Genomic DNA, 56677 nt, shown 5'->3' with positions numbered 1-56677 from the left:
TGCCGTGGACCGGGGTGAGCTCACGCTGGAGACCACGGTTGCGGACATTCTGGGGGAGGACCTCCTGGATCCGGATGCTGAAATTGGCACCGTGACCCTGGCCGAGCTGGCGAGCCACCGTTCCGGGCTGCCGCGGCTGGCGGCGGGTCTCGAGACCCTGTCCTCCCTCCTGGCCGGGCAGCTGCTGAACCGGGATCCCTATACCGCCTCACCGGACCAGGTTCTGGAACAGGCGCAGGCCTCCTGCCTGGACGGCCGCGGAACGGCCACCTACTCGAACCTGGGTTACGCCTTCCTCGGCCAGCTGCTGGCCAAAGCCGCGGGCACCAGCTGGGAAGAACTCCTGGCTGAGCGGGTGCTGGCCCCGGTGGCGCTGGATGAGACCTTCGCCCCGGTCACCGTGGAGAACCTACCCGACGGCGCTCCCACCGGCCGCAGCGCTGCCGGCCGTGCGGAACGGGCCTGGACAGCCAACGGCACGGCGCCTGCGGGCGGAATCCGGTCCACCGCCGCTGACCTGGTGCTCTACGCCCGGGCCCAGCTGGACGGAACGGCCCCGGGCGCTGCGGCGCTGGAACCGCAGTGGGACGACGGAAGCGGCGGCAGGTACGGCCTGGCCTGGGTGGTTGAGGAGCACGGGGACCGGGAAATCACCTGGCACAACGGGCAGACCGGTGGATTCTGGTCCATGGTTGCCCTGGACCGCGACGCCGGACGCGCCGTGGTGATGCTCTCCAACGTCTCTGCCGGACAGGAACGAGCAGTGTTCGAGCTATTGGCAGGAGGGCCCGAATGATCCCCGCGATTATCGGCTGGGTCCTTCCGCTGGTGCTGATGCTCTCCTGCAGCTTGGTGGCGGCTTCCGCCTGGACGAGCAGCGGTCCCGCAGCAGCGCGCAGCCGGCGGCGACTGCTGGCCGCCCTGCTGGAGACCGCGTCTGTGGCTGTTTTTATGCGGCTCGTGGTCGAATGGTCGCCGGTCACCATCTGGCTTTGGGTGTTGTCCGTCGCAGCATTGGCTGCGGGTACGGCCGGAACCGTGATTCGCTGGGATTCACTGCCAAGGACAGCGTCCGTCGCAGACGCGGCACCCGGGGCGGACCCGGCAGCCGCCCGGGCGGAGTCCACGCGCGGTCGACGCGGCGGGCAGTCCCGGGAACCGGGGACAATAGCGTTCGGCAGCTACGCGCTGGTGCTGGCTGCTGCGGTGGCTGTTTCTGCGGCCATCGGCTGACCGGCCGGCTCACTCACCGCCAGCAAGCCCTGCAGGAACCTGGCAGCGGCTACCTCATCCTCTATGCCTCCGCCCTCATGGCCGTTATACGGCCAGACAAGCAGCTCCTTGGTCCCGGCATAGTTGTTATAGGCGGCGTACACCGTGGAGGGGGGAGTCACCTCGTCCATCAGCGCCACCGAAAACAGCGCCGGCACCGTGGCGCGGCGCGCGAAGTTGACGGCGTCGAAGTACGAGAGTGTGCCCAGAACCCGCTCCGCCTGCGTCCGGTGAACAGAAAGGTAATCTCGGACTTCCCGGTACGGATACGCGTCAGTCACCTGCACGGCCCGCGGCAGGTCCGAAAGGAACGGAACGTAGGCGCAGACGGCTGCCAGCCCGGGAGCCAGCGCTGCGGCGGCCACCGCCGATGCACCGCCCTGGCTGCCGCCTACCGCTGCACAGCGGGCGGGATCCACGATGTCCAGGGACTGCAGCGCAGCGACTGCCCGCACGGCATCGGTGAACAGCCGCCGATAGTAATAGGACTGCGGATCCGTAATGCCGCGCGTCATCACCCCCGGGACCTGCGGGCCGGCACTCCCGGAAGCATCCGGCGTCGCTCCCTTGCTCCAGCCTGCACCTTGGCCCCGCGTATCCATCTGCAGGTGTGCGAAGCCAGCCGAGGCCCAGAAGAGGTTTTCGGATGCGTCGCCGCGCCCTCCGCCGTAGCCCACAAACTGGACGACGCCGGGCAGCGGCCCGGATGCGCCCGCCGGCACCCGGAGCCACGCCCGGATGGGTTCGCCGCCGTAGCCGTTGAAGGTTACGTCCCAAACATCCACGGTGGACAGCACCGTATTAACGCGTTCCAGCCTGACGTCCAGCGGATGGGCCTGTGCCTCCGCCAGGGTCTGCGCCCAGAAAGCGTCAAAGTCCTCCGGGTCCTGCTGGCTGCCCAGATAGGCGGCCAGCTGGTCAGCGGGCAGATCCGTATACACGTAGATTCCTCCTAGGGGGCCGTGACGTCCACCGGCACTGAATCGACTGCCTCACTGTGAACTTCCTCAATGTGAACTTCACAGTGCAGCCGCCGGTTGTGGTCCACCGAGCGTACCGGTCCACTGAGCACAATTCCGGCACTCAGGCGGATGTCGGTGCTGGAGGCCCCAAACCGCAGCTCCAGTTCTCCCGGCTCCACCCGCCGCTTCCCGTCCACCCCGGTGAAGGACGCCAGGTCCGCCGGAACCGTAAACCGGATCCGGGACGATCCGCCCGCCTGCAGCGGCACCCGGGCATAGCCGATCAGCCGCTGCACGGGCCGCACCACTGACGCCACCGGATCGTGCAGGTACAGCTGGACCACCTCCACGCCGTCGCGCTGTCCCGTGTTCGTTACGGTCAGGGAGGCAACGGCTTCACCGGCGGTGCCGATCTCTCGGACCTCAACCGCCAGAGAGTCCCAGGCAAACTGCGTGTAGCTGAGCCCGTGACCGAACCCGAAGGCCGGCGTCGGGTCGATGCTGGAGACGTCCGTGGGTCCGGCCAGCGGCGCTGCCAGATACGTGGCGGGCTGGCTGCCCGGCGTCGCCGGGACGCTGACCGGCAGCCTCCCGGACGGGTTGACCGCCCCGCTGAGCACACGCGCGACGGCGGGCCCGCCTTCCTCGCCCGGGAAAAAGGCCTGCACGACGGCGGCGGCCCGGCTCACCGCGGTTCCCAGCGCATAGGGGCGGCCGGTCATCAGCACGGCCACCACCGGGGTTCCGGAGTCCAGCAGCGCATCCAGGAGCTGCTGCTGCACACCGGGCAACACCAGCGATTCGACGTCACATCCCTCGCCGCTGGTGCCGCGGCCAAAAAGCCCGGCGCGGTCACCGAGTGCCGCAATCACGACGTCGGCGTTCCGGGCCGCTGCCACGGCGGCGGCTATTCCGGACGCGTCAAGATCATCGATTCCGCAGCCGGCAGCGTACGCGATGCTGCTCTCCGGGAACTGGTTCCGCAGCGAGGTGGCCACCGTGGGCAGGTCGATTCCCGCGGCGGTTTCCGGGAACTGCGAGCCGACGTGTGCCGGGAAGGAATAGCAGCCCAGGAACGCCATCGGGTTCTCCGCATTGGGGCCAACGACGGCGATGCGCGCCGGCGCCTGCAGCGGCAGGATTCCGTTGTTGCTGAGCAGGACAATCGACTCCTCCGCCAGTTCCCGGGCCAGCTCCCGGTTTCCGGGCGGATCCAGGTCCACCGTGGACTGGACGGCTTCGAGGTCAGCGGCCCCGGCGGGAAGCGCCTCCGGGGCCGGGGTCCAGTCCTCATCCAGGAGGCCAAGGCCGATCTTCTGCAGCAGGACGCGGCGCGCGGCTGCGTCCACCAGGGCCGGATCAACCCGGCCGGCTTTCAGTTCTTCGAGCAGGTGCTCCCCGTAGGCGTCGACCGTTGGCAGCTCCACGTCGACACCGGCGGCCAGCGCTGCGCCGGCCGCCTCGCCGCGGCTTCCCGCCACACCGTGCAGGTCCTGCAGGAACCCGATGCCGAAGTAGTCGGCCACCACGGTGCCGTCGAATCCCCAGGTGTCCCGCAGCAGCCCCGTCAGCAGCGAATGGTCGGCCGCGGAGGGAACGCCGTCGGTATCGGTGTAGGCATGCATTACCGAGCGCACGCCGGACTCCCGGACCGCCATTTCGAACGGCGGCAGGACGACGTCGGCGAATTCCCTCGGCCCCATGGAAACCGGCGCGAGGTTCCGGCCGGCCCGGGAGGCAGCGTAACCGGCGAAGTGCTTCAGCGTGGCCACCACTCCGGCCTGCTCCAGGCCCTGGATGTAAGCCGTGGCAATGCTGCCCACCAGGTACGGGTCCTCACCGATGGTCTCTTCCACCCGGCCCCAGCGGGCGTCCCGGACAACGTCCAGCACCGGTGCCAGTCCCTGGTGGACGCCCACCCGGCGCAGGTCCTCCCCGATCGCTCCGGCCATGCGGCGGACCAGCTGAGGATTGAAGGTGGCACCCCACGCCAGCGGAACCGGATACGCCGTCGCACCCCAGGCCGCGAACCCGGCCAGGCACTCTTCGTGCGCCATCGCGGGGATGCCGAACCGGTTGGAGGCGGCGATCCGCTCCTGGGTGCGCATCAGGGACAGGGCGCCGGCGCCGGCGTCGACCGGTTTGGTGCCGAACGGGCGGGTCAGCTGGCCCAGCCCGGCAGGCAGGAGCGACTCAAGGTCCGGTGGCTGGTTCATCTCATGCTGGTGCGGTGCCACCTCGGCGCCGTCGGCTGATGCGCCGACCCACACGCCGATCAGCTGGGCGGTCTTCTCCTCCAGGGTCATTTGGGCGAGCAGGGCATCCGCGCGTTCGGCGGGGGGAAGGGAGGCATCCCGCCAGGGGACGCGCTTGGTGGTGGTGTTCGACATGGGTCACTTTCCGCCAGCGCCCATGAGGCCCTGGACTAGTGCGCGGCGCGCAAAGAGGTAAACCAGCAGCACGGGAATCATCGAAAGCATCACCGCGGCGAGGATGCCGGGGACGTTGATGCCGTACTGGGTCTGGAAGTTGAAGAGGCCAAGCGTGATGACCCGGGTGGACTCCGACTGGGTCAGGATCAGCGGAAGCAGGAAACCGTTCCACCCCTGCAGGGCGGCGAACACGGCGATCGTGGAGATCCCCGGCTTGGACAGCGGCAGCACCAGCCGGAGGAAGGTCCGCCAGGTTCCGGCGCCGTCCACGGCCATCGCCTCGTAGAGCTCCGGGGTGATGTCCCGCATGGTTCCGGAAAGGATCAGCGTGCAGATCGGCAGGGCGAACGCCGCGGTGGGCAGGATGATGCCCAGCAGGGTGTCATAGAGTCCCACCGTGTTGATCAGGTAGAACATTGGAACGATCACCGCCTGCACCGGAATGGCCAGGCCCAGCAGGAAGAACCGGAAGATGAGCGTGGTGGTGCGGGACTGGTTGCGCACAATGGCGTAGGCCAGGGGCGGCACCACCAGCAGCACGATTCCCACCACTCCGCCGGTGACAATCAGGGTGTTCAGGAAGTACAGCCCGAACCCGCTCTGGAACACACCGGCGTAGTTCTCCAGCGTGAAGCTGGTGGGAAAGGAGAGCGGTCCGCCGGCGCTGAAGTCGCTGCGGGTCTGGACGCTGGCCGCAATCATCACGTACAGCGGCAGGGCAACGATCAGGAGCCAGACGACGGCGGCGGCTCCGGCAATGTAATTGGGGCGCGTGCGCATCTAGACCCCTTCCAGCGTGCTGCGCATCTTGTCGTAGCCGGAGACCTTGACCATGATCAGCGAGATGGTGGTGGCTACGATCACGAGTACCAGGGCCACGGCGGCTCCGATGCCGAAGTCGAAGCGGCGGAAGGCCTGTTCGAACATGTAGAAGGCCGTGATGGTGGTGTCCGTTCCCGGCCCGCCGTTGGTGAGGATCAGCACCGTCTCGAAGGTGGTCAGTCCGCCCACCACCATTAGGATCACGGACGTGATGATGGAGTTGCGAAGCTGGGGGAGCGTGATGCTGAAGAAGGTCCGTGCCCGTCCGGCGCCGTCGATCTCCGCGGCCTGGTAGAGCACCTGCGGAATGGCCCGTGCCGCGCCCTGGTAGATCAGCGTATGGAACGGCGTGAACTGCCACATGCTCACAAAGATGATGACGCCGATTGCCGTTGCCTGGTGCCCGAACAGGTTTCCGTCCCCGAACAGCCAGCGGAACTGGGAGGGCACGCCGAAGTTGGGATCCAGCAGCGCCCGCCACAGCACCGAGATGGCGGCCGAGGAGAGCAGCAGCGGCACGAAGTAGATGGCGCTGAGGACAGCGCGGTTGCGCTGCGGTCCGGCAGCCCACACGCCCAGCAGCATGCTCACCGGCGTCTGCGTGGCAACACCGAGGACGATGAAGAGCAGGGACAGCCAGAGGCTCTTGAGCATCACCGGGTCCCCGGCGAGTTCCTGCCAGTTCTCCATGCCGACGAACTTGGGCTCGCCGATGCCGCGCCAGCTCATGAAGGACAGGACGACGACGGCGATCAGCGGGATCACGGCGAAGAGCAGGAAGAACACGGTGGCCGGCAGGGTCCAGGCCAGCCCGGGACGGGTTGAGCGGGCCGAGCGGCCGGCGGCTGCCGGACGGACCCGTTCGGATCCGTCCGGCAGCGCCGGCGGCTTGGGAGGAAGCAGTGCAGTCATCAGATGGAGTTCCTAGAGGCCCTGCATGGCGGCGATGAAACCGTCCTCGTCGATCCGTCCGCTGAAGAAATCGGACATGGCGCCGTGGATGGCAGGGGTCGCCGAGGGCGGGTAGGCCTGGTCCCAGGAAAGCTGGAAGGCCGGTGCCTGTTCCACCAGCCCGTACTGGAAGCGGGCGTAGTCCGGATCCGCGGACGCGTCCAGGAACTGCTCGGTGTTGGTGGTGGTGGGCAGGTTGCCGATGGCCACCTGCTCCTGGACGAAGTCATCCGAGTACATCAGCTTGAGGAAGTCGCGGACGGTGTCCGGATACCGGGTGTTCGCCAGGACTGAGTAGAAGTTGTTGGTGTTGCCGACCAGGTTGGCAGGGTCTCCCTTGCCGCCGTCGATCGTGGGGAACTCGCTGTAGCCCAGGGCGCCGGACTCCACGAATTCGGGAGCCGCGTCCTGGTGCGTTGAGTAGGCCCAGGAGCCCATCAGCTCAAAGCCTGCCTGGCCGCTGGAGAGCAGCGATGCGGAGCCGCCGTCGGTGAACTTCACGGACTGGAAGTTGGTGCCGAAGGCGCCGGAGTCAACCAGTTCGCGCAGCATGCCCAGGGCTTCCCGGCTTTCCTCGGAGTCCCAGACTTCGGTGTCCCCGGCGAGGGCGCTTTCAAAGAGTTCGGGTCCGGCGACGCGGTCATACACATACTCCACCCACATGAGGGTGGGCCACTCGTCGGCACCGCCGAGCGCAATGGGGGTGACGCCGGCGGCCTTGAGCTTCTCCACTGCGTCCAGCAGCTCGTCCCACGTTTCCGGAGCGCCGTCGACGCCGGCACTGGCCAGGACCTCTTCGTTGCTGAAGAGCATGACCGGCTGGGTTCCGCGCATGGGAATGCCGTACGCCTGCCCGTCCACGACGGCGGTGTCAAAGACCGAGGGGAGGAAGGCATCCTTGAGCCGGGGGTCCTCCTCGATGAAGTCATCCAGCGGCATCAGCAGGCCGGCGTCCACATAGTCCGTGATGGATCCGCCGCCCCAGTTGAAGAAGATGTCCGGGGCAGAGTCCGTGTCGATGACGGTTTGCAGTTTCTGCTGGTAGTCGGCCCCGGGGATGGTGTCCAGGACGACCTTCACGTCCGAAGTTTCGTTGAACTTGTCCACCATGGCCCGCTCGACGTCGTTGGCGGCGTCGCCGTAGACCAGGACGTGGACCTCATTTTCCGGCCGGTTGCTGGCAGCGGATTCCCCGCTGTTCGAACAGGCGGCCATAGACATGCCGAGTGCCAGCGCACCCGCGGCTGCGGTAGCTGGTTTCAGCCAGCTGCGGTTGTTCCTCATTGAACTGCTCCTCACTGGAAGTTCTTCCGGGAAGCGGGCTCCGAAAGTTTCGAAACACTTGCCGAAAGTTCTGGAATGCGGCTAGCTTAAAATGCAGGAATGTGATGCGCAACACTTTTTGGCTGCGTCTTCGCGCCGGGAACTTTCGCACGGAGGAGAAACACATGGCAGAAACGCCTGCGGCTGGGCGCGTTACCCTGGCTGAGCTTGCCGCTGAAGCGGAGGTCTCGCTGTCCACGATTTCGAAAGTTCTCAACGGGCGGTCTGATGTTTCGCGAAAAACCCGGACGAAAGTTGAAGCCCTCCTGGACGGGCACGGCTACCAGCGGCGAGCGAGCCGCGGCACCAAATCCGGGCTGCTGGAACTGGTGTTCCATGAGCTGGAAAGTGCGTGGGCACTGGAAATTATCCGCGGCGTGGAGAACGTGGCCAGGGAACACGGGCTGAGCGTGGTGCTCACCGAGAGCGGCACCCGGCATTCACCCGGGCCTGAATGGGTGGAGGGTGTGATCGCCAGGCGGCCGGCCGGCGTCGTGCTGGTCTTTGCCGACCTGGCGCAGGAGTCCCGCCGGCTGCTCGAATCCCGCGGCATACCGTTCGTGATTATTGACCCGGCGGGGGACCCGGCGCCGGATGTTCCCTCGGTGGGATCGGCGAATTGGGCCGGCGGAATGATGGCGACCCGCCACCTCATCGACCTGGGGCACCGGCGGATCGCGGCGATCACCGGGCCGGAGGACCTGATGTGTTCCCTGGCCCGGATTGACGGTTACCGGTCAGCGCTCAATACAGCTGGACTGGACTTCGATCCGGGACTGGTGCGGTACGGGAACTTCCACGTCGACGGCGGACGCGACCACGCGCTGGACCTGCTGGCCCAACCTGAACGGCCCACCGCCATCTTCGCCGGCAGCGACCTGCAGGCCCTGGGAGTGCTCGACGCCGCCCGGCAACTGGGAATTTCGGTTCCGGAGCAGCTGTCCGTGGTGGGCTATGACGATCTGCAGGTGGCCCGCTGGTCCTCGCCCGCCCTCACCACAGTGCACCAGCCGCTGATCGAGATGGCCGAGGAGGCCACCCGCATGGTGCTGATGCTGCGGGACGGGGAGCAGCCCAAGAACACGCGGCTGGACCTGTCCACGTCCCTGGTGGTCCGGCAGAGCACTGCTGCTCCGCCGGAGGGGGTCAACTAGCCTCTGGCCAGGAGTGTTGCAGGCGGACGCGGGTGCTGGCACGGGGCAGGGCCTCGCTGAGGGGGAGGGGCCTGCGTCCCCGCGAAGGTGGAGCGGCGGTAGCTCCGGCGCGGGGTTTTCCGGTGCTCTCTTCGGGGCCGGGCTCCGTGGTGGGGCTCTGTCCGGGGTCCGCGTCCTGAGTCGCATTGCAGTCGCTTTGAGCCAGGGGCGTGGATCCTGTGTCGCAATAACGCTGGTCTGAAAGGTTGAGAGGGGCGTTTCTGCAGCACAGGATGAACAGGGTTGGTGCTTTGGTGCGGTGCCGTGCGTCCTGTGTCGCAATACCGTCGTTCACAACGGCTCGTAGGAACGTTAGTGCAGCACAGGATGCGAACTCCTACCGCTAAGCAGCGTTATCGCATCAGAGGATGCCCACGACGTTTCGCCGTCGGGTGCAGCCCCGGCAGGCACGGCGCCCCCGCCACCGGCCCCCGCCGGCACGCCCGACTGGCTAGGCCTGGTCGGGCGTGCCGATGCCGTCTGGCTGCGGAGCGGCACCCAGCCGTCGCCCGCCGCGGCGGTAGGCCGGCGTCGTCGCCAGTACGAGATTGATCATGAGCGCGCAGCCGATGATCACCCCGGCCATCGACAGTGCCGATCCGCCGAAGACTCCAACCAGCGGGCTGATGAGGCCGGCAAGTCCAACCTGGAGACAGCCCAGCAGGGCGGCGGCTGTTCCGGCCATGTGGCCGTAGCCGTCCAGTGCCAGGGATGTGGCGTTGGAGAAGATGAAGCCGAGCATGCCCAGCGTCACCCAAAGTCCGGCAACCAGGCCCACCACACCGCCGAACCCGGTGGCGATGATGACCGGCAGGATCAGCGCCAGCAGGAGCAGCACCGGTGCTGCGATGCGCAGGATCCCGGCTGACGGGAACCGGTTCAGCAGGGACGCATTGACCTGCGAGGAGACCACCATGGCGACACCGTTGATGGCGAAGACCAGTGCGAAGGTGGCGGGGGAGAGGCCGTACTCTTCCTGCATCACGAACGGTGAACCGACCACGTAGCTCATGATGATGCCCATGGACAGGCCGGGAATGACGGCGAACGCCAGGAAGCGGCGGTCGCGCAGCAGGATCCGGTAGCCGCCGGGCTTGCCGGACTTCGGGGTGCCCTTCTTCGCCTTGGCCAGGCGGCGTTCGCGGGGAAGCGTTTCGGGCATCCAGCGCCAGACGATGACCACCAGGATCACCCCGATCAGCGCCAGCGCGTAGAACACAGCCCGCCAGGCCCAGATGCCGGCAACAGCCTGGCCCAGCGTGGGGGCCAGCAGTGGCGCGAGGCCGATCATCAGCATCAGCCGGGACAGCAGGCGCGCGGCATCGGATCCGGTGAACCGGTCCCGGATCACCGCGATGGCCACCACGGAGGCAGCAGCGTTGAAGAAGCCCTGCATAATGCGCAGGCCGATCAGCAGGCCAATGTTCGGCGCGATCGCACAGAGCAGGGAGGTCACCACGTGCATCGAGATGCCGATCAGCAGCGGCAGCCGCCGGCCGAAGCGGTCGGACAGCGGGCCGATGACCAGCTGGCCAACGGCGGTTCCCAGCAGGGTGCCGGAGAGCGTGAACTGTGCCGCCGTCGTCGTCGTCGCCAGGTCCGAGGCGACCTCAGGCAGCGCCGGAAGGTACATGTCGGTGGTCACGGCGGGCAGCGCGGCGAGGGCACCGAGCATCAGGATGTACTTCAGGCTGCGGGAGCGGGAGGAGGTGCGTGCGGGGGAGGTTTTGGACACCGGGGAAGTGCTCCTAAGCAGGATTATGAAGACGGTGGGCCTCGGCCAGTATAGTCCCGCCGAAAGGCCAGTTACGGCTCGTTTCAACGCTCAAAGGAGCCGTAACTGCCCTTTCGGCGGGGAGGGGGCGGGAAGCGTTGACCGGGGAAGGGCGGAGTTTCACACTGGAGGAACATTCCGCCCTGTTGAGTCCCCCGTTGGCTGCCACCCGAGCTGAGGCGATACGCATGGAAAAACGGATCCTGGATTACACCGACTGGCAGGACACGGCAGACACCCTGCACCTCTTCCTGCAGATGGCCGGCAAGGTGAAGGTTGAACGCAGCAACAAGCGGCCGGGGTGGGCCCATGTCCGGCTGCCGCTGAGCATCGACGGAATCGGCACCGGAATCATTCCGGCCGGCGCGTTCAGCTTCGAGATCTACTTCAACCTGCGCCGGCACCACGTGGATGTGCAGAATACCGACGGCGGCAAGTCACGGATCCCGCTCGGGGACGGATTGAGCGTGGCCGAGTTCCACTCGCAGCTCATGGCCGCACTGGACTACATTGGGGCGCCAACGGAGATCAACACCACGCCGCAGGAGTTCTACGACCAGACGCCGTTCGATGAGGACACCAAGCACCACTCCTGGGACCGGCATGCGGTTGAGGCCTACTTGGAGAACCTGCACTTCGCCTACCGCTGCCTGTCCCGGTTCCTCTCGCCGTTCCGCGGCAAGGTGGATATGCCGGAGTTCTGGTTCGGCACCATGGACCTCTCCGGTTCGGTGTTCGCCGGACAGGCCGCACCCTACAGCGGCACCGATGTGGTGGGCGTGAACTGCTTCGATGAAAAGTTCGTGGAGTACGGCTTCTGGCCCGGGGACGTGAAGATGTCCCAGCCTGCGTTCTTCGGCATGCCATATCCGTTCTTCTCCGGCATCGAAAGCTACGCATCAATGCTGAAGCCGGACCGCGCGGAGTTCCGGCCGCAGATGAGCGAGTTCATCCTCACCCTGGAGGATGCCTTCTCCTATCCGGATCCGGAACAGGCGGTGGTGGACATGTGCCAGTCGAGCTTTGAAATTGTGCAGCGCATGGACCGCTGGGCGGACCTGGAATGGATTATCGAACCGCTGACTTACCCGGCGTCGGCTCATCGGTAGGCTCCGCAGGCAACCCCGCTTCCCCGATTAGGGCCGTCCGCGGGCACGCTGACATAATGTTGGCAAACCCCCTTCGGAAGGCGGCCCTGTTCCATGACTCCACGCAAACTGTTCACCACCCTGGCGTTCGCCGAAGCCGTGACGTGGACTCTCCTGATCGCGGCCCTGGTGGCCAAGTACGCCTTCGGCAACGAAGTGTTCACTCCCGTTGCCGGCGGACTGCACGGCTTCGTCTTCCTCTCCTACGCCGCAGTGACCGTATTCGTATGGGTCAACCAGAAGTGGTCCGCAGCCACCGGTGTGCTGGGTGTTGCGCTCGCGGTCGTTCCCTGGGCCACCATTCCGTTCGAGAAGTCACTGGACAAGCGTGGACTGCTCGACGGCGGCTGGCGCCTGGGCCCGGGCGGCGAGGAGCCGAAGAACTTCGTGGACAAGGTCCAGGCCCTGGTGCTGCGCCGTCCCGCGGCAGCTGCCCTTGTTGCCGTCGCCGGAGTCGCCGTCGTCTTTTCGATCCTTCTTTACCTGGGCCCGCCCATCCCGAAGGGCTAAGAGCGGTAAAAGAAAACGCACCGGTGGCTCCCATGGGGGGAGCCACCGGTGCGTTTTTTGCATACGCTAGGCCGCGGCGAAATCCTTCGCATTGGCCAGCACCGGAAGGCGCTCGCGGACCTGGGCTACAAGCTTCGGATCCAGGTCGAGGACAGCCAGTCCAGGCGCCTCGCCGAGCGCGGCCAGTTCCTCACCCAGCGGTGACACGACGGCGCTGTGCCCGACGCCGGTGGGTGCGGTTCCTTCCAGGGGCCGGCCGAGGGAGGCCGGGTCGCCCTGTCCGCAGGCAAGCACGTAAGTGGTGCTGTCCAGGGCGCGTGCCCGGACGAGCAGGTCCCACTGCTCCGTCTTTCCCGGCCCGGCGCCCCATGAGGCGCACACAATGTTTACGTCAGCACCGGCGCGCGCATTGGCGGTAAACAGGGCCGGGAAACGGACGTCGTAGCAGGTTGCCAGTCCGAAGGTCATGCCGCCGAGGCTGAAGGTTACCGGCGCGTCCCCGCCGTCCACGGCGTCGGACTCGGCGAAGCCGAAGGCGTCGAAGAGGTGGATCTTGTCGTAGGAAGTCTCGGTCCCCGGACCCGTGACCAGCAGGGTGTTGCGGACCCGGCCGCCGCTGCCGGGGGTGAACATGCCGGCCACAATGGTGATGCCGAGATCCGCGGCAATCTGCCGGACCGTGGAAGCCCAGGGTCCGTCCAGCGGCTCCGCGACGGACCCGAGGGGATTCCCGAATGCGCACATGGCAGCTTCGGGGAAGACAACCAGCTCGGCACCGGCCGCCTTCGCCCGGCCCGCGTAGTCGCGGACGAGGTCAAGGTTGGAGGATGGATCTGAACTGCTGATAACTTGGGCAAGCGCGATGCGCATGGGATTCCCCTTTCCTTGTTGTATACATAATGTATGCCTAAAACCACGGGGACCGCTGCGTCCAGCCGCGAAAAAGCCTTTTCCTACCTCCGGGAGAACATCCTGGTGGACCCTGCACGCCAGGGTACGTTCCTCAATGAGCAGGAGCTGGCGGCTGAAATCGGTGTCTCACGGACGCCCGTGCGTGAAGCGCTGCTCCTGCTTGTGGCGGACGGTCTGGTGGAGCTGATCCCGCAGCGCGGAGCTTATGTCCCCGCGGTCACCGGCAGGCAGATTTCCGAGCTGATGGAGCTGCGCGGCGTGCTGGAACGCCATGCTGCAGTCCACACCATTGGTGCGGGCACCGTTCCGGAGGAGGCGATGCGGGCTACGCTCGAGCAGCAGGCCGGCCTCCCGGATCTGCTGGACGCGGCCAGTGCCCGCGAGTTCATCCGCCTTGATGCGGCCTTCCACCAGCTGCTCGTGGATGCGGTAGGCAATGAGCTGATATCCGGCACCTACGCCAAGCTGCAGGTCCGGCAGATCCTCGTTGGCGTTGAAGCGCTCTTCCGGACCTCCGGCCGCAGGCGGCAGGTGTGCGGCGAGCACCAGGAGATCCTCGACGCGCTGGCCGCAGGGAACGCCGACGCGGCGCAGGAGGCCATCAGCCGCCACCTGGACGTGACGCTGGGCCTCCTGCTCCGCGGCTAGATCTTTTCTGTCTCCAGCATGGTCCGGTATTCCTCGTCCTCGGTGTTGTGCGGGTCGCGTCCGAGTGCGAGGCCGATCAGGGTCAGGATGCCTGCTACGCCAACATAGGCGGCAACGGGTACCCAGCTGCCGAACTCACTGAGCAGGAGCGTGAACATCAGCGGGGCAATGGCGCCGCCGATGACGCCGGCAAACGTGTAGGCCAGCGAGCTGCCCGTGGAACGGAGCCGCGGGGAGAACTGCTCGACGACGAACGCGGCCTGCGGGCCGTACATGAATGAGTGGCAGGTCAGGCCTAGGACGATGCCGATAACCAGGATTGCCTGGTTATTGCTGCCCAGGATGCCGAAGAAGATGAAGGTCCACGCAGCGCCGAGGATCGCCGCTGCCGCGTAGACCACCCGGCGGTTGATGCGGTCCGAAACGGCTCCCGCCAGCGGAATGGTGATGAGCTGGAAGGCAGAACCGACCAGGACGGCAGTGAGTACCTGGTTGCGCTCGTAACCGAGGAACTGGATGCCGTACGTCAGGGTAAAGACGGTGAAGAGCGCGTAGAGCACATCGGGTCCAACACGGCTCAGGATCGCCGCGATGAGGGGCCGCAGCTGGGTGGTCAGGACTTCCTTGACCGGGGCCTGCGGGCGGTCGCCGTGGGCTTCGATTGCCTTGAAGACGGGGGTGTCCTCCAGCTTGAGGCGGATCCAGAGTCCGAAGCCCACCAGGACGGCGGAGAACAGGAAGGCAATGCGCCAGCCGTAGCTGATGAAGGCGTCCTCAGTCATGGCAACCGTGAGGATAGCCAGGGCGCCGTTTGCCATCAGGTTGCCGGCCGGCGGACCAACCTGGGCGGCGGAAGCCCAGAACCCGCGCTTCTTGGGGTCTCCGTATTCGCTCGAGAGCAGGACGGCGCCGCCCCATTCCCCGCCCACGCCCACGCCCTGGGCAAACCGCAGCAGGACGAGGATGAGCGGTGCAGCGATGCCGATGGTGGCGTAGCCGGGAAGGATTCCGATGAGCACCGTGGCCACGCCAATGATCATCAGCGTGGCAACCAGGACCTTTTTCCGACCGATCCGGTCACCCAGCCGGCCGAAGATGATTCCGCCGACCGGGCGGGAAACGTAGCCCACGGCGTAGGTGGAGAACGCCAGGATGGTTCCCGTCAGCGGATCCGATGAGGGGAAGAAGATGATGGGGAAAACGACGGCGGCTGCAGCCGAGTAGACCGCGAAGTCGTACCACTCGAGAGCGGTGCCCGTGAGGCTGGCCGCAAAGGCCTTGTAGAGGCCGGCTGGTCTATCCGGCGAGGACGTCTGCGGCGGCTGGCTGGCGCCGGGAGTGGGGGTGGTTGTCACGGTTGTAGGACCTCCGGGGTATGGGCGGGAGTGATGCAAGCCACTTGTGTGAACGATGTATACATTACGCATACTTGATGTAGATTGGCGAGGGTTTCCATTTCCGGTTTGTAAAAACTCTCTTCCGAAGGGCCAAAACATGACAACGCTGACATTCGAGCTTCCGGACGGCACCGAAGTTGCCGTAGACGTACGGCACCTGCTCAACGCCGGTTACGCAGGCCGTGAACAGGACGAAGTGCAGGCGCACATTCAGGAACTTGCGGAGCTGGGTGTCCCGGGCCCGTCCGTGACTCCGGCCCTTTACCCAGTCTCTCCGTACCTGGCCCAGCAGGTTGACGAAGTCAGCGTGCAGCACGGCAAGACCTCCGGTGAAGCGGAATGGGCGCTGGTCATCAGCGACGCTGGAACGCTGCTGACCGTGGCGTGCGACCACACGGACCGTGAGCTGGAAGTCCACGGCGTGGCCTGGAGCAAGAATGCCAGCCCCGACGTCCTGGGCCGCCGGGCCTGGCGGCTGGATGACGTCCGCGGCCACCTGGACGACATCACGCTGAAGGCATGGGTTGGTGCCGGCGAGGTGCCGGACACGCTGATCCAGGACAGCTCGCTCGCAGCCCTGCTGACGCCCGACTACTGGCTGGACATCCTGGCCGAGCGCGGGCTGGACAAGCCCGGGACCGTCCTGATTTCCGGGACCGTTGCCATGCTGCACGGAGTGGATCAGTTCGCCCGCAGCTGGAAGGTCGAGATGTCTGACCCGGTCACCGGCGAAACCCTTTCGCTGGGCTACGGCGTGCGTCAGATGGCTGAACCGATCGGCTAATTGCCGCTAGCGGGGCATGGCCTGCAGCTGCGGCTACCGGCCATGCCCGGCCCGCGGGCGCCAAAGCGCAGATGCCATCTGGCGGCGTCATGCACGGCGCCGCGCGCAGCTGGACTGGCAGGATGGGCACATGGCCAAACCGTTTACCCTGGTGCAGCTGCGCTACTTCTCGGCCGTGGCAGCAGCGGAGAGCATGACTGCCGCGTCGCGCGAACTCAATGTCACCCAGTCGGCGCTCTCCGCCGCGGTCTCACAGCTGGAGAAGGACCTCGACGTGCAGCTCTTTATCCGCGGACGGCAGCGGGGAATGCAGCTGACCGCGGCGGGCAGGCAATTCGCGAAGGACCTGGCGCCCTTCCTCGAAGAAGCCGACGCGCTCTACGAAGCTGCCCGCGGCTACTCGGATGCACTCACGGGTGAACTGCGCGTGGGAGTCTTTGCTCCGCTGGCACCTTTCCGGGCCCCGGTAATCCTGCAGGCCTTCGAAACCGCCCACCCCGGGGTGCAGCTTTCATTCCTCGAGGGAGACCAGGAATACCTGCGCCGTTCGCTGCTGGAAGGCGAATGCGAACTCGCCCTGATGTACGGCCTCGGACTGGATGAAGGCTTCACCACGAAGGTCGTGGAGCGGATCTCCGCCCACGTGATCGTCGCGGAAGACCATCCCCTGGCCGCCAGTCCGGACGGCGAAGTGTCCCTGGCCCAGTTCGAAGACGAACCGCTGATCCTGCTGGACCTGCCGCACACCCGCGAATACTTCATGAGCCTCTTTGCGGCCGCCGGAGTGCGCCCCAAGATCCGCCACCGCGCTTCCGGCTACGAGACGGTGCGTTCCTTCGTCGCCCGGGGACACGGCTACTCGGTGCTGAACCAGCGGCTGCACCATGACCAGACGTACGCCGGGGGCCGAGTGGTTCCCCTTCGGCTGACCGATGACCTGCCCGGAATCGAAGTCATGCTCGTCCGCCCGGCCGGAGTCCGCCCAACCCGCCGCGCCCTCGCCTTCGAAGCCGTCTGCGGACGCCTGTACGGAGCGGGCAGCTAGTCTTCGCATCGTCAAAATCGATGAGAGCCTTCAGAAACATCAACTGGACATCTGTGACGCAGGTCACCAGAGTTGACCCATCATCATCTCTGCCCCGCCGGTGGCAGGCCGGTGGATCCCCGCAGCGTCGCGGAGATGCCGGCCCGAGCCGGTACTGAATCCCCCAGGAGTGCAGTTGAACAGTTCAGAATCACGTTTCCGCGGCGTTACGCAGCCTGCGGGCCACGGACGGGCCGCGGGAAACGCTGCCGACACAAGTCCTCAGCAGACGTTACGTGCCCGAAACGGCGGGCAACGGGGCCAAAACCCGGTGTGCGTACGGTGGCTCCCATGACTACGAACGAAGTGACTCCGCACGACACCAGTGTCCAGTCCGCTCCGGCGGAAGGTGCCAAGCCCCGCATCACAGGCATGCAGAAGCGTGTCCTGGCCGGCGGCAGCGTTGGCCAGTTCATCGAGTTCTACGACTTCGCGCTTTACGGCCTCTCCGCCGTCGTGCTGTCCCAGCTCTTCTTCCCCAGCGAAAGCGCCTTCATTGGCCTGCTCTCCACCTTTGCAACCTTTGGCGTCGCCTTCCTCATCCGGCCGCTGGGCGGACTGTTCTTCGGCGCGCTGGGAGACCGGATCGGCCGGCGCCGCGTCCTGTACATCACGCTGGTTTCAATTGGTGCCGCAACGGCCGCAATCGGCCTGCTGCCAACCTATGCAACCATCGGCGCGCTGGCACCGGCCCTGCTGGTGCTGTGCCGGCTGGTGCAGGGCTTCTCGGCCGGCGGCGAATCGGTGGGCGCGCCGTCGTTCGTCTTCGAACACGCGCCGGCGAACCGCCGCGGCTTCTGGCTCAACATCACCCTCGCTGCCACCGCGCTGCCCTCCGTGGTGGCCGGAACGCTGATCCTGATCCTCAGCCAGTCCATGAGCGACGCCGACTTCCAGAGCTGGGGCTGGCGCATCCCGTTCCTGCTGGCACTGCCGCTGTCCCTCTTCGGCCTGTGGATCCGCGCCAAGACCGAGGAAAGCGAAGTCTTCAAGGCAGTCCTGGCCAAGAACCAGACCAAGGAATACAGCCCCATCCGCGAGACCTTCCGCACCAACAAGGTCCGCATGCTGCAGGTCATCTTCGTGATGGGCCTGACCGCCATGGGCTTCTACTTCCTCTCCGGCTACTTCGTCTCCTACGTCCAGACCACCGGCAACCTCAGCCGCGACCAGTCATTGCTGGCCAACGCCGCGGCCATGGCGTTCTACGCAATCCTGCTGCCGCTGGGCGGAATCATCGGCGACAAGGTTGGCCGCAAGCCCATGCTGATTGCCGGCTCTGCCGCACTGGCCGTCTTCGCGGTTCCCTGCTTCATGCTGGTTACCAGCGGCGTGCTGGGACTGGCCATCCTGGGCCAGCTGCTCTTCGTCATTCCGCTCTGCATCTACGGCGGCGGCTGCTACACCTTCTTCGTGGAAATCTTCACCACCAAGACCCGCTTCACTTCCGCAGCCATCAGCTACAACGTCGCCTACGCCATCTTCGGCGGCACCGCACCGTTCGTGGGCACCGCACTGGTGGCAGCGACGGACGTGGCGTACTCACCGGGCTTCTACATGAGTGCCGCAGCCGTGATCGTGCTGCTGCTCCTCACCCTCACCAAAGTGCCGGAAACCCGCGGCCGCATGGGCTAGCACCGTCCGGTGCAGCCGCACGGACCAGCCCGCCTGACTCAAAGGAAAGAACCATGACTTCACCCCAGGCCTTCCTGAAGGACTTCCACGACGTCGCCGCCATCGGCGCCACCGCAGCCAACGGCGTCGACCGGCAAGCAGCCACCGCTGAAGACAAGCAGACCAGGGACTGGTTTGCCACCTATGCCGAGACCCGCGGGTGGGAGGTGCGGGTGGACAGCATCGGCAACATGTTTGCGCTGATCGAGCTGGTTCCCGGCGCACCGTACGTCCTGGTCGGCTCGCACCTGGACAGCCAGCCGCTGGGCGGGCGGTTCGACGGCGCGTACGGAGTGATTGCCGGCCTGCACGCCGCCTCCCGGATCACCGAACGCCTGCAGGCCGCAGGCGGCACGCCGGTTTTCAACCTGGCTGTCGTGAACTGGTTCAACGAGGAAGGCGGGCGGTTCGCGCCGTCCATCATGGGCAGCTCCGTGTTCGCGGGGCTCATGGATGAAGAAGCCATGCTGGAGGTCCGTGACCTCGCTGGGATTTCTGTCCGGGAGGCCCTGTCCGGAATCGGGTACCTCGGCACTGATCCACGGCCGGAGGTGGCCAGCTACGCGGAAATCCACATTGAGCAGGGCCGCATCCTGGAACGCGAGCAGCTGCCGCTGGGTGCCGTCGACTATTCCTGGTACACCCAGAAACTGGACATTGAGGTGCTTGGCGAACAGTCGCACACCGGAGCCACTGCCATGGCGGACCGGCACGATGCCCTGGTGGCAGCCTCCAAGGTGGTGCTGCTCGTCCACGACGTGACGAAGAAGTTCGCCGATGAAGCACTGGTGTCCTCGGTGGGGCGGATGACCCTGGAGCCGAACTCACCGATCGTCGTCGCCCGCCGCGTCCATCTGGTGGCGGACCTGCGCTCGGCCTCACCGGAGATCGTGGCCGAAGCGCGTGCGTCCCTCCTCGCTGACATCGACGCCATTGCCCGCGAACACGACATCACCATCAACGTGAACGACTTCGACATCCGCGGCATCCAGTACTACCCGGAGGAGGGGCTGGAGCTGGCCGAGAAGGTGGCAGCGGAGCTGGGCCTCGGCATCCGCCGGATCCAGACCATGGCCGGCCACGACTCCGTGGCGCTGAACCGCATCGCCCCCACGGTGATGATGTTCATTCCCTCCGTTGACGGGGTGTCCCACTGCGAACGGGAGTTCACCACGGACGAGGACATGGTTGCCGGCCTGGACGCCCTCACCGAACTGGGCTGGAAGCTGATCCACGGTGCCCTGACGGACCAGGCCACGGGTCCGGCAGCATGAGCACGCCGGTGACCGGCGAAGACCTCGCTGCACGTGTCGCAGGGAACGCGCCGCTGCATTACCTGGACGCTGTTTCCGCGCTGGAGCTGTTCCGTTCCGGGACCCTCTCGCCCGTTGAACTGCTGACGGCGGTCGCGGAGCGGACGGAGACCGCGAATCCGGCAGTGAATGCCCTGACGGAAACCCTGTTCGACGACGCCATGGTGCAGGCGCGGGAAGCCGAAGCGGCGTACCGCAGCGGTGACACAGGGGAGCGTCCGCTGCTGGGGTTGCCCGTGGCGACCAAGGAGAAGCACGCCCTGGCCGGGCGCAGCCTCTCGCAGGGCCTGCTCGCCCATGCCGGTACGGTAGCCGCGGCGGACCATCCCGTGGTGGCGCGCATCCGGGCTGCCGGCGGCATAGTGCACGCCCGCACTACGTCTCCGGAGTTCAGCTGCGCCACCGTGACGCACAGTCCCATGTGGGGCGTTACCCGCAATCCCTGGAACCTGGACCGCTCACCCGGCGGCTCATCCGGCGGTGCGGGAGCGGCCCTGGCCGCGGGCCTGGCGCCGCTGGCAACGGCGTCGGACATCGCGGGATCAACCCGCCTGCCGGCGGCGTTCACCGGAACTGTTGGATACAAGGCGCCCTACGGCAGGATCCCCGGACAGGCTCCGCTCTCCGCCGATTGGTACCGGGGCGACGGACCCATGGCACGCACGGTTGCGGACACTGCCCTGCTGGCCAACGTGATGTCCGGCCGCCACCCGGCGGACCACGCCTCCTTCGGCGGTCCGGGCGTGCTGCCGCTGCGCTATCCCGACGCCGGCGAGCTGGCCGGGGTGCGCGTGGCACTGTGCCTGCGGCTGGGCGACTATCCGCTGGATGCCGCGGTCGAAGCCAACACCCGGGCCGTTGCCGCAGCGCTGCAGGGGGCCGGTGCCGTGGTGGAAGAAGTTGAGCTGCCGTGGACCACTGCCGGTATCCGGGAGGCCATCTTCACCCACTTTGGCCACATCCTGGGACCTGCCATGGAGGAGGCCACCGCCGGGGACCAGGAGCAGCTGGCCTCCTACACGCGCCGGTTCATGGCGGATGCCCGCGCCGCCGCGGAACGAACAACCCTGGTTGAGGGACTCGCTGCCGAGGCCAGGATCCAGGCGGAGCTGGCAACGGCAATGGCCGGTTTCGATGTGCTGCTCTGCCCCACCTCGGGAGCCGGTTCACTGGCTGCGGACGGGGACTACCTGGACGGGATTTCGGTGGCCGGGCGGACGCTGCAGCACTACTGGGAAGGCCACCTGACGGCTCCGTTCAACATCACCAACCGCTGTCCGGTCCTGGCCGTGCCGTCCGGATTCGGTGCCGACGGCGTCCCTACCGGTGTGCAGGTGGTGGGCCACCCGTTTGCGGAGGAACCCGTCTTCCGCCTCGGTGCTGCCATCGAGGTGCTGCGTCCCTGGGCGGGGCGGTACCCGGAGCTGTAGCGCGGCGCCGGACCCGCCCCACAAGTTCAGCCGTGCCGCACGCCGTCCCCGGCAAGCACCGCGCGGTAGCCTTCCCGGAAGGTGGGGTAGCTGAACTCGAATCCGGTGGAAAGCAGCCGGGTGTTGGACAGGCGCCGGTTGCCGCCGCGCGAGGAGTTCGACGGCTCTTCCGGCCCCAGTTCCGTACCCAGTTCAGCGGCCAGGAAGCGGAGTACCTCCCGCTTCTCCACGGGTTCGTTGTCCACCCCGAGACAGAGGGGCGCGGGGTCAGCAACGGCGGTGGTCAGGTGCACGATCGCCGCGGCGGCGTCATCGCGGTGGATCCGGTTGGTCAGCTGTCCCTGCCCGGGATCCGCCGTTCCGGACCGGACCTGGTCGATCAGCCGGGTGCGCCCCGGGCCGTAGATTCCAGCCAGCCGAAGCACCACCGCATCCGGCCGGCGCGAGTGCAGCAGGTCCTCGGCTTCGCGGATGACGGCGCCGGTCACTGACGCCGGAGCGGTGGGGGAGTCTTCATCCAGCCAGCCGCCGCCGGCGTCGCCGTAGACCGCGGTGGAGGACACGAAGAGGATCCGGCGCGGATGCACGCCGTCCCGGTCCAGGGCGTCCAGCACATTGGCGGTCCCGTCCACGTAGGCGGAGCGGTACGCGGCTTCGGAGCGTTCCCGGGCCGCCGTTGAAATCACGACGACTTCGGTATCCGCCGGGATGGTCGGCAGCGAGCCGGTCAGGTCGGCGGCCTGGCCAGTCAGGGGAGCGGGAATCTTCTCGGCGGAACGGCGCCAGCCCAACACGGAAAAGCCGGCCGCGGCGAACCGCAGGCCGGCTTCCGTGCCCAGGTCACCGCAGCCGGTAATCAGGACAGTCATGGCTTTAGTCTGCCAAAGATCTAGTCGGGCAGTGAGGCGAGGACCTGGCGGGCCACGTCGACGCTGGACTGCGGGTTCTGCCCGGTGACCAGGTTGCCGTCGGTGACCACGAAGCTTTCCCACGCAGGCCCGGACTCCACAAGTGCGCCCTTCTCGGCCAGCGCGTCAGCGACCATCCAGGGAGTGTTCTCCCCGGTGCCGCCGTTCAGCTCCTCTTCGTTGGTGAAGACGGTGAGCCGGCGGCCGGAGAACGCGAACCCGGTTTCCGGGGTTTCGGCGCTGAGCAGCGCTGCCGGGCCGTGGCAGAACGGGGCGATGAGCATGCCGGCGTCATTCGCTGCAATCAGGATCCGTCCCATGTCCCAGTCGGTGGCCAGGTCCGCCATGGGACCGTGGCCACCCGGGATGACGACGGCGTCGTATTCAAGGGGTGCGACGTCGGCGAGTGCCATGGGCGCCTCCAGTTCCGGACGCAGCTCCTCCAGATAGGACTTCAGGCGGGCCGCCTTTTCCTCTCCACCGGCCTGGTCCGGCTGCAGGCTGATCGCATCCACTGTGGGAGCCTTGGCGCCGGGGGTGGCGAAGGTGATGCGGTGGCCGGCTTCAGCCAGGGTGCGGTGGGCTTCGACCAGTTCCTCGGCCCAGAAGCCGGTGGGGTGTTCGGAGCCGTCCTTCATGGTGAGGGAATCAGCGGCGGAGACAACCATCAGGATGTTGTTCATGGGGGTCCTTCCTTTGGGGATGGGATAGCGCTGGGGAGGCGGAGCTAGCGGGCCGCGGCGTCGATCGCTTCGAAGGTCTCGTCGTCCAGCACCAGGTCCCGGGCGTCCAGGTTCTCTTCGAGGTGGGCCACCGATCCGGTGCCGGGAATGGGCATCATGACCGGTGAGCGCTTCAGGAGCCACGCCAGGGCTACCTGGGAGGTGCTGGCACCGAGCTTCCGGGCGGCGTCGTCCAGCACTCCTCCCGGCTGGGCCAGTTCGCCGGCCGAAATAGGGGCCCAGGGGATGAACCCGATTCCGTTGGCAGTGGCGTACTCAAGCACGTCCTCGGAAGAGCGGTCCGTGAGGTTGTAGCGGTTCTGCACGGTGGAGACGGTGAAATGCCTGCCGGCTGCTTCCAGCTGTTCAACGCTGACCTGGGACAATCCCAGCGCCTTCACCTTGCCTTCCTTCTGCAGGTCGGCCAGGACGCCGAACTGCTCCTCGGCGTCCACAGTCGGGTCGATGCGGTGCAGCTGCAGCAGGTCCAGGGAATCCACCTTCAGCTTGCGCAGGCTCAGCTCGGCCTGCTGGCGGAGGTACTCGGGGCGTCCCAGCGGAATCCATTCGTCCGGGCCGGTGCGCACGAACCCGGCCTTGGTGCCGATCTTCAGTCCGTCCGGATAGGGGTAGAGCGCTTCGGCAATGATTTCTTCGCTGATGTTGGGGCCGTAGGAGTCTGCGGTGTCGATGAAGTCGACGCCGAGTTCGACGGCGCGGCGCACCACCTCGACGGCGGTGCCGCGGCTTTCGGGCTCGCCCCAGACGCCGGGGCCAACGATGCGCATGGCACCGAAGCCAAGCCGGTTCACGGTGCCCAGGTCCTTCAAGTCGATGGTTGCGGACAAGGTGTTGTTCCTCTGCTCAGTCATGTCGGGGTACAACCCAATACTAAGCAGGCTTATTCCTTTTTGCGTGGCAAATGCGGACCGAAGCTGTCCGGGCAGGTGTTTTTTGGGTTCGCGCCGGGGCGTATGTTCCTGCGCATGGACTGGAAAATAGAGCTTGTTCCCGTGCCGGTGTCCGACGTCGACGCCGCGAAACACTTCTACGTGAACCAGGTCGGTTTTGCTGCCGACCATGACCAGCGAGTGGATGAATCCCTGCGGTTCGTGCAGCTCACACCGCCGGGTTCGGCCTGTTCCGTGGTGATCGGTGAGGGAACTACGGACATGCTTCCCGGCACCCAGCGGATCCAGATAGTGGTGCCCAGTGCCGTCGAAGCCCGCCGGCACCTGCTCGACGGCGGCGTGGCAGGGGTCAGCGAGGTGACGCCGCTTGAATGGGGAACCTTTGTCTACTTCAGCGACCCGGACGGCAACCAGTGGTCGCTGCAGGAGCTTCCGGCCCGGCCCGCAGGGTAGGCGCGCAGGACCGGAAGCGGAGCGGTCAGCGTCCGGCGGTACTGTTTTCCCGCACCCGGCGGTAACTCTCCGGGTCCAGTCCGGCCTCGGCCCCGCCGGTAAGCAGCACGGTCACATCCGGGTGCAGCTGCAGGAGTGACGCCGGCATCTCCGGCGTCACCGGACCGGTCAGCGCGGCGGCAATCGCGTCCGCTTTCTGCGGACCGGAGGCCAGCAGCACCAGGGACCGTGCTTCCCGGATGGTGCCCAGTCCCTGCGTCAGCGCGTGCGTCGGAACGTCACCGGGTGAGGGGAAGAAGCGGGCGTTCGCTTCCCGGGTGCCGGCTGTCAGCTCGACCACGCGCGTGCGGGAATCCAGCGCCGAGCCGGGTTCGTTGAAGGCCAGGTGCCCGTTGCCGCCGATGCCCAGGACCTGCACGTCAATGCCGCCCGCGGCCGTGATGAGCTCCTCGTAGGCGGCTGCTGCGTGCTCCGGGTCAGGGGCGCCGCCGTCGGGCACGTGGATCCGGGCCGGGTCCAGGCCCAGCGGCTCAACGACTTCCCGGCGCACCACCTCTCGGTAGCTCTGCGGGTGGCCCGCGGGCAGGCCGAGGTATTCGTCCAGCGCGAATCCGCGCAGCTGCGGCAGCTCCCGTGCCCGCCGGGCCAGCTGCTCATACAGCGGCAGCGGGGAGGAACCGGTGGCAATGCCGAGGACTGGACGGGCACGTGCAGCCAGCCGTTCCAGGACGGCATCCGCAGCGGCCACGCCCTGGTCCAGGGCGGAGGCGGCAACCAGGACCTGCACGCTCATGCCCGGGTTCCTTCCCGGGCAAGCGCGCGTGCCAGCTCCGGGTCAGCCGGCGTCCAGTCCGCCAGGCCGAGCAGGCCGGCGGCGTTGGCCCCGAAGATCTTCTGCACGTCAGCTGCGGGCATGCCCATTTCCCAGCAGATCCGCAGCTGGTCCACCAGGTAGCGCCGGGCATAGCCTCGGGGGAACCAGGACGAGTCGGTGCCGAAGACAATCCGTTCCGGCCCATGGGTCTCGTAGAACCGGCGGAAAAGGTTCTCGAGGGTGAGCTTCTGGGCCATGAACCGGACCCACTGGTTTGAGCCGGAAGTGTCAACCAGTACGTTGGGGCAGGCCCACATCAGGAACAGCACCTGCTGCACGTGCTGGATGCCGAAGTGCGGCACCACGAACGTCACGTCCGGATGCCGTTTGGCCACAGCCTCCAGCCACGCGGGTTCAATCATCGCGTTGTGCGCAATCCCGCCGGCGGAGCCGCAGTGCCCAAAGTGGATCAGCACGGGCACCTGGTACTCCGCCGCAACACGCCAGAGCGGATCCGCAGCGGGATCGTCGATCCGGGAGGACATCAGCGGGGCGAACAGCTTCAGGCCGCGCAGTCCGTCGTCGCGGACCGCCCGGCGGAATTCCTCCACTGCACCCGGCGCGAAAGGATCGGCCATGGCGGCCAGGCCCAGGAAACGCCCGGCACCACGTTCCACCAGGGCAGCCATTTCCCGATTCCCGCCGGCGGTGACAAATGCCGCGTGTTCAATGTGGTGCTGGTCCAGTTCAGCGGTCCAGCGCTCGGCTTCCGCTTCCCACCCGGCGTCCTGGGCGGCGCTTTCCGGGTCTGCGAAGTCCCAGCTGCGCCGCCACTGCGCTGACATGCCGGCCACCTTGGCGGCCCGCTCCGCGGCGGCGGGGCTGGTTTCCTCGCACGCGAACTGGCCGCCGGACAGCTGCCGGGTCAGCGGATCGAACGGCATCCGGAAATGCAGATGGAAGTCGATGATTGACAGGCCCTGCACCACAGGGCGGTTCCCGATCCGGGAGACGTGCACGGTTCCTCCTACAGGGACAGCGGCTGGGGTTCGGGGAGTACGACGGCGCTGCGGCGTTCGGGAGCGGTAGCCACCAGCTCGGTGGCGTAGCTGACCGCGGCGGCCAGGGCCTGGGCAGGCGTGTCCCGGCGGGCGAGGCAGGCCAGGAACGCGGCGTTGAATCCGTCTCCGGCTCCGGTGCTGTCCACCGGGGTCACCGGCCGGGCCGCGGAGTGAAGCCAGGTTCCGTCCGGAAGTGCCAGCCCGGCGCCGTCGGCTCCGAGTTTCGCGGCCACCAGCGTGGACGTCTGCTGTGCCAGCTGCAGGGCGGCGTCCTGCGGATCCGGGTTTCCGGTCAGGCCGGCCAGCTCGTCGCTGTTCGGCAGGAACAGGTCAACGGAGCCGAGCACGCTGTGGACCTCCGTGCGGACGTCCCCGGTCCAGCCTTCAGCCGGCCAGCCGGTGTCCAGCACCGTGAGGGCCCCGTTGGCGTGTGCTGCGGCGAAGAGCTCTACGGCGGCGTTCCCGCGCAGTTTGGGCAGCAGGAAATAGCCGGCCAGCACCACGGTCGCAGCACCCAGGGCGGAGGCAGGAACGTCTTGCGGGGTCAGCTCCGCCATGGCTCCGAGGGAGGAAATGAACGCCCGGTCCCGCCCGGGTGCCTCCACGGCGACGGTGATGCCGCTGGGCAGCCCGGCGTCACGCACCAGCTCTGCCGAGAGTCCGGGCAGGGCCAGCTCCTGTTCCACCAGGCGGGTGGAGGCGTCGTCTCCTACCTTGCTGACCAGGACGGTTTCCTGTCCCAGCCCTGCGCAGCGGACGGCGAGGTTCCCCGCGGATCCGCCCAGCCGGATGTCGATGCCCGGCACGATCGCTTCGGTTCCGGGCTCCGGGAGTTCGGCTGCTCCGGACACCATGATGTCCAGGTTGGTGTTCCCTACAACGGCGATGCCGGCCTGCGCACCGCTCATGCCGCGGCCGCCAGCGCCTGGGCGCGTTCCAGCAGGGCGGCGCGCGCCGCATCAATGCCGGCACGGAGTTCCGCGGCACGTACGGCGAGGGCACGGGCGGTTTCCGTGGCGAGGTCCGCGGTGGCGGTGACGGCCTTGATACCCGGGCTGCCGGCCTGCGGCCGGTCCAGGATGCGTCCCGGGTCGGTTCCTGCGGCTAGCACCAGGTCGGCCAGGTCCGCGCTGATGTTCCCGGCGGCGAGGGCCTCGGTCACCTGCTCCCGTGACCACGCTGTGGGGTCAGCGGACTTGAACAGCCGGCCGACGACGTCGTGCGCTCCCCGCCAGGGCACCCCGGCCACTGCCAGCGCTTCCGCCACTGACGTGGTGGTGGCGCCTGAGCGGACAATTTCCGCCTTGTCCGGAAGCCGCAGCACGGTGAATTCGCCGAGCAGTCCGTCCAGCATCCGCACGAACCGGATCACCCGGTCCGAGGCGCGCCACAGGTGCTTCTGCACATCGGTGGTCGCGTTGTTTGAATCTTCGTACCAGCCGGAGTTGATGTTCGCGTAGGTGGCGGACATGTCCGCGGCGGCGGCACCGGCCATGGAGACCATGTGCTCCAGCACTACCGGGTTCTTCTTCTGCGGCATGATCGAGGAGCCCTGGGTGTACGCATCCGGGGTGGCCACCCAGCCGAACGTCATCCATTCCAGCAGCACGCGGGAGAACCGCGCACCGGTGGCGCAAATCCGTGCCTGCGCGGCGGCCAGGCGCATAAAGTGCTCCGCCCCCGCCACCGCTTCGTAGCTGGACGTGAACGTTGAATCGAAGCCCAGCAGGTCCGCAACCGTCTGCGGGTTGATCGGCACGTCGGATCCGGTGAACGCCGCGGAACCCAGCGGGGACACATTCATCTCCGCGTAGATGTCCAGCAGTTCCCGTCCCTGGCTCAGCAGGGCTTCGGCCAAGCCCCCCATAACGTGGCCGATAGTTGTGGGCTGGGCGGGACGGCGGTGGGTGAAGCCGATGATGAGCGCGTCGGAGTGCCGGCGGGCCAGCTCAGCGGCATCGGCGGCGGCCTGGAGCACCAGGTCCGCCTGGTCGAGGATCTGGCGCCGGAGCACCATCCTGAACGCGCCTGCATCGAGGTCGTTCCGGCTGCGGGCGAGCTGGACGTCCAGCTCCGAAGTGGAGATTCCGCAGGCAGCGGCGAGCTGCTGTTCCATGAAGTAGTACGGGTCTTCCACGGAGCCGTCGAAGGCGTATTCCTGCCGGCCGTCCGTGATCCGTTCCCACAGTTCCAGCAGGCCCTTCTCCAGCCTGGCGGAACGTTCGCGCGGGAGGATGCCTTCGTCGTCGAGCATCCAGACGTGCGCCAGGGAGGCTTCCACCATGGGCGGATAGATGTTGGCGGCCGCCTCCTCGAAGGCGTCGCGCAGGTGGTTGTCCCAGTAGACGGACAGGTCCGGGCGGTCGGTCAGGAGCGGACGGGAGGGGGTAGTCATGCTTATTTCACCGGCTTCAGGTCGGGGGCGGCGGAAGAGGGAATCGGCAGCGGGGTGGCCGTGGGAGGCATGGGGCCAACCAGCGGGGTCTCCACGGTGGGACGGCGGCGGCGCTTCAGCATCTTGGCGATGCCGCCGCTGCCCGGGTTTTCAAGCCGCTGCGAGATGATCAGGACAATCAGGATCAGGCCCATCTGCAGGGTGCCGTACGCTGCGGCGGTGCCGAACTCGTTGGAGTAGATCCGGTTGTAGATCTCCACGGACAGCGGTGCAAAGCGCGCCGGGTAGATCACCACGGAAGCCACGTACTCGCCGAAGCCCTGGATGAACGCCATCAGGGCGCCGGCCAGAATGCCGCGGTACATCAGCGGAACCGTCACGGTGCGCAGCACCCGCCAGTGGCCGGCACCGAGGTTGCGGGCAGCTTCTTCCACGGAGGGATCTATCTGGGCCAGCGCCGCGTTGGCGGAGCGGAAGACCAGCGGAAGGAACCGGACAAAGTAGGCGACCGGAAGGATCCACAGTGAGCCGATGAGGACCTGTCCCAGGTTGAACGGGGAGGGGCTGGCGAAGGCGGTCACCAGGTTGACGCCGACAACGGTGCCGGGCAGCGCCCAGGGAATCATGACCATCACGTCCAGCAGTCCCTTGCCCGGGCCTTTCCAGCGGGTGACGACCCAGGAGGCGATGACACCGACCACGGTGCACGCGATCATGGCGATGAAGGCCATCTGGCTGCTCACCAGGATGGGGCGCAGGGTAGACGGATCGGTGAAGATCCGGGAGAAGTTCCCCAGGGTGTACTGGCTGGGCAGGATCTGCACGGTCCAGGAGCCGTCCACGGTGAAGGCCAGCAGCACAATCACTGCGGCCGGTGCCATCAGGATCAGCACCAGGAGCGTGGAGCCCAGGCCGGCGCCGAGCCGGGGGAGCGTTCCGTGGATGACCTTCACGGCCTGCGGGGTTCCCTTGGAAGCGCTGCGGTGCACGCGGCGGTTCTGGTACCAGCGCATGGCGAGCAGGAACAGGATGGAGACGACGGACAGGACCGTGGACTGGGCCGCGGCGAGTTCGTAGGCGCCGGAGGTCCGTGAGGCCACAATCTGCATGGTCAGGGTCTGGACGTTGTAGAACTGCGGTGCGGTGAAGGATGCCATGGAGACCATGAAGGTCAGCAGGGCGCCGGATACCAGGGCCGGGGTCAGCATGGGCAGCAGCACGGTGCGCCACATGGTGAAGCGGCTGGCGCCAAGGTTCAGGGCGGCTTCTTCCATGGACGCGTCGGAACCGGCCAGGCCGGAGGAGACCGCCAAATAGAAGTACGGGTACATGGTCATGGTGTGGACCAGGAGCACGCCCAGGACGCCGTTGGCGGAGACTGCTCCGGGATCGGCACCGAAGTACTGGGCCAGGAAGCGCGGCAGGATCCCGCTTTCGGCGTACAGGAAGTAGAAGGAGACCGCGCCGATCAGCGGGGGCAGCGCCATGGGCAGCATCGCGAACAGCCGCAGCACATTCCGGCCCGGGAAGTCGAAGCGGGTCAGCAGGACGGCCAGCGCCGTGCCGATCACGCCGGTGGTGATCACTGAGACCACGGAGATTCCCACGGAGAGGCCCAGCGCCCGGCCGGAGTTTCCGCCGAAGAAGCCGCTGTAGTTGCCCATTCCGCCGTCGACGCTGGTGCGTGCCGTGGCGAACATCGGAATCACGATATACAGCAGGAGGATCAGGACCAGCGGAATGGCCAGCCAGTAGATGAACCGGTCCGAGGACGTGGTTCCGCTGCGGTTCCGCAGTCTTGCGGCGAGCCCGGTCACGGAGCCACCAGCCAGACCCGGTCCGGATGCGGGAACAGGGTGACCCGGTCCCCGGGCTGTGCCCGGTCCTCGGAATCGGGGACGGAGACCACTAGGTCCTGGCCGTTCCAGTCCACTTCGTACACGTTCACGGCTCCGGTGAACTCAGCCGTTTTGACCGTGCCGCGGAGGGTGCCCGGGCGGCTTTCGCCGCCGGCGTCCGTGTGCATGGTGAAGGATTCGGGGCGCAGGCTCACCGCGGCGGTGTCGCCTGCGGCGGCGTTGCCGGAGGCGGTGCCGGTGACCCGCGGGGCGCGCAGGATTGAACCGTCTGCCAGCTTGAGCTGCACGGAGTCGGTGCCGGTTTCCAGGACGGTGCACTCAAGTACGTTGGAGCGGCCGATGAACCGTGCCACGAAGGAGGTGGCCGGGCGGTGGTAGACCTCGCGCGGCGGAGCCACCTGGTGCAGCCGCCCGGATTCGAGGATGGCGACGCGGTCGCTCATGGCCATGGCTTCGGCCTGGTCATGGGTGACGTAGATGCTGGTGATGCCGGCGGCCTTCTGGGTGCCGCGGATTTCGGCGCGGGTTTCTTCGCGCAGCTTGGCGTCCAGGTTGGACAGCGGCTCGTCCAGGAGCAGGACCGAGGGCTGGATGACCAGGGCCCGGGCCAGCGCCACACGCTGCTGCTGTCCGCCGGAGAGCATGTCGATGCGGCGGTCTGCGTAGCCTTCGAGGCCAACCTGCTGGAGGGCGCGGTCCACGCGCTTGTTCTTTTCCGCGCGGGCGGTGCGGCGGACGCTGAGGCCGTAACCGACGTTGGCGCGCACGGTCATGTGCGGGAACAAGGCGTAGTTCTGGAAAACCATGCCGGTGTCGCGCCGGTTGGGTGCGGTGTTCGTGACATCCCGGTCGTTGAAGAGGATCCGCCCGCGGGAGGGCTGGATGAAGCCCGCAACCATGCGCAGGGTGGTGGACTTGCCGCACCCGGACGGTCCCAGGAGGGTGAAGAACTCGCCGTCTTCGATGGTGAGGTTGAGGTCTGCCACTGAAGGCGCGGCACCCGGGTACCGTTTTTCAATCGATTCGAGGAGGACTCGTGTCATGGCTGCTCTCCGCAGGGGTAGGGGGTTGGAAGGTGGGGGAGGCAGCCGGCGCCGGGGCGCCGGCTGCCTGTCCGGGCTGGGTTAGCCCTTGCCCTTGATGTTTTCGGCCCAGTAACCGATCCATTCGGATTCGTTCTGGCCGATGCGGTCCCAGTCGACGTCCATTTCAACCAGGTCAAGGTCGGCGAGCCAGGCCGGGGTCTCGGTCATTTCGATCGAGGGGATCTGGTAGTAGGTCTCGGAGAGGTCCTTCTGGGTTTCTTCGCTGAGGAGGAACTCAAGGAAGGCATCAGCGGCGTCGGAAGACGGCCCGTTCTTGATCTTGGCGACACCGTCCACCAGCATCGGCGCACCGGACTCGGGGATCACCGGGGTGTACGGGGCGTTCTGGCTCTCGATCTGCAGCATCACGTCCTGCAGGTTCCAGGCGCTGGCGGCGGCTTCCTGACGGGTCACGCGCAGGTAGAGGTCCGTGGGGTTCGCTGCGTAGACCTTGGTGTTGGCATCGAGCTTGCGCAGCCAGTCGTAGCCCGCTTCGGGCGAGCCCGCGGCGTCATACTGGCGGTCGATCATGGCGGAGTAGATGCTGCGCATGGTGCCGGAGGCCTCGACGTCGCGGATGGCGAGCTTGTCCGCCATTTCCGGAGCGACCAGGTCATCCCAGTCCTTGGGCGCTTCTGCTTCGCTGAGCATGTCGTGGTTGTAGAAGATGACCTCGGCGAGCTGCATTTCGCCTACCCAGAGACCCGCGGGATCGCGCAGGTCTTCGGGAACGGCGTCGATCACTGCTTCCGGAGCGGGCGCAAGGACATCGTCCCCGGCGGCCTGCTTCATCTGCTGGCCGGTGCCGCCCCACCAGATGTCACCCTGGGGGTTGGCCTTCTCGGCGCGGATGCGCTCGAGTGCTTCCTGCGCTCCGAGGGTCAGGATTTCCACCTTGCCGGCGTAGTCCGGGTTGGCCGCCTCGAAGTCGGCGACGACTGCTTCGGCCAGGCCCTTGTCCCGGGCGGTGTAAATGGTGAGGGTGCCGCCGTCGGAGCCTTCGGCGCCGGAGGACGAATCGTCCAGGCCGCAGGACGAGAGAGCGAGCATCAGCGCGAGGCCGCCGGCAACGGCGCCGAGCGGCTTGCGGACAGTGCGGATCATGTACTTCTCCTTGGGTGTGGTGGTGCGGGTGGTTAGTGGATGCCGGCGGGCTTAGCCGCCGGGCGTGAGGAGGGCTGAGGGGTCTTCCAGGACGCGGGCTACGGCACCGTGCAGGATGCCGGCGGCGCCCAGCGAGGCGAAGGTGACGTCCGGTGCCGACGGCGCTGCAGCGTGAATGCGGCCGGCGAGCGCGTCTCGGGCGGGACCGTCAAGGTCAACGGCGTCTCCGGAAAAGACGACGAGGGCCGGGTTCAGGACGCAGGCGCAGACCACGGCGGCCCAGGCCCAGGCATCCAGGACATCGTCACGCAGTGCCTGGGTGCGTTCGTCGGCGCAGATCCGTGCGATGACCGGCCCGTCGGCGTCGAGCCCTGCAGCAGAGGCAGCGGCGGCAATGGCCGGCGTACTCCAGGCGGCCTCGAAGGGTCCCCGGTTGCCGTGGGGGAGCGGGCGGGGTGCTACGGGCAGGAAGCCGACCTCCCCTGCGGAACGCGTCGCTCCGTGGAGGAGCTTGCCGCCGCTGAGGATGGTGGCGCCGATGCCCTCGGCCACATGGATCAGCACCAGGTCATCGACGCCTGCGGCGGCACCGGCGCTGCGCTCGCCGAGCGCCACAAGGTTGACGTCGTTTTCCAGCGTGACCTGCAGCCCGGTGCGGCGCTGCAGCTCGCCGGCAAGTTCCGAGCCATTCGCCGCAGCAAAGTCAGGAGCCAGGCTGACCGTGCCGTCAGTGCCCACCACGCCGGGGAGGGCGAGGACCAGGCGGGCCGGCCTGCGGGGTGCGGCGGCAGCCAACTCGGAGACGGCGCGTGCCGTAGAGGACACCGGATCCCCGGCGTCGAACGCTGACTCCCGGGTTTCCAGCACTGCGGCGTCGAGGTCAACCAGGCTGGCGCGGACGGACCCGCGGGACACCTCCGCCACCACCAGGACGACGGCGGAGCGGTCGATTTCCATTAGGGTGCGCCGGCGTCCGCCGGTGGATTCGCGCTGGCCCACTTCCTGCAGGTAGCCCAGTTCCTGCAGCTCATGCACGATTCCGGTGACGGTGGAGGGGCTGTACCCGGTGGCCGCGGCGAGGTCGGTGCGGGAGATGGGGCCGTGCGAGAGCAGGGCTCCCACTACGGCTTCCACCCGGATTCGCCGGAGTTCCCGGCGGCCCGTTGGTGCATGTGAGGTGGACGACATTCTTACTTTATACGGTGAAGAAAGTAAGATTGCAAGCAGTTTTTTAAAGGTGACAACGCCGCTGTGCCGGCGAGGGGACGCCCCGTCCGTGCGGAGAAAGTGCTGCACGCCGCGTGGTGCCGCCCGGCTGGGCGGCGCGGGGACGGATGAAAACAGCACTGGCCGCCGGCTAATTTGCCGGCGGCCAGTGCGAACCGTGTCCGGGGAAGGTACCCCCGGCTCCTAGCGCGTGGCTTCAGCCAGGTACTCCAGGATGTGCCGGTAGCTGTGTCCGGTTGCTTTGCTCATGCCGATTTCGCACGTGCGGTTCACGGAGGCGTACCCGTCGAAGGCACGGGAATTGATCTCCTCGGCCTGCTTCCGGGTTGCCGAGGCCGTCAGTTCAGGGTGGAGCAGGCCGCGGTCTCCCGCGAAGGCGCAGCAGCCCCAGCTCGGCGGCACGAAAACCTCGGAGCTGACTGCTGCTGCAATCTCGCTGAGTGCGTCGTTGGCGCCCAGCTGGGTGGAGGAACAGGTGGGATGCAGCGCCAGGGAGCCCAGCTTATGGGTCACTTCCAGCCGGGGAAGGATGCTCTCACGGACAAAGTCAACTGAATCGACGAAGCGCAGGCCGGGGTAGACCGGGCTTTCCCCGGCCAGGCGCTTCATGGTGTCCAGTCCTTCGGTGCAGGACGCGGCGTCGCACACCACCGGGAGGTTTCCGCCGCCGGTGGCCACCCACAGGTTGGCCAGAACCTTTTCCGTCATGACCGAATACCCGGAGGTGAAACCCTTGGACTTCCAGGGGGTGCCGCAGCACAGGTTTTCGATTCCCTTGGGGATGCGCACGCCCACGCCGGCGCGGTCGCAGAGTTCCATGAACGCGGGAGCGGACCCTTCTCCGCCTTCGGCCGGACCGAACATGGTGCCGATGCAGGCCGGGAAGAACACAGCCACCGGATCGGCGTCCTCGTGCGGGGTACGGCGGGTGCCGCCCGCCGGAAGCACGGTCTCATAGGACTGCACGTTGTCTGCGCCGAGTACGGCGCGCCCGACGGCGGTGGCCAGCTTGGGCAGGGGAGAAGGCACGGCCTTGGCCAGGGTCAGGGCCTTCCCGCCCACGGAGGTCATGGTGCCCCAGCGTCCGGCGGCGGCCTTCCAGCCGGCGTCGGCCGCCTTGTTGGTGTTCTCGGCGCGGAGGCGGCGAACCAGGTCGCCGGTGTTGATCAGCACCGGGCAGGCCGTGCCGCACATCCCGTCCACGGCGCAGGTCTGCACGCCGTCGTAGTCGTAGTCCGCGCGCAGGGTGGCAGCGAGGACCGTGTCCCCGCGGGCTTCGGCGTCGGCAATTTCGCGGCGCAGCACGATGCGCTGGCGCGGAGTGGTGGTGAGGTCCTTGCTGGGGCACACCGGTTCGCAGTAGCCGCACTCCACGCAGCGGTCCACTTCCTTCTCGACCGTGGGAGCTACCTTCAGGTTCTGCACGTAGGAGCGCGGGTCCTCGTTGATCAGCACTCCGGGGTTGAGCAGGTTGGCGGGGTCGATCAGCCGCTTGACCTCAACCATGATGCTGTACAGCTCGTCGCCGTACTGGCGGCGGACGTAGGGCGCCATGATCCGGCCGGTGCCGTGCTCGGCCTTCAGCGAGCCGCCTTCGCCGAGGACCAGGTCCACCATCTCCTCGGTGAAGGCCTCGTAGCGGGCCAGTTCGGCCGGATCGCTGAAGTTCTCATTGAGCATGAAGTGGATGTTGCCGTCCTTGGCATGGCCAAAGATCACGGAGTCCCGGTAGTGGTGCGCCGTGAACAAGGTGGCCAGCTCGGCGCAGGTCCGTGCCAGCGACGGCACCGGCACCACGATGTCCTCCAGGAGGGCGTTGGTGCCGGAAGGACGTGCACCGGCCACCGTGGTGTAGAGGCCCTTGCGCATGTGCCACATACCGGCACGGTCCTTAGCGTTGGTGGTCATCGCGAACGGCGCGGCCAGGTGCAGCGACTCGAAGAGCGGCAGGGAAGCGTTCCGTTTTGCTTCGAGCTCTTCGGCGGTTGCCGCCTGGTGTTCCACCAGGAGGGCGGCATGGGCCTTGAGCTCCAGGTCCCGCAGTTCCAGCGGGGCGTCCGCTGCCTGCTGGGCCACAAGCAGCGAGGTGGCGTCCATGAGCTCAACGGTGGCCAGGCCGGTGGCGGTAAGGTCCGGCAGGGCGGTGGCGGCGGCGTCGAGCGTTTCGAAGAACATCAGGCCGGTGGCCACCTTCGGCAGCGCAGGGATGGTGCGGAAGGTTGCCTGCGCCACGAAGCCCAGGGTGCCCTCGCTGCCGATCATCAGGTGCGCCAGGATCTCCGCCGGGTTCTCGAAGTCGAGGAATGAATTGAGCCCGTACCCCATGGTGTTCTTCATGGAGAACAGCCGGGTGATGGTGGCAACGGAATCGGGGTTCGCCACGATCCGGCCGCGCAGGCGGAGCAGCCCTTCGAAGAGTTCCGGTTCCAGGGCGCGCAGCTTTTCTTCGGCGTCGGGCGCACCAGTATCCAGGACCGTGCCGCTGGCCAGCACCAGGACCATTGATTCAAGGGTCCGGTAGGTATTGAACTCGGTGCCGCAGGCCATGCCGGAAGAGTTGTTGGCCACGACGCCGCCAATGGTGCAGGCGATTTCGCTGGCAGGATCGGGGCCCAGCTTCCGGCCGAAGGCCGCCAGACGGGAGTTGACCGAGCGCACGGTGGCGCCGGGAGCCACACGGACGCGGGCGCCGCCGTCGAGCACTTCAATGTCCCGGAAGTGGTGGCGGGTGTCGATCAGGAGGCTGCTGCTCACAGCCTGGCCGGAGAGCGAGGTGCCGCCGGAACGGAATGTCGCGGGGATGCCCAGTTCGCGGCTGCGGCGCATCAGATCCGCCACTTCTCCGGTGGTGGAAGGCGTGGCAACCGCCTCCGGGATCAGGAGATAGTGCGAAGCATCGTGCGCCATTTTCCGGCGGTCGATCTCCCGGGTGCTGATTCCCCCGCTCCCGAGTTCGGAGATTGCGGTGGCGGTTTCCTGCGCTGTGGCTGACATACGATCCTGATTCATGGCATAGACGGGGACTTATCTCCCGGATCAAATCTATTCCGCCAGGACGGTTTCCAGGAAATGGTCAGGCCACACCGGGTGAGGCGGCCTGTAGGTACTGCAGTACGGCCAGGACCCGTCGATGGTCCCCGGCCGCCGGTGCCAGGTCAAGCTTGCTGAATATGGAAGTGATGTGTTTTTCCACCGCGCCGGCGGAGAGGAACAGTTCAGCACAAATACCTGCGTTTGTCCGTCCCTGCGCCATCAGGTCCAGGACGTCATGTTCGCGCGGTGTCAGCGAGCCCAGCCCGGCCGCCTTGGATACGCCCATGACCTGCCGCACTACCTCGGGGTCCAGCACGGTTTCACCGGCCCGGATGCGCTCCAGGGCGTCCAGGAAACTGCGCACGTCGGCCACCCTGTCCTTGAGCAGGTAACCGGTTCCACGGGGCTGTCCCGCGAAGAGCTGCGTGGCGTAGCGGGTCTCAACGTACTGGGACAGCAGCAGCACACCGATTTCCGGGCGGGTTGCGCGCAGGGTGAGGGCCGCCCGGATGCCTTCGCTGGTGTGGGTGGGCGGCATCCGGTTGTCCAGGATGACGACGTCGGGCTGCGCGGTTTCAAGCGCCAGGAACAGTTCGTCCGCGGTGCCCGCCGCGGCCACCACGTCATGGCCGCGGCCGGCCAGGAGTTCCACCAGGCCCGCGCGCAGCAGGGCTGAATCCTCGGCGATCGCAATCCTCATGGCTGAAGCCTGCCCCAGAAAAGCGTCGGTTCGGAAATGCCGGACGCCATTACGGCAGCGGAAGGCTGACCGTCGCCGCCGTGGGGCCACCGGCGGGGGAGGAAACGTGCAGGGCGCCGTCCACGGTGCGGACCCGTTCGGCCAGGCCGGCCAGTCCGGTGCCTGCTGCCGGGTTGGCGCCGCCGATGCCGTTGTCGGTGACGCTGAGGAACAGCCGGTTCTCCTGCTCAATGACGGCGATCCAGATGCCCGTTCCCCGGGAGTGCTTCACCGCGTTCGTCACGAGCTCCGCTGCACAGTAGTACGCGATCGCCTCGACGGCCGGTGCGGGCCGGATCGGGAGCCGGTAGTCCAGTTCCACAGGCAGCGCCGCGCCGGCGGCCAGGGATTCAAGGGCAGCGTCCAGCCCGTCGTTAAGCACAGCCGGGCGGATGCCCCGGGCAATGGAGCGCAGGTCCGTCAGCGCATCTTTGGCGGTGCCGTGGGCGCTGTCCAGCAGATGCTGCAGCTCCGGGCTGGACTCGGCGGCGGACAGGCGTTCGCGGGCGTCCCCGAGTTTCATGGCGATCGCGACGAGCTGGGCCTGGGTGCCGTCATGCAGGTCTCGTTCTATCTGGGACAGCCGGGCATCGGCGGTATTGACGGAGGCGCTGCGGCTGGTCTCCAGGTCCCTTACCCGCAGCTGGGCCGCCGTCGGCCCGAGGAGACCGGCAGCCACGCGAGCCTGCAGTTTGCCCAAGCCGTTGTTGACGGCCGGCCACAGGACGAAGGTGAAGAGGATACCGACGGCCACATAGGCGGCCTGCCACCAGAACCCTTCGACAAATACGTCCGGTGCGATCATGCTGCCCCGGTGCCAGGAACCGTCGGCCGCCTGCATTTCGGGAAGCCACTGGTACCAGTACCAGTGGCTCATGCAACCCAGGCCCGTGGCGAGGAACGTAAAGCTCAGCACAAAGGACAGCACCGAGGTTACGAAGCTGACGCCCATGTGGGCGACTGCCCGCCAGCCGGCACTGTCAGCCAGGCCGGACCGCAGGAACCCGAAGAAACCGGGTCGGGACGTGAAGGGCACCGGTGCCGGGATGTTCCGGCCCAGCAGGGAGGCAGTGAGATTCCGGTTGATGGTGCCCCAGTACCTGGCGGCCACGATCATGGCGGCGGTAATGACCAGCCCCACTACGGTCACCAGCAGGGATGCGCCGAGGGAAACCGCGGTCACGGCGTATGTGAAGCCCAGCGGAGCGAGGAGGACGCTCACGCCGTGGTACCCGAAGGTCCGCCACGTGGCACTGCGGAAGAAGGCCGGGCGGTGCGGCTGTGTATGCGTCACTGTTGCCGGGCGTGTTCCCGGTGCCGCGGCAGGTTCGGGGGCGTAGGTGTTGGTCATGACTCAAGCTTCCTCTGCGGCGGCAGCTGCCACCATGGGGTTTTCCCCCGTATTGCGCCTGGGCGGCTCCTACTGCTCCGCGGCAGGAATCCGGGCGTAGAACCAGGTGATGTGCTCGCGCAGGCGGTCGGCTGCCAGCGCGCCGTCGCGGGCAGCAACGGCGTCGTAAATCCCGTGGTGCTGCTCCCGCAGCGAGGTGAGGATGCGCGGCCAGTCATCGAAGTTGTCCATGGCTTCCTTGACGTACCCGCGGATCGCGCCGCTGAGGGAGTCCATCATGGTCTCGATGACGGAGTTCCCGGCCAGGGAGCTGAGCTCCACATGGAAGCGGGCATCCAGGGTGTGGAAGGTATCCCGGTCAAGGTCCGGGCGGTCCATGGCTTCGAGCAGGTCTCCCGCCCGGTTCAGCGCGGCCTGCTTCTCCGGACTGTCCGGGGCACCGGCGGCAGCCTGCGCGGCCCAGGTTTCCAGCAGCACGCGGGTCTCCACGATGTCTTCCACAGAGAGCCTGCTGCTGGCCATGTGCAGCCGCAGCGCAGAGGAGAGGCCGGCGGAGGGCTCGGAAACGATGATCGCGCCGGATTTCGGACCGGAACCGGCGGAGGAGCGGAGCACCCCCATGGCATCCAGGATCCGGATGCCTTCCCGCACGGATGCCCGTGAAATGCCGTAGGTTTCCGCCAGCGTCCGCTCGCCCGGGAGCTGGTCGCCGAGTTTGATGGCACCGGAGCGCAGGTCGGCTTCGATGTTCTCCAGCAGCAGGTCATAGCTGCGGCGGGGCGGGAGGGAAGCGGGTGAGGTCACTGCAATATCCTTGCACGGTCGCGGCGCGCGGGCGGGCCCTGGTGGTCACACGGGTACAAAAACGGCGGCCCGGGCAAGGTTCGCCCGGACCGCCGTTCGCGCAGTTACGGAAGCATCCAGCCGAGGACCGGCGTGGACTGCAGGAATACAACGGTGCAGAGGACCAGCAGCAGGGCAACGCTCCAGCCCACCACCTTCCGCAGCAGCACCGATTCCTGGCCGTCCAGCTTCACCGCGGTCACGGCAATGGCCAGGTTCTGCGGGCTGATCAGCTTGCCTACGACGCCGCCGGTGGTGTTCGCGGCGACCAGCAGGTTGGGATCGATCCCGGCTTCCAGGCCGGCGGTCTGCTGCAGGCGGGCGAACAGTGCGTTGGCGGAGGTGTCCGAACCGGTGACGGCCGTGCCAACCCAGCCGAGTACGGGGGAGAGGAAGGCGAAGAACGCACCTGTTCCGGCCAGCCAGGTGCCAATCGCAACGGTCTGCCCGGAGAAGTTCATGACGTAGGCCAGGGACAGGACGGACAGGATGGTCAGGCCCGCCCAGCGCATGTTCCAGACGGTCCGGCCGATCTCGGCCACACCGGCACCGACGGACATCCTGTAGCGGCCGCCGTCGTCGAACCTGGCGTAGACGAAGGAGACAATCAGGCCGGTGATCAGCAGCAGCGTGCCGGGGGTGGAGAGCCAGTTGAACGTGTAGATGGTGGAGGAAACGGGCTCGCCGGCAGCATCGACCAGGCGTTCGTGCAGGATCGGCCACGGAACCTTGATGTCCGTGGACGCCAGGAACGCGGGGATGTCCACGCCGATCTTCCAGAGCTTGGCGATGCCGAAGATGATAATCACCAGGAAGTAGGGGAACAGGGCCAGCCAGGTGCGGGAGGCGGTCAGGGAGTTCCCGTCGCGGACGGCCACTGAACCGCCGGCGGATCCGGACGTGCCGGCACCGGCAACTGCCATTTCGGAAAGGCCCATGCGTACCCGTGCGCCCTCGACGCCCCGCGGCTGCCAGAAGCGCAGGAACACGACGGCGGCACCAAGGCCTGCCAGCGCGGCAACGATATCCGTGAGTTCGTAGGAGAAGAACGTGGAGCACAGCACCTGCGCAGCGGAGAAGGCAACGCCGGTAACGACGGCGGCGGGCCAGGTTTCCTTGATACCCCGGAACCCGTCCAGGATGAAGACCAGGATCAGCGGAACAACGACGGCGAGCAGCGGTGCCTGGCGGCCCACAACGGCACCGATGTGGTCCGCATCAAGGCCGGTGAGGTTGGCGGCAGTGGTGATCGGGATGGCCATGGCGCCGAAGGCGACCGGTGCCGTGTTGGCCACCAGGACGGCGGCTGCGGCCTTCATCGGCTTCAGTCCCAGCGCCACCAGCATGGTGGCGGTGATCGCCACGGGGGCACCGAATCCGGCCAGTGCTTCCAGCAGGCCGCCGAAGCAGAACGCCACCAGGATGGCCTGGATGCGGACATCGCCGCCGCCAATGACGTCAAAGACGCGGCGCAGGTCCTCGAACCGGCCGCTCACCACGGTGACCTGGTAGAGCCAGATGGCCATGATGACGATCCACACCACGGGGAACGCGCCGAAGACCGCGCCCTGGGACGCTGAGAGCAGTGCCAGGCCGGCGGGCATCTTAAAGGCCCAGATGGCGACGGCGATTGCCACCAGCAGGGAGAGTCCGCCTGCCACGTGGGCTTTGACCTTCACGAAGGCCAGCAGGACAAAGAACGTGAGCAGGGGGATGAGCGCCACGATGGCGGATGCGGCGACGCTGCCGAACACCGGGTCAGTGGTGGCGGTGAAGTGATCCACGGGGGACCTCCGGGGGAGTGGAGAACTGGTTGGGAGATGGTCAGACCACAATGGTCAGACCAAGGAACTCTAGCGCACTCCGCCGGTGCGTGTGATCATGGCCACCAGTTCGGGATGCTTTGGTGTGTTGCAGGCAACGTGCCTACTATGGTCTGACCACACGAGCTTCGGGGCATCCCCGTTGAGAGGCACCCATGAGAATTGCACTATTTGCCACCTGCATCGTGGATGCGATGTATCCGCGGACGGCACGCGCCACCGTAGAGATCCTGGAGCGGCTGGGACACGAAGTGGTGTTCCCCTCCGGCCAGGCCTGCTGCGGCCAGATGCACGTCAATTCCGGCTACCTGCCCGAGGCAGTCCCCGTAGTCCGCAACCACGTTGAGGCATTCACCGCCGCTGACTACGACGTCGCCGTTGCGCCGTCGGGCTCCTGCGTCGGCTCAGTCAAGCACCAGCACCCCATGGTTGCCCGCTCTGCCGGAGACAAGGACCTGGAAGCACGGGCCGAAGCCGTGGGTGCCCGCACCTATGAGCTCTCCGAACTGCTGACGGACGTCCTGGGCATTACCAACGCCGCTGAACAGCTCGGCTCCTGGTTCCCGCACAAGATCACCTATCACCCCAGCTGCCACGGCATGCGCCTGCTGCGCCTTGGCGACCGGCAGCTGAACCTCCTGCAGAGCGTGGGCGGCATCGAGGTTGCCGAGCTGCCCCAGGCAGACCAGTGCTGCGGCTTCGGCGGTACCTTCTCCATGAAGAACGCGGACGTTTCCTCCGCGATGCTCGAGGACAAGGCGGCGAACATCAAGGCAACCGGTGCTTCGCTCTGCTCCGGCGGCGACGCATCCTGCCTGCTGCACATTGGCGGTGGGCTCTCCCGCGAGGGCAGCGAGGTCACCACCCTGCACTTTGCAGAGATCCTGGCCAGCACCCGGGAGAACCCCGTTTCCATCACGGGGGATGTCATGGTCAGTGGAAAGGCCGTCCGATGAGCACCTACCTAGGCATGCCAACCCTGCCGGTCTACGGCAAGGGCAACCTCAACGCCGTCGACTCCTTCCCCGCGGCGGCCCGCCGGGAACTGGGCAATACCCAGCTGCGCGCCAACCTTGAACACGCCACGCACACCATCCGCGACAAGCGCCTTCGTGTAGTGGGGGAACTGCCGGACTGGGAGGACCTGCGCAGCGCCGGCAGTGCCGTGAAGGAATCCGTCATGGCACGGCTGCCCGAACTGCTGGAGGAGTTCGAGAAGAACTTCACCGCCCGCGGCGGCATCATCCACTGGGCCCGCGACGCGGACGAAGCCAACGCGATTGTCCGCGACCTGATCCGTGCCGAGGGCGTGGACGAGGTGGTCAAGGTTAAGTCCATGGCCACCCAGGAAATCGGGCTGAACGAGTACCTCGAAGAGCAGGGCATCGCGGCCTTCGAAACGGACCTCGCGGAACTGATCGTCCAGCTGGACCATGACAAGCCCAGCCACATCCTGGTGCCGGCGATCCACAAGAACCGCACCCAGGTACGGGACATCTTCCTGCGCGAAATGCCGGGCGTGGACCCTGACCTCACCAACGAGCCGGCGAAACTGGCCGAGGCGGCCCGCTCCCACCTGCGGCGCAAATTCCTGTCTTCCAAGGTGGCCATTTCCGGCGCCAACTTTGCGATTGCCGAGTCCGGAACGCTCGCCGTGGTTGAATCCGAGGGCAACGGGCGCATGTGCCTGACCCTGCCGGAAACCCTCATTACGGTCATGGGCGTGGAAAAGCTGCTGCCGGCCTGGAGTGATCTGGAAGTCTTTATGCAGCTGCTGCCGCGGTCTTCCACCGGTGAACGAATGAATCCGTACACCTCGCTGTGGACCGGTGTCACCGAAGGGGACGGTCCGCAGAACGTGCACCTGGTCCTGGTGGACAACGGCCGCAGCGCCGCGCTGGCGGATGAAATGGGCCGTTCGGCCCTGCACTGCATCCGCTGCAGCGCCTGCATGAACGTGTGTCCGGTCTACGAGCGCACCGGCGGCCACGCCTACGGCTCCACCTATCCGGGCCCCATCGGCGCCATTTTGTCCCCGCTGATGACCGGCATCCAGAGCGAGGAAAACAGCTCGCTGCCCTATGCATCCTCCCTCTGCGGGGCCTGCTATGACGCCTGCCCGGTAAAGATCAACATCCCGGAAATCCTGGTCCACCTGCGCTCCGTGGATGTGGAGAGCAAGCGTGCCAAGAAGGTCCCCACACAGATGGACCTGATGATGAAGGGCGCCTCCTGGGCGTTCTCCCGCGGCCGGAACCTCGGCCTCCTGGAAAAGGGCCTGCCGCTGGGCAGGCTGGCAGCCGGACGGAAGCGCAAGATCACCAAGCTGCCCGGCATCGCCGCCGGCTGGACCCAGAGCCGGGACATTCCGGCGCCGCCCGCCCAGTCCTTCCGGGACTGGTGGGCCAAGGAACATGAGGGCGGCAGGCCGGCCGCGGATTCGGTCCGGGGGGAGAAGACGGCATGAGTGCACGCGAAGAGATCCTGGAACGGCTGCGCGGTGCCCTGAAGGACGCCCCGGCTGTCCCCGAGGTGCCCCGCACCTACCGCACCGCCGTCGACGCCCCGGAAGCCGAACGGATTCGTGTGCTGGTGGACCGGCTGGAAGACTACAAGGCGGGCGTCACCGTGGTGGAGGAGTCCGGCGTCGGACCCCGCATTGCGGAACTGCTCGACGGCGCTGCCAGCTACGTGGTCCCTGCAGGAATCGAGGAAGCCTGGCTGGCTGATGCTGATGCGGCCAAGCCGGGCCGGCGCCGCACTGACTCCCGCACCGAACCGCTGACCGTCACCGAACTGGACAGCACATCCGCCGTGGTGACCGGCAGTGCCGTCTCGGTGGCCGAAACCGGAACCATCATCCTGGACGGCAGCGAAGGCATGGGCCGGCGAGCCATCTCCCTGATCCCTGACCATCACGTGTGCGTGGTCAGGGCCTCGGATATCACCATGATCCTTCCGGAAGCGCTGCGGCGCCTGGACGGCACCCGGCCGCTGACCTGGATCAGCGGCCCGAGCGCCACGAGCGACATCGAGCTTGAACGCGTCGAGGGCGTGCACGGTCCCCGGACGCTGGACGTTCTCATCGTCCGCAGCTGACCGGTTCAGCGGAACCTGCACTGCAGAACCGAAGGAGGCCGGACCCGCTGGGGGACCGGCCTCCTTCGAAGTCCTACGCGTCCGTGTAGCCGGTCCGCCAGCCGCCTTTGTAGTCCTTGCGCACGGTCTCGGAGTACGGAACCGGGCTGACCACCGCGCGCACCTGAAGCTGGCGGTGCGGTTCAACGGTGGTCTTGGCGGTGCCGCCGTCGGGCTCGCCCCACACCACGCGGAGCTCGCTGCCCTCGGGGACGTCCGGGTTCACCGTTGCCAGCGAGAGCCCGCGGCGTTCGTTGGCCGAGTAGCCGGTAAACATCGACACACCCACCACGTTGCCGTCGGCGTCGATCACCGAGTCGTAGTTGGAGGAGCCGTAGTTGGCCAGCGGCAGGTCGAAGTACTTGTACGGGGTCTGTTCGGTGTCCAGCTGCGAGGTGAAGATCCGGCCCAGGTCCTCCGGGTTCCACGCGAGGGTAACCTTGCGCCGCTGCGCAGCCGGGTCCATGGACTCGAGCGCCTCGCGGCCAATGAAGTCATGGTCGAACTTCACGAAGGATCCGTAGCCGAGCTCCCAGGGAGTGAGGTAGTAGTCCTCGATGTTGTCGGAGACGAAACTGCCGGCGACGGCGTTGGTCGCTTCATAGCTGTCCGCGCCCAGCCATTCACGGTACGGGCGCAGGCGCTCATCGGTGTAGATAGCCGGCAGCGGCGACGGAATCCAGCCGGATTCGAGCGTGTTGGAGGGATAGGCGCGGGCACCCACGGCGGCCATGCCGAACTCGGCGCCGGCTTCCATCAGGGCATCGCGGACCTTGTCGTAGGAGGCGTAGTCACCCCAGATCTCCAGGCCGGGCGCGCCGGCCATGCCGTGCCGCAGCGTCCGCACCTGCTCGCCGGCAATGTTCATGGTGTCCATGTTGAAGAACTTCAGCTGTTCCAGGGGACCGCCGTTGGCCTTCTCGATGATGTCCCAGGCGCTGGGTCCCTGGACCTGGAACCGCCAGTAGCGCCGGCTCACGGGCTTGCCCATGGGGCGCGACGGCGAGCGGCGGTCCACCTCGATCTCCAGGTTGTAGCCGCCGGTCTCCGCGTTGAACAGCAGCCAGTTGGCGGCCGGGGCGCGGCCCACGTAGACATATTCGTCCTCGTCCTGGTGGAAGAGGATGCCGTCGCCGATCACGTGGCCGGACGGCGTCGTCGGCACGTACTGCTTCGCCTTGTTCACCGGGAAGCTGGCCACGGAGTTGATGGCGGTGTCGGAAATGAGTTTCAGGGCATCGGGTCCCTTGATGAACACATTGTCCATATGGTGCGACTGGTCGAAGAGCACGGCGGTTTCCCGCCAGGCTCGCTGCTCGCTGCGCCAGTTGGTGAATTCGGGGGCGACCACGGGGTAGATGTACGCGCCGATCTGCGAGTTGCGGAGCAGATCGACGACTGACCCGGACGCATCCAGGACTTCCTGCAGATTCTTTGGTGCCACGGTGAACCTCTGTTTCTGTCGGACGGGGAGCCGGCCTCAAGCCGGTGCCGCCGACTTTATATCTATCGACATAGGTAAGTCGAGGGTCTGCGGGAGACGCGAAGAAATGTCTGGTGAATGCCTATCCGGATAGATAGTGTGGGCTGCATCACACCTGCGGTGCGGCTCGGCCGTACCCCAACGAGGAGGCACATCATGAGGAAACTGCTGGCGGCAGCGGCAACGGCGGCGCTGCTCGGCCTGACGGCCTGCGGGTCCGGGTCACTGACCTCGGGCGAGGAATCGGCCTCGTCATCCGGGGGAGCGGAGGGTCTCACTCCCATCGAGGTGGGAGTCATCCCCATCGTGGACGTCGCTCCCATTTACCTTGGCGTACAGGAAGGGCTCTTCGAAGAGGAAGGCCTGGACGTCACGCTCACCCTGGCCCAGGGCGGCGCCGCTATTGTTCCGGCTGTGACAGCGGGACAGATGGACTTCGGTTTTTCGAACATCACGTCCATGATCGTGGGCCGGTCCAAGGGCCTGCCGGTGAAGATGGTCGCCCCCGGAGGCAGCTCCACGGGCGACACCGACGCGGACTTCGCGTCCGTCATGACGCTGCCGGATTCCGGCATCGAGACGGTCACGGACCTGGCCGGCAAGAAAGTCGGCGTGAATACGCTGAACAACATCTCCGACTCGACCATCTCGGAAGCAGTAAAGCAGGCCGGCGGAGACTACGAGAGCATCGAGTTCGTCGAGATTCCGTTCCCGGAGCTTTCCGGGCAGCTGGCGGCCGGTACCGTGGACGCGATTGCCGCCGTCGAACCCTTCGTCACCATTGCCGGGGCCGACGGCGCCGTGCCGGTGTTCTCCAACTACGCCGAGCCGGTGGATGACCTGACGGTGGCCGTCTACTTCACCTCGGACCAGTACGTCCAGGAGAACCCGGAGATTGTGGAGAAGTTCGCCCGGGCGATGAATGCCTCGCAGGAGTTCGCCGAGCAGAACCCGGACAAGGTGCGGGCCGTGCTGCCCACGTACACCTCACTTGAGCCTGCGGTCATTGAGCAGCTGACGCTGCCCCGGTACAGCACCGAGGTGAACCGGGCGTCGGTCGAGGAAGTGGCCCGGATATCCCAGGACCGCGGCCTGGTGGAGGAGCTGCCCAACATGGACGAACTCCTGCCTCAGGAGTAGCCCCGGCGCCAGTTTCGCACGGCTTCATGCAGAAACGCTCCGCTTTGTGCCTGATGCTCCGCCGCGCGGCGGAGCGAACAGCACAAAGCGGAGCGTTTTCGCGTCCCTAGTAGCCGCGGAAGCTGCGCACCCACTCGGCGGTGGGGCGCAGGCCGCCAAAGGTGTAGAAGTGCAGCTTCACCACCCCGTGCCGGGCAGGATCATGCTCGGCAGCGAGCTGGTTCAGGAAACGGTCCGGGCCCGCGGTGCCGAGCAGGTTCGTCAGCGAGAAACCGTACTTGTGCGCGATGGACGCGGAGGTCCCGACGCCGAACCGGCGGGCGTAGCCCAGCAGCCGCTTGACGCCCGCAGGTCCCGGGACGCCGATCCGCACCGGGACGTCGATGCCCCGGCTGCGCAGTTCCTCCAGCCACGCCAGCACGGGGGTGGTGTCGAAGCCGAACTGAGTGATGATTGATGCCTCCAGTCCCTGGTCCCGGACGGCGGCGAGCTTCTGTTCCAGGGCGGACCACAGGGTTTGGCCATCAATGTCTGGGTGGCCTTCCGGGTAGCCGGAAATGCTGATGTGCCGGGCGCCGTGCGCCGCAGGCAGCCCGGAGGCGATGACGGCCAGCGAATCCTCGTACGGTCCCATCGGTTCCGCGGGATCTCCGGCCACCACAAAGACGTTCTCCACGACGCCGGCCTCGGACAGGGCGCCGAGGAATTTCTCCAGCTCTGCCGCTGAGCCCAGCCGCCGGGCGGAGATGTGCGGTACCGGGACATGCCCGCCGGCCTTGACCGCCGAGGCGGCGGCCAGGCGCATGGGCAGGTCCTCATTGCCCAGGAACGTCACATTAATGCGCGTTCCGGCGGGCAGGACGTCCTGCGCTTCGGTGAGGGCGGGGACGTCCTTTCCGGTCATTTCCAGCGAGAAGTCATCCAGCAGCGAAGAGGCGGGGTCCACGGGGTTCATGCCGAACACCCTAGCCAGCGCGCCGTGCGGTGTCCACGGTCGGTTTGCCGACAGGGCCGGTTGCCGGGCCCGGACCTAGAACCGGGAGGAGCTGCCCGCACCGCTGAAGCTGCCGCCGCTTGCACCGTACCCGGTGGAGGAGCCGCTGGAGGCGGAGCTGCGGGCGGACTCAATTTTGCTGGAGCCTGCCTGCACTCCCGCGTTGAAGGACGCCACGGACCAGACGTAGTTGGGGTAAGCGGTGTCCAGGATCCCCGGACGGTAGCCGTTCCGGTAACGGCGGGTCCGGGTGCGCTCTTCTTCCAGCGCCTCACGCATCAGCTTCTTCTCCGAACTGTCCTTCGCGGCCTTCTCGATCACGGTCTCCGAATGGTTCTTCAGCAGGCCGGCGAGCTCGCCGCCGGAGTCCCGGAGGATATCCAGGGCTTCCTCCGGCGTCATCGAGCCGTCCGACAGCGCTGCGGCAGCCCCCTGCAGGCGGCGCCGGCATTCCGTGCGGAAGGCGAGCAGCGCGGCCGCCGTGGCCGAACCGGCGGTCTTGTCCTGCGCGAACAGGTCTTCCAGCTTGTCCAGCTCCTCTAGCAGCGGCCCGGCCTGGCGGTCCCAGGCCGCCTCCCAGCCAGGTCCCATGTTTAGCAGTGTGTTGGTGTCCGCAATGACGTCGTCAATGCCGTCCAGCGTCGCCGAAAGTTCGGCAAACTCCTCCACCGGCTTGCGTGAGCTGGCACGTTTGAGGTCTTTGTCGGTGAAGGACCGCACCCTGTTCCCCAGTTCAGTCGCCAGGTTATAGCGGGTGCGGAAGGTCCGGTGCTCTTCCAGGACCTTGGCGCCGTAACGGGAGGTGTCCGGGATGGTGTGGGCGTTCAGCTCCGTGGCTTCCAGGTCCATGCTCACACTGGCGTAGGACTTCTCACCCGCAGCGATGAGCGCACGGTTGGTCTTCAAGCGTTTGCGGCGCACCAGGATGGCCGTTATCCAGGTGCCGGCTGCCAGCAGCAGTGCGGCGCCGCCCAGGAACCAGGCCAACGGGTCCTGGTACCAGGGCCGGTTGATCAGCTTGGCCGCTTCCTGGACTCCGGCGATGGTGCCGTCCGTCCACTGCGCTTCTGCGAACAGTTCCCCCGCTGCGTCCCGGATCGGCTGCGCCTGGCCGCTGTCCAGTTTCCGGTCCTCGCCAAAGTAGGTGCCCATCCAGCGTCCGTCCGGGTCCAGCGAGAAGATGAACAGTCCGTCCGCCCATTTCTGCCCATCGGCGCTGATCCACTCCGGGTGCTCCTCCCGGGCGAAGCGCAGCACTTCCTCGTTCATGACCGTGTCCCCGTCCGTGTATTCGGCGTCGGGGTCTCCGCGGTAGGTGTAGACGGCCACGGTGGTGGGGTCGCGGAACTGGACCTGCTCCAGTGCGGGCAGCAGCGTGTTTTGGTCGAGAACTCCCGCCGTATCCTCCACGATGATGTCTACGGGCTCGACGGCGGTGGCTGGCACGGCAGGTGCGGCTACGGCCAGCAGGGCGGTCAGGATGATCAGCAGAACTCGGCGCATGGGCGTTTCCTCGTTCGGTTCGGTGCGGTTCGGTTAGGCCGGAGGCCGTGGGACGGGACGGGTACTGCCGGGAACGGCTTCCGGCGAGTCCAGGCTGTGCCGTGTGGCGGCGGCATCCGGGCCGGAAAGGACTGCGGTCAGGAAGGCATCCGTCTCGTCGAGCGCGGACCGCGCCTCCGGCCGGGAAAACTGGAACTGGGCTTCGTGCGGCAGCGCGGGAGACAGCTCCGGCCAGAACTGCCTGGTAACGGGCACACCAAGGTCCTGCAGCCGGTCCGCAAAGGGCATCGACTGCTGCCGGGTTAGGCCGTCGCCGTTGCCGCCGCTGACGTAGGTAGGCGGGAACGCCGGCGAAGCGTGGGAGAGGACGGACATCTGTTCCGCTGCCGCGCTTCCGCTGAACCGCCGTTTGCCGGTGTAGGCCCACAGCGCGGTCTGAAAGCCCCAGCCCAGGACACCGGTGAGCCGCCCCATGGCCTGCAGGTCGTAGACGCCGCAGTGCAGGACGGCTGCGCGCAGCTGTTCCGGAGACAGGCCCGGCGAGAGGCCCAGGTCAGCGGCGTAGCCGGGTGAAGTCACGGCGGCGGCGAACTGCGCGGCCAGCTGGGCGCCGGCGGAGTCTCCGGCCAGGACCACCTGCTCCATGTCCAGCCCGTAGCGGGGCGCCGCCTCCTGCAGGAAGGACGCCGCTGCATCCACTTCCAGCAGGGCCTGGGGATACCTGCTGCCCGGAGCCACCGAATAGTCCACTCCGACGGCGGCGTATCCGCGGGCTGCCAGCATCCGCAGGTACGGGGCAACATCATGCCGTGAACCGGAGATCCACGCGCCGCCATGCACCCAGAGAATGACCGGCAACTTCCCGCCGGTGAGGGCCGAGTGTCCCGGTGGGAGGAAAAGGTCCAGACGGCGGGTCCCGCCCAGGTAGGCCAGGCCGCGGTGCTCACTCACGGCAGGGGCATACGGGCGCATCTGGCGGACCAGCTGCTGCGCCCCGCGGGCAAACACGGCCCGGATCAGCAGTGCCGCAGGCCACGGAGTGAGGAGGAAAGCGGCTCCGGCACCCGCGGCGGCTGCTGCCGCGGTGACGGGAAGCAGGTTGGGGAAGCGGGTGGCAGGCACACCTTCAGCGTAATGTAGCGCTCAGGTGGGGGCTGGTTTCAGCTGGAATGTGTCATGGATCATATACAATCCATTTCAGCCGTATGGATCGGACCAGTGTTCCTTCGAAAGTGGTGCAGTGAGCGTGCTCGAGAAACAGACCATAGAAAAGATTGCCGATGAGCTCGTAGCCGCGGGCGCCAGCCGTACGCCGGTGCCCCGGCTCACGGCGCGGTACCCGGAGATGACGGTGGAGGATTCCTACGCCGTCCAGGAACTCTGGAGCCGCCGGATGCAGGCGCAGGGGCGGAAGCTGGCGGGCCGCAAGATCGGCCTGACGTCGAAGGCCATGCAGGACGCCACGGGCATCACCGAGCCGGACTACGGCGTCATCTTCGACAACATGGTCCTTGAGAACGGCTGCACGGTGCAGTGGGACGCGTACACGCATCCGCGCATTGAAGTGGAACTGGCTTTCGTGCTGGGCAAGCCGCTCTCCGGGCCGAACTGCTCCATCTTTGACGTCCTGGATGCCACCGAGTACGTGGTCCCGGCCCTGGAAATCCTTGATTCGCGGATCGAGATGGAAGGCCGCACCATTGTGGACACCATCGCGGATAACGCGGCGATGGGGGCCATGGTGGTCGGTGGACGCCCGGTGAAGGTGGATGACGTCGACCTCCGCTGGATCTCCGCCCTGCTGTACAAGAACCAGACCATTGAAGAAACCGGCGTGGCAGCCGGTGTGCTGAACCACCCCGCCGCCGGTGTCTACTGGCTGGCGAACAAGATCGCAGCCCACGGAGCGAGCCTCGGCGCCGGAGAGATCATCCTGGCCGGCTCCTTTACCCGCCCCATGTGGGTCCACAAGGGTGACACCGTGCACGCAGACTACGGACAGCTGGGATCAGTGACATGCCGTTTCGAGTAGAGCCCGCGCCGTCGTTCAAGTCCGTCCTGGGCAACGGCGGGCGCCCCCGCGCCGGCATGTGGGCCTGCACCGGCAACCCGCTGCTGGCGGAAATCTGTGCCGGGTCAGGCTTCGACTGGGTGCTGATTGACGGCGAGCACAGCATCAATTCGCTGGAGTCCATCAGCGTCCAGCTGCAGGTGATGGCCGGTTACCCGGTTTTCCCCGTGGTGCGGGTCCCCTCCAATGACACGGTGCTCATCAAGCAGTACCTGGATCTGGGTGTCCAGAACCTGATCGTTCCGATGGTGGACAACGCCGGGCAGGCCGAACAGGCTGTTGCCGCCGTCCGGTACCCGCCCCGCGGTGTCCGCGGCGTGGGAAGCGCGCTTGCCCGCGGATCGCGCTGGAACCGGATCGAGGGCTACCTGGACCGGGCCGAGGAGACCATTACGCTGCTGGTGCAGGTGGAAACTGCGGAGGCCGTTGCCAATGTTGCGCAGATTGCCGGGACCGACGGCGTGGACGGCATCTTCATCGGGCCCTCGGACCTCGCGGCGTCCATGGGACACCTGGGGCAGCAGGACCATCCGGACGTCGTTGCCGCCGTCGAGCAGTGCATCCGCACCGCGGTGGAACTCGGCGTCGCCGTGGGGGTGAATGCCTTCGTGGAGTCAACCGCCCGCCGCTACCTTGAGGCCGGAGCGGACTTCATCGCCGTGGGCGCGGACGTGGCTCTCCTGGCCCGTGCCTCCGAAGCGCTCGCGGCAAAATATGTGCCGCAGGATCCTTCCGGATCCGGTTCCGCTCCCGCCAGCTACTAGCCCCGCATCCCACCCCCGCCGAGAGGCCCGTTACGGCTCGTTTCAGCGCTCAAAGGAGCCGTAACTGGCCTCTCGGCAGGGAGGCCCAGGGACGCTAGGGGAGCATCCAGCCCAGCACCGGAGTGGACTGCAGGAAGACGATCACGCACAGCGCCAGCAGCAGGGCCACGCTCCAGCCGAAGACCTTGCGCAGCAGGACGGACTCCTGCCCGCTCATGTTCACTGCCGCTGCGGCGATGGCCAGGTTCTGCGGTGAAATCAGCTTGCCCATGACGCCGCCTCCGGTGTTGGCGGCGATCAGCAGCTTGGGATCCAGCCCGGCAGCAGCTCCGGCGGTTTCCTGCAGCCGTGCGAACAGGGCGTTGGCTGAGGTGTCCGATCCGGTGACCGCGGTGCCAATCCAGCCCAGCACCGGGGAGAGGAACGCGAAGAACGCCCCCGTTCCCGCCAGCCAGGTGCCGATCGAGACGGTCTGCCCGGAGTTGTTCATGACGTAGGCCAGGGCCAGCACCGCCAGGATGGTCAGCGCCGCGGCGGTCATCCGCCGGGCCGTCGTCCAGATCTCCTGCACCGCCGTGCCCATGCTCAGCGGGTACCGGCCCCTGTCATCGAACCGCGAATAGACGGCGGCAACAATGAGGCCGCTGATCAGCAGCAGGGTTCCGGGGCTGATCAGCCACTCGAAGTGGTAGACCGTGGAGGACAGGCGCTCGCCGTCCGCGTCCAGCAGCGCATCGTGCAGCCAGGGCCAGGGGATCTCGATGGTGGTTTTGGCCAGGGCCTCGGGGATGTTGATGCCCAGCGTCCAGAGGTTCACGATTCCGAACACCACAATCACCAGCGCATACGGGAAGAGCGCCATCCACGCCCGCGACGGCGTCAGCTCATCCTCCGCGGTGTCCGTCACTGCGCTGCCAACCTCCGCTTCTCCGCTGCCCGCCGCCGTCCAGCCCGAGGCCGTCGCGGCAGCCAGCTCGCCCCGCATACGTTCGGCCGCCGGCTCTCCGCCGCGGGGGTGCCAATAACGCAGGAAGCCGACGGCGGCGGCCATGGCTACCAGTGACGCGACGATGTCCGTCAGCTCGTAGGAGAAGTAGTTGGAGCACAGGAACTGGAAGACGGAGAACACGACGCCGGTGAACAGGGCCACCGGCCAGCACTCGCGGACACCGCGGCGGCCGTCCAGGATAAAAAGCAGGATCACCGGGACCACGAACGCCAGGAGCGGAGTCTGCCGGCCAACGACGGCGCCGATCTCGTCCCCGGTGTAACTGGTGAGGTTCGCCGCCGTCGTAATGGGGATGGCGAGTGCGCCGAAGGCGACCGGTGCCGTGTTGGCGACCAGCACCGCCGTCGCGGCCCGCACCGGCGCGATTCCCAGGGCCAGCAGCATGGTCACCGTGATGGCAACGGGCGCACCGAACCCGGCCAGGGCTTCCAGCAGCCCGCCGAAGCAGAAGGCCACCAGGATCGCCTGCACCCTCAGGTCTCCGCCGCCCACACGGTCGAAGACCCGCCGAAGGTCCTCGAACCGGCCGCTGCGCACGGTCACGTGGTAGAGCCAGACGGCCATGACGATGATCCACACCACGGGGAAGAGGCCGAAGGCCGCCCCCTGGGTTGCGGAGAGCACGGCCAGCCCTGCGGGCATGCCGAAGCCTGCGACGGCGATGACCAGGGCGGCGAGCAGCGCCCACGCTCCGGCGATGTACGCCCGAGTCTTGGCGAAGGCGAGCAGCAGGAAGAAAACCAGCAGCGGCACGAGTGCTAGCAGCGCAGAGAGCGCAACACTTGAACCAACCGCATCGGTAGTGGGGGTGATGCTCTCCATGGGACCCTCCGTGCCTGGCGCCGCTGGGGTCCGTGCTGCAGGCAGCGGGACCGGAGACTGGCGTGGGGAGTGGCGGAAAAAGCACTGTCTCCAGAGTAGGAGTGCTACCAGTCCTTGGCGAGATAGAGGTCCAGATATGTGCCGCGGTCCTCGTCCAGGTCTTCGCGCCGTTCGAGTCCGGCCGCGAGGGCCGTACGCTGCGAGCCGATGTTGTCCACGGAGGTATAGGCAACCACGGGCAGGCCCGGCAGCAGCTCCTCCGCCAGCCGGACCGCCTCCAAGCGCGCCCTCAGTCGCCAGTCCCTGGCCCCACACCGCGGGTGAGTAGCGGTAGTAGAGGTTGAGGGCAGGCCTGCCGCGGATGATCCGGTGGGACACTCCGGTGAAGCCGATCAGCGTACCGGGTTCCGCTGCGGCAAAGACCGACCACACCCCGAAACCGTGCCGGTACCAGTGCTGCCGAATTTCGTGGAAAGTCCGGGAAGAGGAAGCGCGGGTGACACTGGCGGGCACCGGGTGGTGCACATTGGTCCGCGGATCGGTGTGCAGTTCCACCGCCGCTGCCTCGTCCCGGGCCTCCGGCCTGCACAGCAGCAGCCTGGGTGTGCGGATGGGGGTCCAGTCCCCGGGGTTCTGCTCCAGCATGGCCACTACTGTAAACCCGCCTGCGCCGCCTGCGCCGGCTGTATCCCCACCTCGAGATGACAGAAACTGCACGATAGCCCCCGCTTTCGTGCAGTTTCTGTCATCTCGGCGGGGAAGGAACGGCGCGGGTCTCGCGGTGGTGGCGGACGTAGCCGAAGACTGCCACCGCCGTCGAGATCAGGGCCGAAAGGGCCAGGCCCAGCCACAGCCCCACGTTCAGGGCGGCCGCGCCGGCTACGGCGCCGGCCAGGATCAGGGCGATCGCCAGGGCCCGGCGCGCCCAGAACTTACCGTCCCCGCCCGCCAGCTTCGATTCCGACGCCAGCCCGGTGATCGTGGAGGTGACGACGACGGTGGTCACCTCCGCAACCTTCAGCCGCTTGGCGGTGGCTGCCTGGATCCCCATCAGCGTGGCCATGGAGGAAGTGGTGATGCTGCCGAGAACATCGTTCGCCTGCACGTCCACCACCGCGGTGAAGACGGCAAGGGCAGTAATTCCGGCGGCCACGGTCACCAGTGCACCTGAGATGCGCCCGGACCATCCTTCCGGCCCCTTCCGCAGCATCCGCCCGGCCAGCGCGGCTCCGAGCATGAAGAACACCAGTGCCAGGGCGGGCCGGAGGACAGGCAGGTTCGCGCCGCCGGCAAAAGCCATGCCGAGGAGCACTACGTTGCCGGTCATATTCCCGGTGAAGACGTTGTCCAGGCCGAGATAGCCGACGGCGTCGATCACCCCGGTGGAAAATGTCAGCGCCAGCATCAACCACAGGTGTACCCGCTCGGTCGGCACGGCATTGAGGCGTTCCATGGGCTTCCCTTTCGGCAGTAATGCCGCCTAATGTATACGAAGCCGACTGAAATGTGGGTTTTGTATTCAATCCTCCGCGAATCTGCCGCACTCCAGCCGCCGCCATAACCTACGAAAGCGAAACCATGCCCTTCACCGAACCCGGCACCTTCACCACCCGGCCCACCCTGCAGGGAACGTTCGGCATGAGCGCATCCACCCACTGGCTTGCCACCGCCGCCGCGCAGTCCGTCCTTGAACGCGGCGGAAATGCGTTCGACGCCGCCGTGGCAGCCGGGTTCGTCCTGCACGTCGTGGAGCCGCACCTGAACGGTCCCGGCGGCGACCTCACCGGTGTCTTTGC

Annotated in this window: 50 protein-coding genes and 1 pseudogene (2 of these 51 cut by a window edge); 19 read left to right on the top strand and 32 right to left on the bottom strand. The window is 66.9% G+C overall.

Going from position 1 to position 56677, the window contains the following annotated elements; genetic code table 11:
* A protein-coding gene (locus GD628_RS12030) for a serine hydrolase domain-containing protein (RefSeq protein ID WP_152274857.1) crosses the window boundary here: on the top strand, nucleotides 1-796 show its 3' portion. Its footprint begins 308 nt before the window's first position; 796 of the gene's 1104 nt are visible here — the last part of the coding sequence; its start codon lies off the left edge, out of view; the stop codon is at nucleotides 794-796.
* Nucleotides 793-1233 carry a hypothetical protein gene (locus GD628_RS12025; RefSeq protein WP_152274856.1) on the top strand — a complete coding sequence of 147 codons (441 nt, stop codon included), beginning with the start codon at nucleotides 793-795 and terminating at the stop codon, nucleotides 1231-1233. Before GD628_RS12030 ends, GD628_RS12025 begins: the two co-directional genes overlap by 4 nt.
* On the opposite strand, the gene GD628_RS12020 is transcribed toward GD628_RS12025, so the two are convergent.
* From GD628_RS12020 to GD628_RS12000, 5 genes are read right to left on the bottom strand one after another with little or no spacing between them, the layout of a single operon-like run.
* The gene (locus tag GD628_RS12020; protein ID WP_152274855.1) at nucleotides 1182-2213 is read right to left on the bottom strand and encodes an acetylxylan esterase; all 1032 of its coding nucleotides are present in this window, start codon (nucleotides 2211-2213) and stop codon (nucleotides 1182-1184) included. The genes GD628_RS12025 and GD628_RS12020 overlap by 52 nt on opposite strands.
* Before the next feature lie 11 nt (nucleotides 2214-2224).
* Nucleotides 2225-4624: a beta-xylosidase/alpha-l-arabinosidase gene (locus GD628_RS12015; RefSeq protein WP_152274854.1), complete on the bottom strand. Its 2400-nt coding sequence runs from the start codon at nucleotides 4622-4624 to the stop codon at nucleotides 2225-2227.
* 3 nt (nucleotides 4625-4627) lie between these two features.
* On the bottom strand, nucleotides 4628-5446 hold the full coding sequence (locus GD628_RS12010; RefSeq protein WP_152274853.1) for a carbohydrate ABC transporter permease: 819 nt from the start codon (nucleotides 5444-5446) through the stop codon (nucleotides 4628-4630).
* A complete protein-coding gene (locus GD628_RS12005; RefSeq protein WP_152274852.1) occupies nucleotides 5447-6400 on the bottom strand; it encodes a carbohydrate ABC transporter permease in 954 nt (317 codons plus the stop codon).
* Between the two features lie 12 nt (nucleotides 6401-6412).
* Complete coding sequence (locus tag GD628_RS12000) at nucleotides 6413-7723, bottom strand: ABC transporter substrate-binding protein (protein WP_152274851.1); 1311 nt, start codon at nucleotides 7721-7723, stop codon at nucleotides 6413-6415.
* A gap of 164 nt (nucleotides 7724-7887) precedes the next feature.
* On the opposite strand from GD628_RS12000, the gene GD628_RS11995 reads away from it, so the two are divergent.
* On the top strand, nucleotides 7888-8916 hold the full coding sequence (locus tag GD628_RS11995; protein WP_226802513.1) for a LacI family DNA-binding transcriptional regulator: 1029 nt from the start codon (nucleotides 7888-7890) through the stop codon (nucleotides 8914-8916).
* A gap of 490 nt (nucleotides 8917-9406) precedes the next feature.
* On the opposite strand, the gene GD628_RS11990 is transcribed toward GD628_RS11995, so the two are convergent.
* Complete coding sequence (locus GD628_RS11990; protein WP_226802512.1) at nucleotides 9407-10690, bottom strand: multidrug effflux MFS transporter; 1284 nt, start codon at nucleotides 10688-10690, stop codon at nucleotides 9407-9409.
* 227 nt (nucleotides 10691-10917) lie between these two features.
* On the opposite strand from GD628_RS11990, the gene GD628_RS11985 reads away from it, so the two are divergent.
* Together GD628_RS11985 and GD628_RS11980 are read left to right on the top strand one after the other, a co-directional pair.
* On the top strand, nucleotides 10918-11838 hold the full coding sequence (locus GD628_RS11985; RefSeq protein WP_152274849.1) for a DUF5996 family protein: 921 nt from the start codon (nucleotides 10918-10920) through the stop codon (nucleotides 11836-11838).
* Nucleotides 11839-11931: 93 nt separating this feature from the next.
* The gene (locus GD628_RS11980) at nucleotides 11932-12387 is read left to right on the top strand and encodes a DUF3817 domain-containing protein (protein ID WP_091607211.1); all 456 of its coding nucleotides are present in this window, start codon (nucleotides 11932-11934) and stop codon (nucleotides 12385-12387) included.
* Nucleotides 12388-12453: 66 nt separating this feature from the next.
* On the opposite strand, the gene GD628_RS11975 is transcribed toward GD628_RS11980, so the two are convergent.
* The gene (locus tag GD628_RS11975; RefSeq protein ID WP_152274848.1) at nucleotides 12454-13257 is read right to left on the bottom strand and encodes a carbon-nitrogen hydrolase family protein; all 804 of its coding nucleotides are present in this window, start codon (nucleotides 13255-13257) and stop codon (nucleotides 12454-12456) included.
* A gap of 33 nt (nucleotides 13258-13290) precedes the next feature.
* Here GD628_RS11975 and GD628_RS11970 point away from each other — a divergent pair, with 33 nt between their 5' ends.
* Nucleotides 13291-13947 carry a GntR family transcriptional regulator gene (locus GD628_RS11970; protein WP_091607206.1) on the top strand — a complete coding sequence of 219 codons (657 nt, stop codon included), beginning with the start codon at nucleotides 13291-13293 and terminating at the stop codon, nucleotides 13945-13947.
* On the opposite strand, the gene GD628_RS11965 is transcribed toward GD628_RS11970, so the two are convergent.
* A complete protein-coding gene (locus tag GD628_RS11965; protein ID WP_226802511.1) occupies nucleotides 13944-15302 on the bottom strand; it encodes an MFS transporter in 1359 nt (452 codons plus the stop codon). The genes GD628_RS11970 and GD628_RS11965 overlap by 4 nt on opposite strands.
* 139 nt (nucleotides 15303-15441) lie before the next feature.
* On the opposite strand from GD628_RS11965, the gene GD628_RS11960 reads away from it, so the two are divergent.
* The 5 genes from GD628_RS11960 to GD628_RS11940 all read left to right on the top strand — a co-directional run bounded on the left by GD628_RS11960 (nucleotide 15442) and on the right by GD628_RS11940 (nucleotide 21629).
* A complete protein-coding gene (locus GD628_RS11960) occupies nucleotides 15442-16128 on the top strand; it encodes a DUF2848 domain-containing protein (protein ID WP_152274847.1) in 687 nt (228 codons plus the stop codon).
* A 130-nt stretch (nucleotides 16129-16258) separates the two neighbouring features.
* Nucleotides 16259-17173, top strand: a complete 915-nt coding sequence (locus GD628_RS11955; protein ID WP_152274846.1) for a LysR family transcriptional regulator — start codon at nucleotides 16259-16261, stop codon at nucleotides 17171-17173.
* A gap of 330 nt (nucleotides 17174-17503) precedes the next feature.
* Nucleotides 17504-18847 carry an MFS transporter gene (locus tag GD628_RS11950; RefSeq protein ID WP_091607196.1) on the top strand — a complete coding sequence of 448 codons (1344 nt, stop codon included), beginning with the start codon at nucleotides 17504-17506 and terminating at the stop codon, nucleotides 18845-18847.
* 53 nt (nucleotides 18848-18900) lie between these two features.
* Nucleotides 18901-20160: a M20 family metallo-hydrolase gene (locus GD628_RS11945; protein WP_091607192.1), complete on the top strand. Its 1260-nt coding sequence runs from the start codon at nucleotides 18901-18903 to the stop codon at nucleotides 20158-20160.
* Nucleotides 20157-21629, top strand: a complete 1473-nt coding sequence (locus tag GD628_RS11940; RefSeq protein WP_152274845.1) for an amidase — start codon at nucleotides 20157-20159, stop codon at nucleotides 21627-21629. The genes GD628_RS11945 and GD628_RS11940 overlap by 4 nt, the downstream gene beginning before the upstream one ends.
* Before the next feature lie 26 nt (nucleotides 21630-21655).
* Here the strand turns inward: GD628_RS11940 and GD628_RS11935 are convergent, their stop codons facing one another.
* From GD628_RS11935 to GD628_RS11925, 3 genes are read right to left on the bottom strand one after another with little or no spacing between them, the layout of a single operon-like run.
* The gene (locus GD628_RS11935; RefSeq protein ID WP_152274844.1) at nucleotides 21656-22498 is read right to left on the bottom strand and encodes an SDR family oxidoreductase; all 843 of its coding nucleotides are present in this window, start codon (nucleotides 22496-22498) and stop codon (nucleotides 21656-21658) included.
* A 20-nt stretch (nucleotides 22499-22518) separates the two neighbouring features.
* Nucleotides 22519-23220 (bottom strand): type 1 glutamine amidotransferase domain-containing protein, encoded by a 702-nt coding sequence (locus tag GD628_RS11930; RefSeq protein WP_091607185.1) that lies wholly within the window; start codon nucleotides 23218-23220, stop codon nucleotides 22519-22521.
* A gap of 44 nt (nucleotides 23221-23264) precedes the next feature.
* Nucleotides 23265-24131, bottom strand: coding sequence for an aldo/keto reductase (locus tag GD628_RS11925; protein ID WP_152274843.1), 867 nt, complete (start codon nucleotides 24129-24131; stop codon nucleotides 23265-23267).
* A 114-nt stretch (nucleotides 24132-24245) separates the two neighbouring features.
* Between GD628_RS11925 and GD628_RS11920 the strand changes: the two genes are divergently transcribed.
* Nucleotides 24246-24623, top strand: a complete 378-nt coding sequence (locus GD628_RS11920) for a VOC family protein (protein ID WP_152274842.1) — start codon at nucleotides 24246-24248, stop codon at nucleotides 24621-24623.
* A 25-nt stretch (nucleotides 24624-24648) separates the two neighbouring features.
* Here the strand turns inward: GD628_RS11920 and GD628_RS11915 are convergent, their stop codons facing one another.
* The 13 genes from GD628_RS11915 to GD628_RS11855 form a co-directional block, all read right to left on the bottom strand.
* The gene (locus tag GD628_RS11915; RefSeq protein ID WP_152274841.1) at nucleotides 24649-25416 is read right to left on the bottom strand and encodes a glucosamine-6-phosphate deaminase; all 768 of its coding nucleotides are present in this window, start codon (nucleotides 25414-25416) and stop codon (nucleotides 24649-24651) included.
* Nucleotides 25413-26456, bottom strand: coding sequence for an amidohydrolase family protein (locus tag GD628_RS11910; RefSeq protein ID WP_226802510.1), 1044 nt, complete (start codon nucleotides 26454-26456; stop codon nucleotides 25413-25415). Before GD628_RS11910 ends, GD628_RS11915 begins: the two co-directional genes overlap by 4 nt.
* An 8-nt stretch (nucleotides 26457-26464) precedes the next feature.
* Entirely contained in the window at nucleotides 26465-27406 is a 942-nt protein-coding gene (locus GD628_RS11905) for a carbohydrate kinase family protein (RefSeq protein ID WP_152274840.1), read from the bottom strand.
* Nucleotides 27403-28893 (bottom strand): lyase family protein, encoded by a 1491-nt coding sequence (locus GD628_RS11900; RefSeq protein WP_152274839.1) that lies wholly within the window; start codon nucleotides 28891-28893, stop codon nucleotides 27403-27405. Before GD628_RS11900 ends, GD628_RS11905 begins: the two co-directional genes overlap by 4 nt.
* A 2-nt stretch (nucleotides 28894-28895) precedes the next feature.
* On the bottom strand, nucleotides 28896-30710 hold the full coding sequence (locus GD628_RS11895; RefSeq protein ID WP_226802509.1) for an ABC transporter permease: 1815 nt from the start codon (nucleotides 30708-30710) through the stop codon (nucleotides 28896-28898).
* On the bottom strand, nucleotides 30707-31795 hold the full coding sequence (locus GD628_RS11890) for an ABC transporter ATP-binding protein (RefSeq protein WP_152274838.1): 1089 nt from the start codon (nucleotides 31793-31795) through the stop codon (nucleotides 30707-30709). Before GD628_RS11890 ends, GD628_RS11895 begins: the two co-directional genes overlap by 4 nt.
* Before the next feature lie 81 nt (nucleotides 31796-31876).
* Nucleotides 31877-32941, bottom strand: coding sequence for an extracellular solute-binding protein (locus tag GD628_RS11885; RefSeq protein WP_152274837.1), 1065 nt, complete (start codon nucleotides 32939-32941; stop codon nucleotides 31877-31879).
* Nucleotides 32942-32992: 51 nt separating this feature from the next.
* On the bottom strand, nucleotides 32993-34129 hold the full coding sequence (locus GD628_RS11880; protein ID WP_152274836.1) for an ROK family transcriptional regulator: 1137 nt from the start codon (nucleotides 34127-34129) through the stop codon (nucleotides 32993-32995).
* 222 nt (nucleotides 34130-34351) lie between these two features.
* Nucleotides 34352-37162 (bottom strand): FAD-binding and (Fe-S)-binding domain-containing protein, encoded by a 2811-nt coding sequence (locus tag GD628_RS11875; protein WP_193313259.1) that lies wholly within the window; start codon nucleotides 37160-37162, stop codon nucleotides 34352-34354.
* A gap of 79 nt (nucleotides 37163-37241) precedes the next feature.
* Nucleotides 37242-37901 (bottom strand): response regulator transcription factor, encoded by a 660-nt coding sequence (locus tag GD628_RS11870; RefSeq protein WP_152274834.1) that lies wholly within the window; start codon nucleotides 37899-37901, stop codon nucleotides 37242-37244.
* A gap of 49 nt (nucleotides 37902-37950) precedes the next feature.
* Nucleotides 37951-39291, bottom strand: a complete 1341-nt coding sequence (locus tag GD628_RS11865) for a sensor histidine kinase (protein WP_152274833.1) — start codon at nucleotides 39289-39291, stop codon at nucleotides 37951-37953.
* Nucleotides 39292-39360: 69 nt separating this feature from the next.
* On the bottom strand, nucleotides 39361-40095 hold the full coding sequence (locus GD628_RS11860) for a FadR/GntR family transcriptional regulator (protein ID WP_152274832.1): 735 nt from the start codon (nucleotides 40093-40095) through the stop codon (nucleotides 39361-39363).
* Nucleotides 40096-40199: 104 nt separating this feature from the next.
* Nucleotides 40200-41918, bottom strand: coding sequence for an L-lactate permease (locus tag GD628_RS11855; RefSeq protein WP_152274831.1), 1719 nt, complete (start codon nucleotides 41916-41918; stop codon nucleotides 40200-40202).
* A 194-nt stretch (nucleotides 41919-42112) separates the two neighbouring features.
* Between GD628_RS11855 and GD628_RS11850 the strand changes: the two genes are divergently transcribed.
* Genes GD628_RS11850 through GD628_RS11840 form a run of 3 tightly spaced genes read left to right on the top strand, consistent with a single transcriptional unit; the run spans nucleotide 42113 to nucleotide 45056 of the window.
* Nucleotides 42113-42913 carry a (Fe-S)-binding protein gene (locus GD628_RS11850; RefSeq protein ID WP_152274830.1) on the top strand — a complete coding sequence of 267 codons (801 nt, stop codon included), beginning with the start codon at nucleotides 42113-42115 and terminating at the stop codon, nucleotides 42911-42913.
* Nucleotides 42910-44424 carry a LutB/LldF family L-lactate oxidation iron-sulfur protein gene (locus GD628_RS11845; RefSeq protein ID WP_152274829.1) on the top strand — a complete coding sequence of 505 codons (1515 nt, stop codon included), beginning with the start codon at nucleotides 42910-42912 and terminating at the stop codon, nucleotides 44422-44424. Before GD628_RS11850 ends, GD628_RS11845 begins: the two co-directional genes overlap by 4 nt.
* A complete protein-coding gene (locus GD628_RS11840; protein WP_091607147.1) occupies nucleotides 44421-45056 on the top strand; it encodes a LutC/YkgG family protein in 636 nt (211 codons plus the stop codon). The genes GD628_RS11845 and GD628_RS11840 overlap by 4 nt, the downstream gene beginning before the upstream one ends.
* Nucleotides 45057-45129: 73 nt before the next feature.
* On the opposite strand, the gene ligM is transcribed toward GD628_RS11840, so the two are convergent.
* Nucleotides 45130-46539 carry a vanillate/3-O-methylgallate O-demethylase gene (ligM, locus tag GD628_RS11835; RefSeq protein WP_152274828.1) on the bottom strand — a complete coding sequence of 470 codons (1410 nt, stop codon included), beginning with the start codon at nucleotides 46537-46539 and terminating at the stop codon, nucleotides 45130-45132.
* 195 nt (nucleotides 46540-46734) lie between these two features.
* Between ligM and GD628_RS11830 the strand changes: the two genes are divergently transcribed.
* The gene (locus GD628_RS11830) at nucleotides 46735-47718 is read left to right on the top strand and encodes an ABC transporter substrate-binding protein (RefSeq protein WP_091607142.1); all 984 of its coding nucleotides are present in this window, start codon (nucleotides 46735-46737) and stop codon (nucleotides 47716-47718) included.
* 106 nt (nucleotides 47719-47824) lie between these two features.
* Here GD628_RS11830 and GD628_RS11825 read toward each other — a convergent pair whose 3' ends face one another.
* The 3 genes from GD628_RS11825 to GD628_RS11815 form a co-directional block, all read right to left on the bottom strand.
* Nucleotides 47825-48673: a methylenetetrahydrofolate reductase gene (locus GD628_RS11825; protein ID WP_193313258.1), complete on the bottom strand. Its 849-nt coding sequence runs from the start codon at nucleotides 48671-48673 to the stop codon at nucleotides 47825-47827.
* 75 nt (nucleotides 48674-48748) lie between these two features.
* Nucleotides 48749-50215: a DUF5129 domain-containing protein gene (locus tag GD628_RS11820; protein WP_152274827.1), complete on the bottom strand. Its 1467-nt coding sequence runs from the start codon at nucleotides 50213-50215 to the stop codon at nucleotides 48749-48751.
* Nucleotides 50216-50248: 33 nt separating this feature from the next.
* Complete coding sequence (locus GD628_RS11815) at nucleotides 50249-51337, bottom strand: alpha/beta hydrolase (protein WP_152274826.1); 1089 nt, start codon at nucleotides 51335-51337, stop codon at nucleotides 50249-50251.
* A 124-nt stretch (nucleotides 51338-51461) separates the two neighbouring features.
* Here GD628_RS11815 and hpaH point away from each other — a divergent pair, with 124 nt between their 5' ends.
* Together hpaH and GD628_RS11805 are read left to right on the top strand one after the other, a co-directional pair.
* A complete protein-coding gene (gene hpaH, locus GD628_RS11810; RefSeq protein ID WP_152274959.1) occupies nucleotides 51462-52247 on the top strand; it encodes a 2-oxo-hept-4-ene-1,7-dioate hydratase in 786 nt (261 codons plus the stop codon).
* On the top strand, nucleotides 52232-53050 hold the full coding sequence (locus GD628_RS11805; RefSeq protein WP_091607133.1) for an HpcH/HpaI aldolase family protein: 819 nt from the start codon (nucleotides 52232-52234) through the stop codon (nucleotides 53048-53050). Before hpaH ends, GD628_RS11805 begins: the two co-directional genes overlap by 16 nt.
* Nucleotides 53051-53144: 94 nt before the next feature.
* On the opposite strand, the gene GD628_RS11800 is transcribed toward GD628_RS11805, so the two are convergent.
* From GD628_RS11800 to GD628_RS11795, 4 genes and pseudogenes are all read right to left on the bottom strand, one after another.
* Nucleotides 53145-54881, bottom strand: a complete 1737-nt coding sequence (locus GD628_RS11800; RefSeq protein ID WP_226802537.1) for an L-lactate permease — start codon at nucleotides 54879-54881, stop codon at nucleotides 53145-53147.
* Nucleotides 54882-54985: 104 nt separating this feature from the next.
* Complete coding sequence (locus GD628_RS16735) at nucleotides 54986-55162, bottom strand: hypothetical protein (protein WP_226802539.1); 177 nt, start codon at nucleotides 55160-55162, stop codon at nucleotides 54986-54988.
* Between the two features lie 13 nt (nucleotides 55163-55175).
* Nucleotides 55176-55526: pseudogene (locus GD628_RS16985) on the bottom strand (GNAT family N-acetyltransferase); the annotation flags it as partial.
* A 100-nt stretch (nucleotides 55527-55626) separates the two neighbouring features.
* Nucleotides 55627-56334, bottom strand: coding sequence for a YoaK family protein (locus GD628_RS11795; protein WP_152274824.1), 708 nt, complete (start codon nucleotides 56332-56334; stop codon nucleotides 55627-55629).
* Between the two features lie 125 nt (nucleotides 56335-56459).
* On the opposite strand from GD628_RS11795, the gene GD628_RS11790 reads away from it, so the two are divergent.
* On the top strand, nucleotides 56460-56677 hold the start of the coding sequence (locus GD628_RS11790; protein ID WP_152274823.1) for a gamma-glutamyltransferase family protein. The gene runs 1597 nt beyond the window's last position; only the first 218 of its 1815 coding nucleotides appear in the window; the start codon lies at nucleotides 56460-56462; its stop codon lies off the right edge, out of view.

The organism is Arthrobacter koreensis (genome assembly GCF_009193255.1).
Taxonomy (GTDB): Bacteria; Actinomycetota; Actinomycetes; order Actinomycetales; family Micrococcaceae; genus Arthrobacter_B; species Arthrobacter_B koreensis.
This window is presented reverse-complemented; position numbering and strand designations above follow the sequence as displayed.

What these genes read in the sequence shown, in the direction of transcription:
- GD628_RS12025 (WP_152274856.1), top strand. Translation starts at nt 793, where the DNA reads ATGATCCCCGCGATTATCGGCTGGGTCCTTCCGCTGGTGCTGATGCTC.
- GD628_RS12015 (WP_152274854.1), bottom strand. Translation starts at nt 4,624, where the DNA reads ATGTCGAACACCACCACCAAGCGCGTCCCCTGGCGGGATGCCTCCCTT.
- GD628_RS12010 (WP_152274853.1), bottom strand. Translation starts at nt 5,446, where the DNA reads ATGCGCACGCGCCCCAATTACATTGCCGGAGCCGCCGCCGTCGTCTGG.
- GD628_RS12005 (WP_152274852.1), bottom strand. Translation starts at nt 6,400, where the DNA reads ATGACTGCACTGCTTCCTCCCAAGCCGCCGGCGCTGCCGGACGGATCC.
- GD628_RS12000 (WP_152274851.1), bottom strand. Translation starts at nt 7,723, where the DNA reads ATGAGGAACAACCGCAGCTGGCTGAAACCAGCTACCGCAGCCGCGGGT.
- GD628_RS11995 (WP_226802513.1), top strand. Translation starts at nt 7,888, where the DNA reads ATGGCAGAAACGCCTGCGGCTGGGCGCGTTACCCTGGCTGAGCTTGCC.
- GD628_RS11985 (WP_152274849.1), top strand. Translation starts at nt 10,918, where the DNA reads ATGGAAAAACGGATCCTGGATTACACCGACTGGCAGGACACGGCAGAC.
- GD628_RS11980 (WP_091607211.1), top strand. Translation starts at nt 11,932, where the DNA reads ATGACTCCACGCAAACTGTTCACCACCCTGGCGTTCGCCGAAGCCGTG.
- GD628_RS11975 (WP_152274848.1), bottom strand. Translation starts at nt 13,257, where the DNA reads ATGCGCATCGCGCTTGCCCAAGTTATCAGCAGTTCAGATCCATCCTCC.
- GD628_RS11970 (WP_091607206.1), top strand. Translation starts at nt 13,291, where the DNA reads ATGCCTAAAACCACGGGGACCGCTGCGTCCAGCCGCGAAAAAGCCTTT.
- GD628_RS11960 (WP_152274847.1), top strand. Translation starts at nt 15,442, where the DNA reads ATGACAACGCTGACATTCGAGCTTCCGGACGGCACCGAAGTTGCCGTA.
- GD628_RS11955 (WP_152274846.1), top strand. Translation starts at nt 16,259, where the DNA reads ATGGCCAAACCGTTTACCCTGGTGCAGCTGCGCTACTTCTCGGCCGTG.
- GD628_RS11950 (WP_091607196.1), top strand. Translation starts at nt 17,504, where the DNA reads ATGACTACGAACGAAGTGACTCCGCACGACACCAGTGTCCAGTCCGCT.
- GD628_RS11945 (WP_091607192.1), top strand. Translation starts at nt 18,901, where the DNA reads ATGACTTCACCCCAGGCCTTCCTGAAGGACTTCCACGACGTCGCCGCC.
- GD628_RS11940 (WP_152274845.1), top strand. Translation starts at nt 20,157, where the DNA reads ATGAGCACGCCGGTGACCGGCGAAGACCTCGCTGCACGTGTCGCAGGG.
- GD628_RS11935 (WP_152274844.1), bottom strand. Translation starts at nt 22,498, where the DNA reads ATGACTGTCCTGATTACCGGCTGCGGTGACCTGGGCACGGAAGCCGGC.
- GD628_RS11930 (WP_091607185.1), bottom strand. Translation starts at nt 23,220, where the DNA reads ATGAACAACATCCTGATGGTTGTCTCCGCCGCTGATTCCCTCACCATG.
- GD628_RS11925 (WP_152274843.1), bottom strand. Translation starts at nt 24,131, where the DNA reads ATGACTGAGCAGAGGAACAACACCTTGTCCGCAACCATCGACTTGAAG.
- GD628_RS11920 (WP_152274842.1), top strand. Translation starts at nt 24,246, where the DNA reads ATGGACTGGAAAATAGAGCTTGTTCCCGTGCCGGTGTCCGACGTCGAC.
- GD628_RS11915 (WP_152274841.1), bottom strand. Translation starts at nt 25,416, where the DNA reads ATGAGCGTGCAGGTCCTGGTTGCCGCCTCCGCCCTGGACCAGGGCGTG.
- GD628_RS11905 (WP_152274840.1), bottom strand. Translation starts at nt 27,406, where the DNA reads ATGAGCGGTGCGCAGGCCGGCATCGCCGTTGTAGGGAACACCAACCTG.
- GD628_RS11900 (WP_152274839.1), bottom strand. Translation starts at nt 28,893, where the DNA reads ATGACTACCCCCTCCCGTCCGCTCCTGACCGACCGCCCGGACCTGTCC.
- GD628_RS11890 (WP_152274838.1), bottom strand. Translation starts at nt 31,795, where the DNA reads ATGACACGAGTCCTCCTCGAATCGATTGAAAAACGGTACCCGGGTGCC.
- GD628_RS11885 (WP_152274837.1), bottom strand. Translation starts at nt 32,941, where the DNA reads ATGATCCGCACTGTCCGCAAGCCGCTCGGCGCCGTTGCCGGCGGCCTC.
- GD628_RS11880 (WP_152274836.1), bottom strand. Translation starts at nt 34,129, where the DNA reads ATGTCGTCCACCTCACATGCACCAACGGGCCGCCGGGAACTCCGGCGA.
- GD628_RS11875 (WP_193313259.1), bottom strand. Translation starts at nt 37,162, where the DNA reads ATGTCAGCCACAGCGCAGGAAACCGCCACCGCAATCTCCGAACTCGGG.
- GD628_RS11870 (WP_152274834.1), bottom strand. Translation starts at nt 37,901, where the DNA reads ATGAGGATTGCGATCGCCGAGGATTCAGCCCTGCTGCGCGCGGGCCTG.
- GD628_RS11865 (WP_152274833.1), bottom strand. Translation starts at nt 39,291, where the DNA reads ATGACCAACACCTACGCCCCCGAACCTGCCGCGGCACCGGGAACACGC.
- GD628_RS11850 (WP_152274830.1), top strand. Translation starts at nt 42,113, where the DNA reads ATGAGAATTGCACTATTTGCCACCTGCATCGTGGATGCGATGTATCCG.
- GD628_RS11845 (WP_152274829.1), top strand. Translation starts at nt 42,910, where the DNA reads ATGAGCACCTACCTAGGCATGCCAACCCTGCCGGTCTACGGCAAGGGC.
- GD628_RS11840 (WP_091607147.1), top strand. Translation starts at nt 44,421, where the DNA reads ATGAGTGCACGCGAAGAGATCCTGGAACGGCTGCGCGGTGCCCTGAAG.
- GD628_RS11830 (WP_091607142.1), top strand. Translation starts at nt 46,735, where the DNA reads ATGAGGAAACTGCTGGCGGCAGCGGCAACGGCGGCGCTGCTCGGCCTG.
- GD628_RS11825 (WP_193313258.1), bottom strand. Translation starts at nt 48,673, where the DNA reads ATGAACCCCGTGGACCCCGCCTCTTCGCTGCTGGATGACTTCTCGCTG.
- GD628_RS11820 (WP_152274827.1), bottom strand. Translation starts at nt 50,215, where the DNA reads ATGCGCCGAGTTCTGCTGATCATCCTGACCGCCCTGCTGGCCGTAGCC.
- GD628_RS11805 (WP_091607133.1), top strand. Translation starts at nt 52,232, where the DNA reads ATGCCGTTTCGAGTAGAGCCCGCGCCGTCGTTCAAGTCCGTCCTGGGC.
- GD628_RS11800 (WP_226802537.1), bottom strand. Translation starts at nt 54,881, where the DNA reads ATGGAGAGCATCACCCCCACTACCGATGCGGTTGGTTCAAGTGTTGCG.
- GD628_RS11795 (WP_152274824.1), bottom strand. Translation starts at nt 56,334, where the DNA reads ATGGAACGCCTCAATGCCGTGCCGACCGAGCGGGTACACCTGTGGTTG.